General features: G+C 40.5%; 49 protein-coding genes (1 of these 49 running past the window's edge). 17 read left to right on the forward strand and 32 right to left on the reverse strand.

Annotated elements, in window-relative coordinates:
• Nucleotides 1–281: 281 nt before the first annotated feature.
• A complete protein-coding gene (locus KUL10_RS16545) occupies nucleotides 282–752 on the forward strand; it encodes an RNA-binding protein (RefSeq protein WP_110430065.1) in 471 nt (156 codons plus the stop codon).
• Nucleotides 753–801: 49 nt separating this feature from the next.
• Here KUL10_RS16545 and KUL10_RS16550 read toward each other — a convergent pair whose 3' ends face one another.
• A complete protein-coding gene (locus KUL10_RS16550; protein ID WP_146216800.1) occupies nucleotides 802–2,058 on the reverse strand; it encodes a DUF5610 domain-containing protein in 1,257 nt (418 codons plus the stop codon).
• Between the two features lie 134 nt (nucleotides 2,059–2,192).
• Here KUL10_RS16550 and trmA point away from each other — a divergent pair, with 134 nt between their 5' ends.
• A complete protein-coding gene (gene trmA, locus KUL10_RS16555) occupies nucleotides 2,193–3,293 on the forward strand; it encodes a tRNA (uridine(54)-C5)-methyltransferase TrmA (protein ID WP_110430067.1) in 1,101 nt (366 codons plus the stop codon).
• A 5-nt stretch (nucleotides 3,294–3,298) separates the two neighbouring features.
• On the opposite strand, the gene fabR is transcribed toward trmA, so the two are convergent.
• Nucleotides 3,299–3,901 carry an HTH-type transcriptional repressor FabR gene (gene fabR / locus KUL10_RS16560; protein ID WP_110430068.1) on the reverse strand — a complete coding sequence of 201 codons (603 nt, stop codon included), beginning with the start codon at nucleotides 3,899–3,901 and terminating at the stop codon, nucleotides 3,299–3,301.
• 136 nt (nucleotides 3,902–4,037) lie between these two features.
• On the opposite strand from fabR, the gene KUL10_RS16565 reads away from it, so the two are divergent.
• Nucleotides 4,038–5,171, forward strand: a complete 1,134-nt coding sequence (locus KUL10_RS16565; RefSeq protein WP_110430069.1) for a fatty acid desaturase — start codon at nucleotides 4,038–4,040, stop codon at nucleotides 5,169–5,171.
• A gap of 72 nt (nucleotides 5,172–5,243) precedes the next feature.
• On the opposite strand, the gene KUL10_RS16570 is transcribed toward KUL10_RS16565, so the two are convergent.
• From KUL10_RS16570 to KUL10_RS16635, 14 genes are all read right to left on the reverse strand, one after another.
• Complete coding sequence (locus KUL10_RS16570) at nucleotides 5,244–5,543, reverse strand: pyridine nucleotide transhydrogenase (protein WP_110430070.1); 300 nt, start codon at nucleotides 5,541–5,543, stop codon at nucleotides 5,244–5,246.
• A 103-nt stretch (nucleotides 5,544–5,646) separates the two neighbouring features.
• Nucleotides 5,647–7,416 carry an EAL domain-containing protein gene (locus KUL10_RS16575; protein ID WP_110430071.1) on the reverse strand — a complete coding sequence of 590 codons (1,770 nt, stop codon included), beginning with the start codon at nucleotides 7,414–7,416 and terminating at the stop codon, nucleotides 5,647–5,649.
• 182 nt (nucleotides 7,417–7,598) lie between these two features.
• The gene (locus KUL10_RS16580) at nucleotides 7,599–8,333 is read right to left on the reverse strand and encodes a phosphoadenylyl-sulfate reductase (RefSeq protein ID WP_110430072.1); all 735 of its coding nucleotides are present in this window, start codon (nucleotides 8,331–8,333) and stop codon (nucleotides 7,599–7,601) included.
• Nucleotides 8,326–10,038: an assimilatory sulfite reductase (NADPH) hemoprotein subunit gene (gene cysI / locus KUL10_RS16585; RefSeq protein ID WP_110430073.1), complete on the reverse strand. Its 1,713-nt coding sequence runs from the start codon at nucleotides 10,036–10,038 to the stop codon at nucleotides 8,326–8,328. Before cysI ends, KUL10_RS16580 begins: the two co-directional genes overlap by 8 nt.
• Nucleotides 10,038–11,849, reverse strand: a complete 1,812-nt coding sequence (locus tag KUL10_RS16590; RefSeq protein ID WP_110430074.1) for an assimilatory sulfite reductase (NADPH) flavoprotein subunit — start codon at nucleotides 11,847–11,849, stop codon at nucleotides 10,038–10,040. The genes cysI and KUL10_RS16590 overlap by 1 nt, the downstream gene beginning before the upstream one ends.
• A gap of 101 nt (nucleotides 11,850–11,950) precedes the next feature.
• Nucleotides 11,951–12,709, reverse strand: a complete 759-nt coding sequence (locus KUL10_RS16595; protein WP_110430075.1) for a TIGR04219 family outer membrane beta-barrel protein — start codon at nucleotides 12,707–12,709, stop codon at nucleotides 11,951–11,953.
• Between the two features lie 3 nt (nucleotides 12,710–12,712).
• On the reverse strand, nucleotides 12,713–13,705 hold the full coding sequence (locus tag KUL10_RS16600) for a DUF2333 family protein (RefSeq protein WP_110430076.1): 993 nt from the start codon (nucleotides 13,703–13,705) through the stop codon (nucleotides 12,713–12,715).
• A gap of 76 nt (nucleotides 13,706–13,781) precedes the next feature.
• The gene (locus KUL10_RS16605; protein ID WP_110430077.1) at nucleotides 13,782–13,982 is read right to left on the reverse strand and encodes a PspC domain-containing protein; all 201 of its coding nucleotides are present in this window, start codon (nucleotides 13,980–13,982) and stop codon (nucleotides 13,782–13,784) included.
• Between the two features lie 185 nt (nucleotides 13,983–14,167).
• Complete coding sequence (locus KUL10_RS16610; RefSeq protein WP_110430078.1) at nucleotides 14,168–14,482, reverse strand: hypothetical protein; 315 nt, start codon at nucleotides 14,480–14,482, stop codon at nucleotides 14,168–14,170.
• A gap of 283 nt (nucleotides 14,483–14,765) precedes the next feature.
• Nucleotides 14,766–15,782, reverse strand: a complete 1,017-nt coding sequence (gene dusA / locus KUL10_RS16615) for a tRNA dihydrouridine(20/20a) synthase DusA (protein ID WP_110430079.1) — start codon at nucleotides 15,780–15,782, stop codon at nucleotides 14,766–14,768.
• Nucleotides 15,783–16,117: 335 nt separating this feature from the next.
• Nucleotides 16,118–16,963, reverse strand: coding sequence for a hypothetical protein (locus KUL10_RS16620; RefSeq protein ID WP_110430080.1), 846 nt, complete (start codon nucleotides 16,961–16,963; stop codon nucleotides 16,118–16,120).
• Between the two features lie 18 nt (nucleotides 16,964–16,981).
• Nucleotides 16,982–19,411: an EAL domain-containing protein gene (locus KUL10_RS16625; protein WP_110430081.1), complete on the reverse strand. Its 2,430-nt coding sequence runs from the start codon at nucleotides 19,409–19,411 to the stop codon at nucleotides 16,982–16,984.
• A gap of 203 nt (nucleotides 19,412–19,614) precedes the next feature.
• Nucleotides 19,615–20,463 carry an S-formylglutathione hydrolase gene (fghA, locus tag KUL10_RS16630; RefSeq protein WP_110430082.1) on the reverse strand — a complete coding sequence of 283 codons (849 nt, stop codon included), beginning with the start codon at nucleotides 20,461–20,463 and terminating at the stop codon, nucleotides 19,615–19,617.
• Between the two features lie 2 nt (nucleotides 20,464–20,465).
• Nucleotides 20,466–21,614: an S-(hydroxymethyl)glutathione dehydrogenase/class III alcohol dehydrogenase gene (locus KUL10_RS16635; protein ID WP_110430083.1), complete on the reverse strand. Its 1,149-nt coding sequence runs from the start codon at nucleotides 21,612–21,614 to the stop codon at nucleotides 20,466–20,468.
• Nucleotides 21,615–21,858: 244 nt separating this feature from the next.
• Here KUL10_RS16635 and KUL10_RS16640 point away from each other — a divergent pair, with 244 nt between their 5' ends.
• The 5 genes from KUL10_RS16640 (at nucleotide 21,859) to KUL10_RS16660 (ending at nucleotide 29,260) form a co-directional block, all read left to right on the forward strand.
• Entirely contained in the window at nucleotides 21,859–24,045 is a 2,187-nt protein-coding gene (locus KUL10_RS16640) for a diguanylate cyclase (protein ID WP_110430084.1), read from the forward strand.
• 117 nt (nucleotides 24,046–24,162) lie between these two features.
• Complete coding sequence (locus tag KUL10_RS16645) at nucleotides 24,163–26,181, forward strand: GGDEF domain-containing protein (RefSeq protein WP_158525415.1); 2,019 nt, start codon at nucleotides 24,163–24,165, stop codon at nucleotides 26,179–26,181.
• Nucleotides 26,182–26,185: 4 nt separating this feature from the next.
• Entirely contained in the window at nucleotides 26,186–27,091 is a 906-nt protein-coding gene (locus KUL10_RS16650) for an acyltransferase (protein WP_110430086.1), read from the forward strand.
• A gap of 7 nt (nucleotides 27,092–27,098) precedes the next feature.
• Nucleotides 27,099–27,986, forward strand: a complete 888-nt coding sequence (locus KUL10_RS16655) for an acyltransferase (protein ID WP_110430087.1) — start codon at nucleotides 27,099–27,101, stop codon at nucleotides 27,984–27,986.
• Nucleotides 27,971–29,260 (forward strand): mechanosensitive ion channel family protein, encoded by a 1,290-nt coding sequence (locus KUL10_RS16660; RefSeq protein ID WP_110430088.1) that lies wholly within the window; start codon nucleotides 27,971–27,973, stop codon nucleotides 29,258–29,260. The genes KUL10_RS16655 and KUL10_RS16660 overlap by 16 nt, the downstream gene beginning before the upstream one ends.
• 12 nt (nucleotides 29,261–29,272) lie before the next feature.
• Here the strand turns inward: KUL10_RS16660 and KUL10_RS16665 are convergent, their stop codons facing one another.
• The gene (locus KUL10_RS16665; RefSeq protein ID WP_110430089.1) at nucleotides 29,273–29,464 is read right to left on the reverse strand and encodes a hypothetical protein; all 192 of its coding nucleotides are present in this window, start codon (nucleotides 29,462–29,464) and stop codon (nucleotides 29,273–29,275) included.
• A gap of 300 nt (nucleotides 29,465–29,764) precedes the next feature.
• On the opposite strand from KUL10_RS16665, the gene KUL10_RS16675 reads away from it, so the two are divergent.
• Entirely contained in the window at nucleotides 29,765–30,565 is an 801-nt protein-coding gene (locus tag KUL10_RS16675; protein WP_110430091.1) for a DUF2884 family protein, read from the forward strand.
• Nucleotides 30,562–31,404 carry an NAD-dependent epimerase/dehydratase family protein gene (locus tag KUL10_RS16680; protein ID WP_110430092.1) on the forward strand — a complete coding sequence of 281 codons (843 nt, stop codon included), beginning with the start codon at nucleotides 30,562–30,564 and terminating at the stop codon, nucleotides 31,402–31,404. Before KUL10_RS16675 ends, KUL10_RS16680 begins: the two co-directional genes overlap by 4 nt.
• A gap of 16 nt (nucleotides 31,405–31,420) precedes the next feature.
• Here KUL10_RS16680 and KUL10_RS16685 read toward each other — a convergent pair whose 3' ends face one another.
• The 4 genes from KUL10_RS16685 to KUL10_RS16700 all read right to left on the reverse strand — a co-directional run bounded on the left by KUL10_RS16685 (nucleotide 31,421) and on the right by KUL10_RS16700 (nucleotide 38,054).
• Nucleotides 31,421–35,335 (reverse strand): hybrid sensor histidine kinase/response regulator, encoded by a 3,915-nt coding sequence (locus KUL10_RS16685; protein WP_110430093.1) that lies wholly within the window; start codon nucleotides 35,333–35,335, stop codon nucleotides 31,421–31,423.
• A 30-nt stretch (nucleotides 35,336–35,365) separates the two neighbouring features.
• Nucleotides 35,366–36,787 (reverse strand): sodium-dependent transporter, encoded by a 1,422-nt coding sequence (locus tag KUL10_RS16690; RefSeq protein ID WP_110430094.1) that lies wholly within the window; start codon nucleotides 36,785–36,787, stop codon nucleotides 35,366–35,368.
• Nucleotides 36,788–36,915: 128 nt separating this feature from the next.
• The gene (locus tag KUL10_RS16695; RefSeq protein WP_110430095.1) at nucleotides 36,916–37,644 is read right to left on the reverse strand and encodes an SDR family NAD(P)-dependent oxidoreductase; all 729 of its coding nucleotides are present in this window, start codon (nucleotides 37,642–37,644) and stop codon (nucleotides 36,916–36,918) included.
• Between the two features lie 17 nt (nucleotides 37,645–37,661).
• On the reverse strand, nucleotides 37,662–38,054 hold the full coding sequence (locus KUL10_RS16700; RefSeq protein ID WP_110430096.1) for a thiol-disulfide oxidoreductase DCC family protein: 393 nt from the start codon (nucleotides 38,052–38,054) through the stop codon (nucleotides 37,662–37,664).
• 121 nt (nucleotides 38,055–38,175) lie between these two features.
• On the opposite strand from KUL10_RS16700, the gene msrA reads away from it, so the two are divergent.
• Nucleotides 38,176–38,724, forward strand: coding sequence for a peptide-methionine (S)-S-oxide reductase MsrA (msrA, locus tag KUL10_RS16705; protein WP_110430144.1), 549 nt, complete (start codon nucleotides 38,176–38,178; stop codon nucleotides 38,722–38,724).
• 27 nt (nucleotides 38,725–38,751) lie between these two features.
• Here msrA and KUL10_RS16710 read toward each other — a convergent pair whose 3' ends face one another.
• The gene (locus tag KUL10_RS16710) at nucleotides 38,752–39,909 is read right to left on the reverse strand and encodes a hypothetical protein (protein ID WP_110430097.1); all 1,158 of its coding nucleotides are present in this window, start codon (nucleotides 39,907–39,909) and stop codon (nucleotides 38,752–38,754) included.
• Nucleotides 39,910–40,093: 184 nt separating this feature from the next.
• On the opposite strand from KUL10_RS16710, the gene KUL10_RS16715 reads away from it, so the two are divergent.
• The 4 genes from KUL10_RS16715 (at nucleotide 40,094) to KUL10_RS16730 (ending at nucleotide 43,827) form a co-directional block, all read left to right on the forward strand.
• Complete coding sequence (locus tag KUL10_RS16715; RefSeq protein ID WP_110430098.1) at nucleotides 40,094–41,992, forward strand: alkaline phosphatase family protein; 1,899 nt, start codon at nucleotides 40,094–40,096, stop codon at nucleotides 41,990–41,992.
• An 8-nt stretch (nucleotides 41,993–42,000) separates the two neighbouring features.
• A complete protein-coding gene (gene fldB, locus KUL10_RS16720) occupies nucleotides 42,001–42,549 on the forward strand; it encodes a flavodoxin FldB (protein ID WP_110430099.1) in 549 nt (182 codons plus the stop codon).
• A complete protein-coding gene (locus tag KUL10_RS16725; RefSeq protein ID WP_110430100.1) occupies nucleotides 42,527–43,318 on the forward strand; it encodes a CLCA_X family protein in 792 nt (263 codons plus the stop codon). The genes fldB and KUL10_RS16725 overlap by 23 nt, the downstream gene beginning before the upstream one ends.
• Nucleotides 43,319–43,422: 104 nt before the next feature.
• A complete protein-coding gene (locus tag KUL10_RS16730) occupies nucleotides 43,423–43,827 on the forward strand; it encodes a biopolymer transporter ExbD (RefSeq protein WP_110430101.1) in 405 nt (134 codons plus the stop codon).
• Between the two features lie 65 nt (nucleotides 43,828–43,892).
• Here the strand turns inward: KUL10_RS16730 and KUL10_RS16735 are convergent, their stop codons facing one another.
• The 5 genes from KUL10_RS16735 to KUL10_RS16755 all read right to left on the reverse strand — a co-directional run bounded on the left by KUL10_RS16735 (nucleotide 43,893) and on the right by KUL10_RS16755 (nucleotide 48,272).
• The gene (locus KUL10_RS16735) at nucleotides 43,893–44,396 is read right to left on the reverse strand and encodes a YgjV family protein (protein ID WP_110430102.1); all 504 of its coding nucleotides are present in this window, start codon (nucleotides 44,394–44,396) and stop codon (nucleotides 43,893–43,895) included.
• A 40-nt stretch (nucleotides 44,397–44,436) separates the two neighbouring features.
• A complete protein-coding gene (locus KUL10_RS16740) occupies nucleotides 44,437–44,805 on the reverse strand; it encodes a hypothetical protein (RefSeq protein WP_110430103.1) in 369 nt (122 codons plus the stop codon).
• A gap of 505 nt (nucleotides 44,806–45,310) precedes the next feature.
• Complete coding sequence (locus KUL10_RS16745; protein ID WP_110430104.1) at nucleotides 45,311–46,591, reverse strand: TRAP transporter large permease subunit; 1,281 nt, start codon at nucleotides 46,589–46,591, stop codon at nucleotides 45,311–45,313.
• The gene (locus tag KUL10_RS16750) at nucleotides 46,591–47,124 is read right to left on the reverse strand and encodes a TRAP transporter small permease subunit (protein ID WP_199509304.1); all 534 of its coding nucleotides are present in this window, start codon (nucleotides 47,122–47,124) and stop codon (nucleotides 46,591–46,593) included. Before KUL10_RS16750 ends, KUL10_RS16745 begins: the two co-directional genes overlap by 1 nt.
• Before the next feature lie 80 nt (nucleotides 47,125–47,204).
• A complete protein-coding gene (locus KUL10_RS16755; RefSeq protein WP_110430105.1) occupies nucleotides 47,205–48,272 on the reverse strand; it encodes a TRAP transporter substrate-binding protein in 1,068 nt (355 codons plus the stop codon).
• A 247-nt stretch (nucleotides 48,273–48,519) separates the two neighbouring features.
• Here KUL10_RS16755 and KUL10_RS16760 point away from each other — a divergent pair, with 247 nt between their 5' ends.
• Together KUL10_RS16760 and KUL10_RS16765 are read left to right on the forward strand one after the other, a co-directional pair.
• Entirely contained in the window at nucleotides 48,520–49,929 is a 1,410-nt protein-coding gene (locus KUL10_RS16760; protein ID WP_110430106.1) for a cache domain-containing protein, read from the forward strand.
• 1 nt (nucleotide 49,930) lies between these two features.
• Nucleotides 49,931–50,560, forward strand: a complete 630-nt coding sequence (locus KUL10_RS16765) for a response regulator transcription factor (protein ID WP_110430107.1) — start codon at nucleotides 49,931–49,933, stop codon at nucleotides 50,558–50,560.
• Between the two features lie 28 nt (nucleotides 50,561–50,588).
• On the opposite strand, the gene KUL10_RS18975 is transcribed toward KUL10_RS16765, so the two are convergent.
• The 5 genes from KUL10_RS18975 to KUL10_RS16790 all read right to left on the reverse strand — a co-directional run.
• Entirely contained in the window at nucleotides 50,589–52,340 is a 1,752-nt protein-coding gene (locus tag KUL10_RS18975; RefSeq protein ID WP_110430108.1) for a PAS domain S-box protein, read from the reverse strand.
• Nucleotides 52,341–52,567: 227 nt separating this feature from the next.
• Nucleotides 52,568–53,134: an elongation factor P-like protein YeiP gene (gene yeiP / locus KUL10_RS16775; protein WP_110430109.1), complete on the reverse strand. Its 567-nt coding sequence runs from the start codon at nucleotides 53,132–53,134 to the stop codon at nucleotides 52,568–52,570.
• Between the two features lie 117 nt (nucleotides 53,135–53,251).
• Nucleotides 53,252–54,673 (reverse strand): TonB-dependent receptor, encoded by a 1,422-nt coding sequence (locus KUL10_RS16780; RefSeq protein ID WP_110430110.1) that lies wholly within the window; start codon nucleotides 54,671–54,673, stop codon nucleotides 53,252–53,254.
• A 352-nt stretch (nucleotides 54,674–55,025) separates the two neighbouring features.
• Nucleotides 55,026–57,245: a fasciclin domain-containing protein gene (locus tag KUL10_RS16785; protein ID WP_110430111.1), complete on the reverse strand. Its 2,220-nt coding sequence runs from the start codon at nucleotides 57,243–57,245 to the stop codon at nucleotides 55,026–55,028.
• A gap of 101 nt (nucleotides 57,246–57,346) precedes the next feature.
• Nucleotides 57,347–57,671 carry the 3' end of an NADPH-dependent 2,4-dienoyl-CoA reductase gene (locus tag KUL10_RS16790; protein WP_110430112.1) on the reverse strand. It continues 1,715 nt past the right edge of the window, so only the last 325 of its 2,040 coding nucleotides appear in the window; its start codon lies off the right edge, out of view — the gene reads right to left on this strand; its stop codon occupies nucleotides 57,347–57,349.

A 57,671-nucleotide genomic window follows, 5' to 3' on the forward strand; every position in this document is an offset into this window, starting at 1 on the left:
CAAAACCACTTGCTGCTTCAGCGTAGCGTTAATGCCCTGTTGGGCTTGCCTCGTTGAAGAGGTGCGCATTGTAGACACAAAAGAAATTTGGTCAACACTTATTTACGATATATTTTGATATTTTTGTTCAAGTGGTCAGATAACAAACAACCAGATGAAACAGACTAACTTTTTAAACATTTTATTTACATATTCTTCAATCAGGACTAGCCAAATTGACATAAAAGCGTCATATTTATGAAGCCTTTTATCATCAACCAATAATAATAAAGGAAAGGTTTATGTTATTTGTACAAACCAGACTCATTCTTCTTGCGAGTGCCGTACTCGCGATCGTCGGCTATGCAACAGTTACTTATGGGTTTTCAGAATCACTTAAAAACTATGTGGGATTAAGCTTTGTTTTCGGTGTTTTATCATCCATTGGTTTAACATTGTTCATTTCAAAGAGTGATAAACAAGCCAACCAACATAAAGTTAATAGGACTAGTGCATCGGAGGCTGCAACGCTTTATGTAGGAAATCTTCCCTATAAGGTAAATGAACACGACGTTAAATTACACTTTGAGCAATTCGGTGTTGTTAATTCCGTACGACTAATGAAAGACAAACGAACAGGAAAGCGAAAAGGTTTTGGGTTCGTTGAAGTCGAAGAAGGTGATATGCAAAAAATGATTAAATCGCTCAACGACACCATTTTTTGCGAAAGGACATTGAAAGTTCGTCCCGCAAAAGACAAGGTAGAAAAATAGACAACGACTAAAATCATAAGAGGCGCTGTGACCAGCGCATCATTACCACTTAACGACTTTGATTAGAAATCAAATTAAGATTAGACGTAAATTTGTAAAATTTATTTATTGCTGATACCAAGTCGGGTACTTGTACATCTTTCATTTCATTTATCAATCCATTGATGATCGATTTGTACTCGTCTTCAGAATCTAATAATTCTTTGGACTTATCCATAACGTCCAACATTTTATTCATATATTGGGCAACAGATTTTGGTGAAGTGCCGCCGTTGCTGACACCGTCGCTTTGTCCATTAAATTCCACTTCTCCATATTGACGAAGCTTTGATGAAGATTCGCTTTGTCTTAATGTTAAAGCAAAACCTGATAACTGTTCATTATCGAAACCTAATTCTAATGCTTGTTCATAGGCTTTTGTTACATCCCCATAAAAGAACTGGCTTGTTATTTCATCGACTTTATTCACTAGATCTGTGATGGCTTGAGATTCATCTTCATCTATTTTTCCTATTATACTTAAATCAAAATTTTGAGTTTTAGCATAATAGGTAACACTTTCTGTACCGTGACTATCGCTGTATTTTGTACTGCTTCCAATAACTTCTTTATTGCTGAAAGAGATCGTAACCTCGTCGCCATCTCTTGTCTTTATACTAAATTGTGAAGACTGTGAGTCAGCTTGTTTGGCCTGTTCAATAATATCAACGTCCCGAAATGTTGCTAGGAGTTGATTGCTGTAATTGCCGAGTCCTTCCTCAATTACAGATTTGGTTTTTGCAATGTCATCTTTTAATTGTTTAGACACCAAGTTGCCTAAATCATGAAGCGCTGATTCAAATCCATTTTCAATGCCTTTTTTTGCAGCATTTATTTTTTCGCTTATCTGCTCGTCGCTTGCTCCACTTTTAGTAAGCTCATCCAATGCACTACCAATAAAATTAAGCACATTGCTTGCTACCTCTTGGATATCAAATCGCTCTTTGTCTAGCTCGCCTACTTGCCCACTATTTGGCTGACTTTCTAAGACTTTTTTACTTTCACTATCTTGCGTAGGGTCCGAATTATTTGTAAGACGACCACCGCGACTAATATTTAGCTGTGAAGAAAGCCGTTCAGTCAAAAGAAACGAAGCAACTTGCGCCGGTTTTCTCAATGAAAACGTATCGGATGAACGTTCATCCGATTGGCCCTCTTGTATAGGCGGTGCTTCTGCTTTTTTCTCACGCGCAGTTTCAGTCTGCAAATTTGTGTTTATTCGCTTTGATTGTTCGCCCCCTACAGGGAATATTTCGCTCAAGTTCATAATAATGACCTCTCTTACCTCAACTTGGGTATCGACCGCATATAAAAAGATCTTTAGTAAAATTTTTTTCTTAATCTGTTTTGCATTACACTGCGCGGCCTGATTCAATAAAACACGTGCAAAGAGGTTCGAATATGTCAGATAATTTAGCGCTCGCTTATCAAGAGCAGCTGTCAGTTAAGCAAAAACGGTTTGAATCACTGTTAGCACCCTATTTTGGCAGCAGATTTGATTTATTCACTTCACCAGCCAAACATTACCGTATGCGGGCCGAATTTAGAGTATGGCACGAGGGTGAAGATACTTTTCACATCATGTTTAGTAAGGAAACAAAGGAAAAATACAGAGTAAACAACTTAAACGCCGCTCATGAGAGTATCAATACAGCAATGAAAATGATGCTTGAGGCACTTAAAGGTAACGAGGTTTTACGCAAAAAACTCTATCAAATTGATTACTTGTGCACGACTTCAAATGAAATGCTCATTAGTCTGATCTATCACAAAACACTTGATGATGCTTGGGAACGCGAAATATCTCAACTAAAGCAAAACAATAAACAATTTGCGACATTGGACTTTATTGGCCGCTCCAAAAAGCAAAAAGTAGTAATAAATAGAGACTTTGTTGAAGAAGTATTAACGATAAACAACCAGCAATATTGTTTTAAACAAGTTGAAAACAGTTTTACGCAGCCCAATGCGAAAATAAACATAGATATGATTGAGTGGGCCATCGAGCAAACAAACGGTATCAAGGGCGACTTATTGGAATTATATTGCGGAGCTGGAAATTTCAGTATCCCTTTGTCTTCCGTATTTAATCAAGTAGTTGGTACTGAAATATCAAAATCTTCTGTCTCTGCAGCACAAAGTAACATCGAAAAAAACAATGTGAACAACTTGACTATTGTTAGGCTTTCCAGTGAAGAATTTGTCAAGGCAATGGCAAAAGAGAGAGTATTTAATCGATTACAAGGTATGGACTTAGATGTGTTTGAATTCAGTACAGTCCTGGTCGACCCTCCCCGCGCAGGTCTCGACTCAGACACATTAAAAATGATTTCAGCATATGACAATATTATCTATATATCATGTAATCCCGACACATTAGCCGCTAACCTTGATACATTAACAAAAACACATACTGTTGAACGTGCAGCGCTATTTGACCAATTTCCATTTACACATCATATTGAATCAGGTGTTTACTTAAAGAAACGAACAAGCAGTTAAGCGAGCTAACTGCTTTTTGAATATTCTATTGCGCCTAATTGCACTATGCGTAAGTGATGCTTAACACGGCTGGCAATTTCGATTTGACGAGCACCTTCGGCGTCTAGCGCCTCAGCGCCCGCGCTAAATACTAATTTTACCATTGCTTCAGCTTGCAAGTTAGCGAGAGTACGGGGCAAATTTAGCTGAATCACAATGTAATCACTGAGTTCTTCGATAAAATGTTGAATTTCTCTTAACACGGCTGCTCTATACGCTAACGAGGTACCAGTGTGCTCGCGCAGCAATAGTCGGAAGACATTTTTATTGTCTGAGATAAATTCCATAAACGTATCTACCGATGTATCAATAACGCCTCCACCAGACTCCAGCCTTTGTCTGGCTTGCCTCATCAACTGTCTCAGTGCTAATCCTGCTTCATCGACTAAAGTTAAACCTAACTCATCCATGTCGTTAAAGTGCCGATAAAAAGAAGTGGGCGCAATACCTGCTTCGCGAGCAATTTCTCGCAGGCTTGTAGCAGATAGTGACTTGTCTTCATTAAGAAGGCTGAAGGCGGCGTCAACGATACGTTTGCGCGTTTGTAGCTTTTGTTCTTGTCTGTTCATGAATTAAGAATAACGCAAATTTGAAGAAAGGTTTACGTTTATTTATTGCAAAAACGAAGCACAAAAGTTAAATTAGCGTACAGTTGTAAGCTGAAATATTTTTCGGCTATTTTGTTATGTAAACTTAGGTGTTATTTTGAAAAAGCCCCCTTTAATATTTACCAACGTGATTTTGTTCATCGTATTGACCTTAATTGCCGTTGTTGGTACTCCTCTCTGGGCCATTTCATATGGATTTGATTGGTTTGAAATTGGTGTAACCATTTTCTTGTTTTATTTTACTGGCATGTGTATAACCGCGGGCTATCACCGTTTGTGGTCTCATAAAACATATGATGCTAACCCGATTGTTCGAGTGATTCTTGCAATCGGCGGTGCAATGACTGTCCAAAATAGTATTTTACATTGGTCATCTGACCATCGAATCCATCATCGTCATGTTGATGTAAATGACAAAGACCCTTACTCTGCAAAAAAAGGGTTTTGGTTTTCCCATATGGGGTGGATGCTAAGAGAATATCAGGCTGCTAGGTACGATGATTACTCAAACTGCAAAGACCTTCAAAAAGATAAAATAGTAATGTGGCAACACAACCACTATGTTCCAATTGTATTGGCATCTAATTTTGGCCTAACTGCTTTTCTTGGTTGGTTAAACGGCGATATTTTAGGGATGATGTTATTAGCAGGTGTCACACGGATAGTGTTAGTTCACCATGTTACGTTTTTCATTAATTCATTAGCACACATTTGGGGTTCACGCCCATACACTGATGCTAACACTGCCAGAGACAATGGTATCTTAGCCTTCTTTACTTTCGGAGAAGGCTATCACAATTACCACCATATCTTTGAATACGATTATCGCAATGGTATTAAATGGTGGCAATTTGACCCCACTAAATGGCTAATCAAAGGTTTGTCATTTGTAGGTTTAACCAAAAACTTAAGAACATGCCCAGAGGAACGCATTGAGAAAGCAAAACTTGCAATGCAACTAAAATACGCTCAGGACAGAGCAATCAGCCTTCCTAACGCAGATGAAATAAAGGCTAAGATCCAAGCAGAATATGAACTTGTTCAGCAAAAAATGAGTGAGTTCTATGCTACTAAAAAGCGCATCATGGCCTTAAGAAAGAAGAACTTACAGTTGAGTTATGAAAAGCTCGAATTAGACTTTAAATACAAGGAACTTAAGAATGCCCTTAAAATTCAACAAGAAAAGTGGCAATCAATGTATAACTTTTATTTAGAACCTCAAACGACGTAAGTCTCCAATAAATGAGTAAAAAAAACGCCTCAATTGAGGCGTTTTTTTGTCGTATAGCGTTGAATCGTTAAATTAGTCGATTTTGGCTAAAAGAGCGTCTTTGTGAGCAACCACTTCGATAGTAAAAGTTTCCGGGTTAAAGGTCATAGTCGCGATGGCGCGATCAGAGGTGTCACTGGCAGCTTGAACAATTTCAGTCTGCGCTTGCTTATACACCATATTACTTTCTATCTTTTTACTCAAACACTGGCTATTAAGCTCGAATGTCTTTGCATCCATACAGGAAAACAACTTTGAGTCACCGGGTTGCTCTGTTGCTGCAAATGTAATGCTTGATGCAACGGCTAATATGCTTGCTACTAATAATTTCATATTAAGTACTCGGTGATTAATTGTGTGATAACTATACCAAGATTATCGGCAAAATCAATCAAAACCATAGAAATATTACATTAATATGACAGCTAAGTGACATTTAACTGAAATTTTTAAGTAAATAAGATGACAGTCTTTCAAATGGAATGGCTTTTGAATATAAAAACCCCTGCGCTTCATCTGCGCCAAGTCTCAACATTTGACTTGCCTGGCTTCGAGTCTCGACTCCTTCTGCAATCGTTTGTAACCCCAGTTGTGAACCTAGTGAAAATATTGATTTAGCAATCACTCGATGTTTTGGATTATTTAAATCTTTTACAAAAGACTTATCTACTTTTAGTCGATCCAAGGGCAGTTTTTGTAAATAACTCAGGGAGGAAAAACCGGTACCAAAATCATCTAGTGCTATTTTAAACCCTTTGGCTTTCAGTTCGTTTAGCGCCTTTATAACAAGTTGTGGGTCGTCCATGACTACACTCTCAGTTATCTCAAGCTCAAAAAAATGGGGCATAACTGAGTGCTTTTCTAAGGTATCGCAAATAAATTCAACAAAACCCGAGCTTCTAAATTGCAAAACAGATACATTCACTGAAATTCGAATCTCATTTTGTCCGCGATTTTGTAGTTCAGCTAAGGTCTGAGTTGCTTGTTCGATCACCCATTCACCGATTCCTAAAATTAGCCCAGAATATTCAGCCAATGGAATAAACTCTTCAGGAGATACGTAGGTGTTGTCGTTGTATTTCCATCGAAGTAAGGCTTCCAAGCCGATTACATTTTCTGAAATAAGGTCGACCTGTGGTTGATACCATAACTCTAGCTCTTTGTTCTCAAAAGCACGCTGTAGTAGCCTGATCATTTCGAGCTTTTTCTTTGTCTGTTGATCCATTTCACTGTCGTAAAAAGAATAACTCGAGACCAAGCTGTGTTTGGCATGATTTAACGCAATAGTAGCGCAACGTAGATAGTGAGAGCCATCATGGTGAAAATCAAGTTTACAGACACCAATACTGACATTGATAGGAATCGTATGCCCTCCAATCAAAAACGGAGATTCAAATATCAACGCCAATTCGGAAGGCTCTATCTCGGACAAATCGGCCAAAATACCAAAAACATCACCTGATATGCGCCCCAATTGTCCCTCATTTGGAAATTTATCTTGAAGTCTTTTGGCGACACTCACTAAAAGTGCACTACCGATATCCATTCCTAAACCATCATTAATATCTGAAAAATGATTGATATCAACTAAGGCAACCGCAAGTTGCTCAAAGTGATGTTCTTTTTGACTGCCTATTTGCTTTAAAAATTCAGAACGATTTGGCAACCTTGTCAGCCAATCAATGTGAGCAAGACGTTTTAGCTTGTTTTTTAAATTGAAGTTGCCCATCTTCAGAGAAAGCATCGTAGCGTATGACTCAAAGAGCAATTGAGTTTCAGGATTAAAATACCCTACACCTTCAACATACATAACAGCATCAAAGCCTTCGTAAGTTAAATACAAATAAGCGGTATCACCTGAAAATATGTGTTTTTTGCGTTCCAAACAAAGATCTATTGCTTTTTGAATGGTAGCTTCGCAAGTACTGATGTCATTAATGTTTGTGTTACTTGACCGCGGATACTTTCCAACCAAATACAACAAATCGTCAGCTTTATTCATCAAATGGCCAACTCTTGAGTAACAAAGTGCTTGAACAATATCGGGTTCTAGAGTGGTTATAAACTCTATATGATGATCAAAAAAATCGCCAACAACGAGCGAGGGGGTGGATGAACGGTATAAGTCGTTAATTGCGCGCAAGCCCGAGATAACTGGACTTGATCCACCCGCTATCGTTTCAAAAGGCTTATTTAAAGAATTCACATCAATGCGCTCCTAGCATTTCGCTCATACAAAATAACATAGGTAAACCTAAAAAACTTTCAGGCTAGCACATAAGATTAACTAATAAAGACTAATAAGCAAGTATTATGTTTAGGATTAAAAAAATGCGGCATTGAATTATCAAGTAGCCGCATTTATTGTGATGTACACATCGGGTAATACTAGATTCCGTCACCATCACCAAATTCATGTAACCCACACTCACGCTTCATTCCAAAAAAGCGCGTATCCTGCTCAGACATGCCCTCTTGGAGGGATTGAGTAGTGTGCCAATCACCGATTGAAACATAGCCTTTTTCCCATAGAGGATGATAAGGTAAATCGTTTTTCTTTAGATATTCATGAAGCTGTTTATTGGATTGATCAATAATTGGATGTACTTTGAATTGACCAGCTTGTTTAGTAAGTACGTTCAAATGTTCACGACTATCACTCTGCGACCGCCTAAGCCCCGCAAACCACGTACCAGCTTCCAACTCGGCAAGCGCTCGACGCATCGGCTCAACTTTATTGATTTTATTGTAGTTCTCTATACCTTCGATACCTTTTTCCCATTGCTTTCCAAATCGCGCTTCCTGCCACGCGGCGGATAGCTCTGCACGATATATATGCAAGTTCAGTGATAATTCAGAGGTGAGTCTATCAATGAATTGATAAGTCTCAGGAAACAAATACCCTGTATCAGTCAAAATAACTGGCGTCCCTGGCGCTACTTCATTTATCAAATGAAGCATCACTGCGGATTGGGCACCAAAGCTAGAAGAAACAACATGCGTCTCAGGCAAATTTTTAAACGCCCATTCAACTCTTTGAATAGGCTTCATGCCCTCTAATAACGGATTAGATTCAACTAAATTAATATTTTGCGCTAAATCTGTTTTTATGGCTTTAAGCATAGAAATCACGCGCTGAATCAACTACCGGCGCAATAATATCAGCGCGAATGACAAAGTCACCAAACGCTTCACCAGCGAGTCTCTCTCTAGCCCATTTACCAATTAGCTCATCAAGGATAGACATGATTTCGGTATCCAAAATGTTTTCTTTGTACATTTTAGGGATTCGTGTGCCTTCTCGATTGCCTCCCAAATGTAAGTTATATTTGTTGGGCCCCTTACCAACCAAGCCAATCTCAGCAAGCATTGCTCGACCACAACCATTAGGGCACCCTGTGACGCGATAAATGATACTTTCATCTTGCATCCCGTGTTTTGCTAACATCGCCTCTAACTCATCAACGGCCTTGGGTAAGTATCGCTCAGCTTCAGCCATTGCAAGAGGGCAAGTGGGGAGAGACACGCACGCCATTGAATCTTTGCGTTGCTTTGATGTACTCGCTTCAATTAAACCGTGCTTTACGGCTAATGCTTCAATTTCTTCTTTTTGCTGTGTATCAACGCCAGCAATAATAAGGTTTTGATTTGCCGTCATCCTAAAATCACCTTGATGAATCTTAGCAATTTCGGCACAACCTGCTTTCAAGGTTTTGTTGGGGTAATCTAAAATTCGTCCATTTTCGATAAAGACAGTTAAGTGGTGTTTTCCGTCTACACCTTCAACCCAACCAAAGCGGTCACCACGACTAGTAAACTCATAGTCACGACTTGCTTCAAAAGTAATGCCTGCGCGTTTTTCAACCTCAGCTTTGAAAGTATCTACACCGACTCGCTCTAAGGTATACTTAGTTTTTGCATTTTTGCGATTTACGCGGTTTCCCCAATCACGCTGGGTAGAAACAACTGCCGCAGCCACATCAAGCGTACTATCAAGCGGAATAAAACCAAAATCACTAGCTTTACGAGGAAAGGTAGATTCGTCGCCATGAGTCATCGCGAGGCCGCCGCCCACTAGTACATTAAAGCCAACAAGTTTTCCATTCTCCGCAATAGCAACAAAATTCAAGTCATTTGCATGCACGTCAACGTCGTTTTGAGGCGGTATAACAACAGTTGTTTTAAACTTACGGGGCAAATAGTTATCGCCTAAGATTGGTTCTTTTTCTTGCGTTGTATCGACTTTTTCGCCGTCCAACCAAATTTCGGCATAAGCGTTCGTTTTAGGCAACAAATGCTCGCTAATTTTAGTCGCCCATTCGTATGCTTCTTGGTGCACCTCTGACTCAACCGGATTAGAAGTACATAAAACATTTCTATTTACATCGCCAGCAGTAGCAATAGAATCGATGCCCGCTTTGTTAAGCGTTTGGTGCATTAATTTCATATTAGGTTTTAAAACACCGTGAAACTGAAATGTCTGACGTGTAGTTAGGCGAATACTGCCATACATTGTATAGTCTGCAGCAAATTTATCGATAACTAACCACTGCTCAGGTGTAATAATACCGCCAGGTAAGCGCGCTCGGAGCATCACATTGTGGAGTGGCTCTAATTTTTGTTTAAGACGTTCAGCTCTAATATCACGGTCATCTTGTTGATACATGCCATGAAAGCGAATTAGTTGGAAGTTATCTGGGGTAAACCCGCCCGTAACATCGTCTTTTAAATCTTCCGCAATCGTACCACGAAGGTGCTTACTCGCTCCTTTCATGCGCTCGTTATCAGCTAGATTGCCTTCTACGATAAGTGATTTATCATTACTCATTAGTAAACATCCTTTTGGTAACGTTTAGCTTTACGCATATCCGTAAGATAAACCTTAGCATCAGCTTCAGATTTATTACCTTGGGTTTGAATTATATCCAGCAAAGCAGACTCAACGTCTTTTGCCATTCGCGTAGCATCACCACATACATAGAAATGAGCACCGGCTTCCAACCAATCAAAAACTTCTTTTGCGTTTTCTCGCAATCTGTCTTGAACGTAAATCTTTTCTGCTTGGTCACGTGAAAACGCCAAACTAATTTTGGTAAGTAGGCCTGTTTTCAAATACCCTTGCCATTCAGTTTGGTATAAAAAGTCTTGGGTAAAGCTAGGGTTACCAAATAAAAGCCAATTGTTACCCGTTGCTCCTCTGGCGTCACGTTCTTGCATGAAAGCTCTAAATGGCGCAATACCGGTGCCTGGACCAACCATGATGATAGGAGTGCTGTCGTCGGCCGGCAGTCTAAAGTTATCATTGTTTTCAACGTAAACTTTTACCTCAGCGCCTTCTTCGACACGTGTAGATAAATAACCTGATGCGCCGCCTTGATGGGTAAAACCGTTTGCTTCATATTCTACGTGAGCCACAGTAAGGTGAACTTCATCTTCGACCTCGGCTTGGCTTGATGCGATTGAATACAAACGAGGCGTAATAACACGTAAGGCATCTACTAGCGTCTGCTCATCGACCTTGGCGGGAAATGCCTCAACGATATCAACAATTTGAGATTCGTTGAGATAATTGCGTAACGCTGCTTTATCCGCCATTAAGTCGGCTAATGCCTGCTGCTGTGTAGCTGCCTGATACGCTTTTATGAAACCAGGATAACTCAGTGTAATCTCAAGTCTTTCTTTTAATGCCTGAGCTAAGGTTAGCGACTCTTCACCTAGCGTGACCTGAGCATTTGCATCAGTATTTGTCGCATTGACGATGCGTTCGATCATATTTTCGTCATTCAAGAAATATACGCCCAATGCATCACCCGGCAGGTATTGGATACCCGAATCTTCTAGCGAGATTTCAATGTGACGTATATCTTTAATCGAATCTCGACCAGTTATCTTGAGTGACTCGGATAAGCTAGCTCCAAAAGGGTTCTGCTTGGTATATATCGATTCTGCAACCGCATTGGCTACAGGTGTTGTGGATGACACCTGTGTCGTTTGAACTGGCTTTAATAAGTCAACCAAGACTGAATCTACTTTTTCTGACCATGCACTAATCGCAGTCTCATAGTCAACATCACAGTCTAGCCTCTCTGCAAAAGCAGTAGCACCCAAGGTACTTAGGCGCTGTTCAAAATCCTTTGCTGTTTGACAAAAGAATTCGTAGCTAGTGTCGCCTAAGCCAATAACGGCATACTTGAGGTGGGGTAGTTTAGGTGCTTTTTTACTTGCTAGAAATTCATGAAGTTCGACTGCGTCGTCTGGCGCATCACCTTCACCGTGAGTACTGACTACTACTAGCAAATGAGTTTCATTTTTAATACTTCTAGGCTTATAGTCAGCCATACTAACCACTTTAGCCTGAACGCCTTTGCTTTCGACTTGGGCCTTGTATTTATTTGCAACGCCTTTTGCGTTTCCGGTCTGAGAACCGTAAAGAATTGTCAGCGTGGCAGTTGCTACAGCTTGTGTTTGTTCCGTTTCGGTAGCTGATGCAGGTAGAGCAACCGCACCTGCTAGGCCAGCTAAGTAGCCTGATGCCCAGATAAGCTGCTCTTTGTTCAGTGCTGATGCAGCGCTGGACAACTGTGTCAATTGCTGCTCATTAAGCATTGCAAATGCGTTTTTGCTGATATTTGATGTCATGATAGTTAACCTTAACTTTGTCGCCGCTAAGGTTAACCGTTTATCCCAATAACACTAAAGAATGAAATAAGATTTTTTATTACTTTTTAGAATGAAATGAATTAGAAATCGAATTCAAGTCCAACATATACACCACTAAATTCTAGTTCAGTATAAATGTCGTCAAGATCATCCAGCTCTAAATTGGTAGATCGATATCCAGCTTCAATAGACATATCAATCGCTAAACTCTCGACGAAACTATAAGCAACGGCAGCTTGAAAATCACTTAAGGTGTTGTCATCTAAGGATAAATAACTGCCTTCAACATATGCACTAATGCCCGTTGCAGGTATTCCAACTTCGACTTTAGAGTAGACCATAGGCACGATCCCTGAGAAACTTTCGCTCACTGAGCGACTTCCCTCTAATTCGTTAACCATGATTGTTCCATCTAGATGTTTACCGTTAATTCCAACATCGATACTGACCAAATCATTATCTAATATTTCGTAATATAATATGTAATCGGTTGAAGTGAGTTCTAAATCTGTTCCAAGATCGGTTTCTGTGACAAATAACTCATCACCAAACCTGAATTCGCTCGTTAATGCTACAACACCTGTCGTATCCATTGACGTGCGCATTAACTTGATGTTTGGCACCAGTGGAATCGGGTGCTCTAGCGCTGCATAAAACGAAGCTTGAGATTTATCTTCAAAGGCAAAGTCGGTGACCGTCTCTTCATTTGCAAAACCACCGTCGACTGCCATATTCCATGCATTCGCACCAATATAACCACCCAGAAAAGTATCTGCATATGCGCAAGACGCGCTAAGACCGATAACGGTTAGCGCGCATTTTATTCCTAAATTTTTCATTGTTTAACCCTGATTGAGTAGCTCAGATAATTCAATTAAAGCGGCATTCGCTCTAGATATATAATTAGCCATCACTAATGAGTGGTTGGCGACCATTCCAAAGCCGTCTCCGTTTAAAATCAAGGGACTGAATATCGTACTTTGGGTCGCTTCAAGCTCAGTAATAATTTGTCGCAAGCTAACGCTTGCATTTTTCTTTGCTAAGACATCAGCAAAATCCACTTCGACTGCTTTTAAAAAATGGAGTAACGCCCAACTAGCGCCACGAGCTTCATAAAAATTATCATCTAATTTAAACCAACTTGTTTGCGTTTTAGTGACATTTTGATTCGGCGTTGATTGGGTAGCTGAGGGATCCCCCGCTAAATCAGTATTATAGACGTCAGAACCAACGCTTGCACTTAATCTTTGAGAATAGCTACCTAATCGCTTTTCAACTTGTTTCAACCAGTCTCTTAAATTGTCCGCCCTAGCGTAAAATTGACTATTTGTGCTAGTCACGTCGCCGAGTTCGCTTTGATATAAACGAAGCTCTTCAATTGCTTTTTGATATTGAGATTCCGCGGAAGGCAATAACCACCTGTTACTGTCGTTATTTAAGAAAGGAGTAGCTTGAGTTAGCCTTGGGTTTTCAAGAGACTGCGACTGAGATCGACTAAAGTCTTTACGCATTGCATCAGCTAAGTCTCTGCTCATCTGCAGGACACCAAACTCCCAATTAGGAATATTGTCCATCATAATGCCAGGTGGCGTTACGTCATTCGAAATGTATCCGCCGCTTTTAGATAGCATTGTGTCAACAACCTCGACTAACGTATTGGTAATTGTATATCCTGTGACAAGTTTATGATTATTGTCACTAGCGAACTGTTTTGCACGCGCCTCGACATCAAACGTATTGGGCTGAAAACTCCACCAAAAACCGATGATGCCGAAGAACAAAATCACAATGGCAATGAATGCTGAAATCGTTTTTGTCGTTAAATGTTGCGTCATGCTTTTCCTTAACTATTGAATCAGACTTACAGTATAGCAAGGTTGCGATACTCGCTTAGATCGATTGTAACCTTTGTTACTTATATCGCAATAGTAAGATAGCTAATACATAGGCTAAAGCAGTAGCAAATGGGAGAACAACAAAGCTCAAAACTGCTGCGCCTCTTACTATCCATGGATTAATATCAAAATATTTAGCGACGCCAGCACACACACCAGATATTTTGGCTTGTCCCGCATCTCTAAAAAATCGTTTATCGTTTAAAACTGTTTTCATGTGATTCTCCTAAAAAAGTTGATTCACTGTTACTTGCCTTCTTTAAATTGCGAGGCAAGCATCACAATACCTGCGCTCGCAACATAAAATACAACTGGCGTAACCACTAAGCTTATTAAATTAATTTGACCCAACATAATAATTCCCTGCCTCTTTTAGCAATAACTAGTTTTTGTATCTGTCTATTAGTCGTTTGCTTCTTCACTAAAGTTTAAATCTTCAGTTTTTTCGATACGAGCAAGGTCAGTAATAGTGACGGTAGTCGCTGGTAAATTTAAATCGGCTGGCGCAATTTCAATGCTGTGGCCTAGTTCGATAATTGACTTTTGAAGTTGAATATCGATTTCTTGCGCTGTTTGTGTAATTGCATTTTGCATCATGCTTGAGAGCACATTTGCAACGCCATTTTCATTCGCGCTAGCAGCGCCTGAAAGTGCAAATGTAGAAACGAAGATAGACGTAAAAAGTGCTTTTTTAGTTGAAGCTTTTAATACTGACATAGTGTTTTCCTTTAATTAGTGCTTGGGTTCGTAACTACATATGACCCAGTTATCAAAATTGTCGTTTTGCTCATCGACAACTTTCATATAGCGAATGCTGTGCCACACTTGGGAAATATTTTATTGTTAAAGAATATCAAACACTTAAGCAATTAAAGAGTAATGGAAGACGAAAATAGAAGAGTAGAAAAAGCAAGCTATTGGTTATTTTAACCAATAGCTTAGCTTTTTTGACCAATGACGATATTTAAATATTCTTTTGCTGAACAGATAGATAAAACAGCTATAGATTAGGTCGGGACGATTGATATTCCTGAGCTTTAGTTTGCGCTTCTAATACTTGCGCTAATGCGTCCAAAAGCAATGTTGCTTTTGTATCTTTTTGAGTACCATTTTCACTTAGGTAACGTCGCCATATACGTCCACCAGCTTGCCCTTGAAAGAGGCCTAACATGTGCCTTGCAATATGCCATGCTCTTGCGCCTTGCTCTATTTGCTGCTCGGTGTAACTGACCATTTTTTGGACAACATCGGCTCGGTTAAGCGCAGTCGTATTTTGATAAACACGATTTTCGACTTCATTTAATATACATGGGTTTGAATAAACTTCTCGTCCCATCATCACACCATCAACTAATGTCAGATGTTCAAGTGTATGCTCGACAGTTTTCACACCACCATTTATGGAAACCTTAAGCATTGGATGTTGTTCTTTTAACTGATAAACACGGGGGTAGTTTAAAGGTGGGATATCTCTATTCTCTTTTGGAGATAGGCCTTTAAGCCAAGCTTTGCGGGCGTGAACGATAAAGTGAGCGCAGCCTGAATCTGCAACTGTAGAAACGAAATGCTCAAAGTCTGCATACTCATCCATATCATCGATGCCAATCCTGCATTTGACAGTCACAGGAATATCGACAACATCCTGCATAGCCCTAACGCACTTAGCAACAATATGCGGTTGAGACATCAGACAAGCGCCAAAGCTACCGTTTTTAACCCGATCTGACGGACAACCCACATTAATATTTACCTCGTCATAGCCGCGTTCTTGCGCTATTTTAGCGCACTCGGCCATTGCGACTGGGTCGCTTCCACCGAGTTGCAAGACGACTGGGTGCTCTTGTTCATTAAAGGCGAGATAATCTCCTTTCCCATAAATAATTGCGCCAGTGGTCACCATCTCGGTGTACAGCACGCTGCTCGGTGACAATAATCGAAGGAAATAGCGGCAGTGGCGATCGGTCCAATCCAGCATGGGGGCCACCGAAAATCTGTGATCTATTTTTTTTGCCGGCATTATTCGGAACCTATTGATTTATAAGGCTTTATGTTAGTTTTCAACAAATTTTTACTTCTCTAAAATTCTGACAATTTCTGGCTATTTCCGCTGATTATTAACCCTCAGGAAGACAATAGGCGGACAAAAACTATGGCTCATTATACCATCCGAAAACGATTTCGCGCAGATCAACCTGTGTTTTGTGCGTCAGTTATTCAGAAAAGTAGGGGGGACAAATAGGGAGACAAAATCAGAGGTTTTTCTAATGGCCTGTTAGCTTATCAAAAAACACTTCAGAGGCGAACTAGCAATTACCGCGCTGAAGTAAGGCGGTCAAGGCAACAGCAAGTTAATTAACTTACCTTAACTCGAAAAAAGCCAACCGAATAACGATAATATTTCGAATTGTATTTATCTTGTTTGAGTTTAGCCATTCCAAATTCACATCTCAAGGACTTCTCTGGGCTTATTTGCAGTGTCTCCACGAAAAAACGTTCACCTGTTACTTGATGTTTTTTAATCACTTCAAGAGGTAACAATGCTAGCAAAAAATCAACGGAACAGTTGTTTTTGTCTAACCCTGTTGCCGCGTAAAAACTATCTGTTACCTCAACATGTGGAATAGCAAAATCAATTATAAAACCAGGGTGACGGGTGTTTAAAAAAGCGTTGCTAATTGTTTTTAAGCTCACATTTCTTAAGTATCTTTCATGAATATCATTGAACAAACCAACGACTTTTTTAAGTGAGCCATCTTTCTCATCCAATACTTTTCTACCGCGAACATTAACCCACCTGTAGCATTCATGTACGGGAGAATAGCGGCGAGCTTTAAACTCGAACGACTCTGCTTCAGTTTCAATCAAAGTTTGCCACTGTCGCTGCGCCATCGCTTGGTCTTCTCTGTGATATGCATTAACAGCATCGTCTAGATTGCCTGTCGCGCTGATCGTCGCCTGTTTGTCATCGACAGAACTAAAAAGATAAAAGGCATCCTCATTGACCACATATTCCCAAACTATTTCATTTTCGAACCAAAATGCCAGTCTTAGTCGCTCTGTCATATTGCTTAGGAAACGAGAAGATTCAACGACCTCATTGGATTTGGCATGCAGTAATTCTTCTGCGCGTTTGCGGTCTCGACGCTCTCGGTCAAGCTGCATTTCTAATAGTCTTATTTGTTCTTCAGCAGTTTTCATTGAATCTCCATCTCGTGATTAGGCGGCTAGCCACTGCCCTTGGTCGATATATTTATCGAGTAACGTTTGTAAATCTTTATCAGCAAGTGGACGAGAGAAATAATATCCTTGCACATAATCGCAACCAAGCGTCTTGATAACCTGCAAATGAGAAGCGGTCTCTATACCTTCAGCCACCACAGGAACCCCCATCGAATGGATCATAGTCGTCACAGATTTGACAATATTTCGGCTGCGTTCATTTTCTTCAACATCTAGTAATAAGGACCGGTCTAGCTTAACGCAATCAAACGGGAACGCTGTTAAGTATGATAAGGATGAATAACCAGTTCCGAAATCATCAATGGCAATTCCGAACCCCAAGTTACACACTTCTTGAATCCAAGCTTTTGCTTTTTTAAAGTCTTCAATAAGAGAGGTCTCGGTAATTTCTAATTCAATTCGTTCGTACGCGACGCAGTGCATTTCGCAAAGTGTTTTGAGTTGCTCAATTGATTTAATGTTGGTGACTTGCGCACCACTGATGTTAATCGACACAACGACATCATTTAAACCCAGTGCATCTAACTCTCTTACCTTTATCGCGGCATTTTCTATTAACCATTCACTTAAAGACTCGATGAAAGTAGTTTCTTCTATTACTTCGATAAAAATATCAGGTCTTATAAAACCAAGGGTTGGATGCATCCACCGGCTCAGTGCTTCTAGTTTGATTAATTTGCCAGAATTAGTATCAACAATGGGTTGATACACCAAGCTTAATTGGCCGTCTTTCAAAGCACTATAGAATTCACTTTTTATGGTATAGCGAAGATTAATTTGCTCCATCATCGCAGTAGTGAACTGACAATACCGATTTTTACCTTCAGCTTTCGCCTGATACATTGCAATATCTGCTTGTTTCAATAGTTCGATATAAGACACTATATCGCCGGTTGCGGTAGCCACACCGATGCTTGCCGATACCGAAATTGAGTGTCTGTCTATTGCAAAGCTATCGTCGAATAAGTGCAAGAGCGATTGACACAAAGCTCTAAGGTTGAAGTCTTTAGGCACTGCTTCTACACACACCAAAAATTCATCACCACCAATTCTGTAGACTTTCAATGTTTCGGTACTTAGCTTGAGAAGCCTTGCTCCAACCTTTTCAAGTAGCAGATCGCCAATGACATGACCTAAATTATCATTCACAGATTTGAAGCCATCTAAATCCATGAATATTAAAGTCGTTCTATTCTCGGCCAGCTTGTTTTCTAGCGCCAACATATTTTCTAGAAAAGCATTGCGATTGAGCAACTGTGTCGTCACATCAATGGTTGCCATTTTGGTCAATCTTTCGCGGGAGGAATTCAGTTCTTCTTCGTATTCCATCAGTTGATAAATAGATTTATTGAATTCTCGTTCTAGCGCTTGTATTTCATCGCTCGACTTACCTTGGTGAACAACACCTAGTGTTTTTATGGCCTTTTCGTATTGTTTTTCACCTATATATCCAATTGTTCTGCGCAGGCGTGTCAGCCTAGCGATAGGGCGATAGCTAACCGCTGAGACGATCAAGAAAATACCTAGCTGTATCAACGCAATGATGACTAACAGGCTTTGTTTTTGTTCTGATTTTTGAGCCAATAGGTCTCCGACATCCTTTATCATTAACATCGGTAGCATGTCAGTTGAATTGCTTAACGTCCGAATCCATACAAAGTAAGTCGTGCCATTGGTAGAAACAAAACGTCCGTCGACAAAGGCATCAAAGTTACTGTTGTCAGAGACTAATGACTTAATTATTTTAGCGCTCACGTCAGCATTAGTGATGATATCTGTAGTGTAAGCAATATTGTTGAACTGAATAGATGGCTGCGAGCCGTCTATGCCAGAGGCGTTTACTAGGGTTGCAATATCAGTACTGTTTATTGAATGCATTGCCATAATCGTTGCAGAAAAATCTGCGGCGATCAGTAAGGACGCTTGTTGACTATTCAGAAAAACTGGAATAACTGACACTATAGAACAGATGGGTCTGCAAACAAACTTAGACTGAGGGCGCAGAGTTACTAAGGTTTTATTGTGTAATGATTGAATCAGATCATCACTCAATGAACCAAACTTCACCATTTCTGAATCTTGTGTGAGCGCCATTGTAGAGAGCTCAAATGTTAATTCCAGTTTTGGCCACAAATTTGCCAAGATAGGCCTCATGTTGGCAATTTGTTCTTGCTGTAAATTACTCAACATGTATATTTCTTCAGCAACCAGGGTAAGCTGATCAAGTCTTTGGCGCAAAACGTTATTTACTGAAGTGTGGTGATTTTGTTTGATCTTGATGAGTGCGTTATCTAATTCTTCTTGGTGCTTTGCATCCACCACAAAGTAGGCAAGGGTCAATGAGGTGCATGCTAACAAACCAAGAATGATTGCCCATTTAGAGAGAAGCCCTCTAATTCCAAACATAAATCTTAAGTCTCCAAAGTACTTAGACAATTAGACATCCATGAACAGAAAGAAACGTTCATGTGAATTAAGAAATGTTTAGTTTTGCATTAATCTTTGCAACTGATAACTAATCCACACTCGTCGAGTATATAGAATATCGACAAGTGCAGAAAAAGTATTAGGTATTAGTTCTTATCATCAAGTATTTAGGCGCACACCTATTAAAGTGAGTCTCGATAAAAGTGATTGTGAAAATCTAAATGCTTATTGATAAACGTACTTACAAAGTAATAGCTATGGTCATATCCCGGATGTATATCAAGTGTAATTTTATAATCTTCGCTAAGCGCCACTTTTAACAAATTTTCTGGTTTTAATTGTTCTTCAAGAAATACATCAGCAGCGCCTTGGTCCACCAGAATAGGTAAATGTTTGTTGGCTCGTTTTATTAACTCACAGGTATCATAAGCGCTCCAAGCTATTTTGTCTTTTCCCAAATACTCTGTAAATGCCTTTTGTCCCCATGCACAGTTGATAGGATTAGTGATCGGGCTAAACGCCGAAATAGAGTTAAAAAGAGCTGGCTTTTTTAACCCGATGGTGAGTGCGCCGTGCCCTCCCATAGAATGCCCACTGATTCCGGAGAGTGTTAGTTTGGGGAAGTCCTTTAAGACGCTAACAATAAGCTCATCGCATATATAGTCAAACATTTGGTAATGCTTTTTCCACGGCTCTTGAGTAGCATTGAGATAAAACCCTGCACCTAAACCAAGGTCCCATGCGCCGTCATGTGCATCAGCAACCTCTTCTCCCCTAGGGCTTGTATCTGGGCATAAAATTGCCCACCCAAGATTAGCTGCATATGCTAATGCGCCTGCTTTTTGCATGAAGTTTTCTTCATTGCATGTTAGACCTGACAGCCATACTAACAGCGGTGTTTTGGTGTCACTAAAGTCGTACTGAGGAGGTAAAAACAGGGCACACTTCATTTCACAATTGTTGACGCGTGAAGTATGCCTTAATTGAAGGTGTTCGCCCTCAAATGCGCGTTGTCTTAGCGTTACTTCCATTTTTACGCGCTTCCTAACTTGGGACTAGCCTGAAAATGCACAACTGAACGGATACTTTTCCCCTCATGCATGAGTTCAAACGCATCGTTAATTTCTTCTAGTGGCAAATTATGAGTGATAAAGTCATCCAACTTAATTTCGCCAGCTAAATATTGTTCTACATAATTAGGTAATTCGCTACGTCCTTTCACTCCACCAAACGCAGTTCCGCGCCAAACTCTGCCCGTCACCAGCTGAAACGGTCGCGTGCTTATTTCTTGCCCTGCACCTGCAACCCCAATAATCACCGACTCCCCCCATCCCTTGTGACAACATTCTAAGGCGCTTCTCATGATATCGACATTGCCAATACACTCGAAAGAAAAGTCAACGCCGCCGTCGGTTAATTCAACAATGACGTCTTGGATGGGTTTATCGTAGGATTTAGGGTTTATGCAATCAGTGGCCCCAAGCTTTCTTGCCAGCTCAAATTTAGATTCGTTGATATCGACTGCGATAATTCTACCCGCTTTTGCCATTACCGCTCCAATAATGGCTGACAAGCCAATACCACCTAGACCAAATACGGCAACCGAATCACCTTCTTTTACCTTTGCCGTATTGATAACAGCGCCAATACCTGTCGTAACACCACAACCAAATAAGCAGACCTCATCCAATGCAGCTTTTTTATTCACTTTTGCCAATGAAATTTCTGGCAACACTGTGTATTCAGAAAACGTAGAGCATCCCATGTAGTGATAAATAGGCTTACCATCTTTATAAAAACGCGTGGTGCCATCCGGCATAAGGCCTTGCCCTTGAGTTGCCCTAATACTTTGGCAAAGGTTTGTCTTTCCAGATTTGCAAAACTTACATTCTCTGCATTCAGGCGTATATAAAGGGATAACGTGATCACCTACTACTACCGAGGTCACACCTTCACCAACTTGTTCAACAATGCCACCGCCCTCATGTCCCAAAATTGCAGGGAAAATACCTTCTGGATCCTCCCCTGATAGAGTGAACGCATCAGTATGGCAAACACCCGTAGCAGTAATCCTTACTAAAACTTCGCCGGCTTTTGGCAGCATTACGTCAACCTCTTCAATGCTCAAGGGTTGTTTGGGCCCCCATGCAATTGCAGCTTTAGATTTGATGAATTGAGACATTGGACAAGATCCTTAGTAAATCGTTTAAGAAAAATCATTAGTTACGCATAGCGTTTATTGAAATTGAGTATAGAATATAAGCGTGGCAATAGATCAAATTAAGCGTTAAATAACGAAAAATCGATTCAAAACTGTACAAAAATACGGCAATAGTATTAGGTAAGTAGCCAATTCATACAATTGTTTTCATCCAAAGTAAGTGGCATCTTTATGGGATCAAGTTTAACTAGGTAATAATAGAAGAATGTCCGCCGCGAAAAAGGAATTACGCATCAAAGATTTCGAACTCGAATCATCCCGATACGCGGGCGAAAAGGATTCTTTGTTCCGCACTAGAGTTCTGATTTCAGGTCTCAACTTTGGTGTGTTAGGCGCGTTTGTGAATTCATTTTTGATCATTCCGTTCTATGGCTCTTTTTCACTTTTCTTTGGTCAAATATTTGTTCTAATCTGTCTAGTCACACGCGGTCTTAATGCAGCAGTCATTGCACTTGCAATATCAGGGGCAACCATCGCATTTAAATTGGATAATCCATTCCTGTTTGCTGTTTTATTGGCCGAAATGTTTACTGTTCATATGTTGCTCAAAAAAGGGTATTTTTTACTCCCTAGTAGCTTTATTTTCTGGCTAACGATTGGTACACCTCTCACACTCCTTTTTATCGCGGCAACTAGTCAGTTTAATGCGGATGTATTAACCATATCGGGACTGACTCAAAGTATTAATGGTCTTTTGTGCAGCTCTGTGGCGGCTTTGATATACACCTTTATTCCAACAAATTCAAAATACCGAAGGTATCACACCGCTCCTCCGAAATTTTCTCGTGTCATCTTTTCCTTATGTATGCTGACTGTTACCTTACCCACGCTTATTATCGCATTGGTTTTTACATGGAAAACAACAAACAGCAAAGAGCATGAGATATCTGAATTACTCAATAATCAGGCGAAGTTGGTCAGTACCGCCACGAATGCCTTTTTGTCGGAGCAAGCAGACACCATTTCTTTTATTGCGCTTGCACTGAGTAAAAATTACGAAACGGGCTACGCGCAGTCTTTATTGCTTGACCTGACGCGCAAAGAGAGCTCTTTCAGCAGCATGCTAGTGGCTGAACCGGACGGGAGAGTAATAATTGCGGCACCTTTGGAGAATGCTAGAAAGCTCCAGATGGGCACTTACTACTCACTCAAAGGACGTGAGTATTACCAACAAGCTGTCTTCACTCAACAAAGTGTGATTTCAGAGGCCCTGTCCGGCAAAGGCTTCGGAAGCGACCCCATACTCGCGTTTATTTCGCCGATTATCAGACAAAAACAGACGATTGGGATGGTTCAAGGCGCGATTCAACTGGATCGAACGAGTGTACTTAGCTGGCTATCAAATGACTTGATAGACAACGCCTTGTATGTGATTTTAGATAAACAAAAACGAGTCGTGTTTGCCAGCGAGTCTCTCGATCTGCCGATCTTATCAAACTTTGATTTTGAACCAACGCAAGATCGTATAGTTGAATCGATACCAGCCTTATCATTTCGCGGACAAAACTACATATTCCAGTCCTCTATGATCGAAAACGATTGGGAGGTTTTTGTGCTAACCAAACCTAATGCTGTTACTCACGTGATTACCGATAACTTCTATATTTTGGGCTTGAGCATTCTACTGACCTTGATTTTATTCTCGTTTATTGCAACTAGCTTGTCGAAAAGACTAACCAAACCATTGACACAGTTAAGTAAGTATTTTTCGAGTAACCACCAAAAGCCCATTAGAATTGAAGAGGTCAATGTTTCGAGTGAAACCGTAAAATTAACCCAGCAAATAATGGACTCAAAGAAAATCATGCTCGATTTTCAGCACCAACTCGAACATCAAGTTCAAGAAAAAACTAAACAGTTACAAAATTTGAATGCCCAACTTTATACCCTTGCACAAAAAGATGGCTTAACTCAAATACTCAACCGTTCTGGTTTTGACGAACTAGCCAATGCATCTTATCGAAACTGCATTAGGAATCATATAAAGGTGTCGATCGCACTGTTGGATATAGATTTCTTCAAAAATATCAATGATACCTATGGTCACCCAGTCGGAGATAAATGCATAAAAGCAGTTGCAGATATGCTGACGCAACAATGCAAAAGAGAGACAGATGTAATTGGTCGTTACGGGGGTGAAGAATTTATCGTCATGCTAGTCGGCGGGCAAATCGAAGAACATCAAGAACTTATAAAAATGATCTTAACAAAGATTGAAAAAATGACCATAAAAGCGGATGATGCGAGCATAAAGCTGACAGTAAGTATTGGAATGAGCAGCCTCAAAAAGAATTACAACATGCCATTCCAAGACATAATTAAGTCAGCCGACGAACAACTATATAAAAGTAAGCGTTGTGGAAGAAATAGATTAAGTGCATACGTGCAATAACTAAGACGCTATTTGTTCTAGCACAGCATAAACAATTTACCCAAAACGATGCCAACAAATAACATAATAATAACTGGCAAAGAGATAATGATCGGCCTGCTCTTTGGAGCGTTTGGCGTGAGCATAAATATATACTTATCTGCTCCGCTATTCGGTGATATTTCCCTTACATGGGGAAATACGATGGTCATGCTTGCCTTACTTACCCAAAGATTCCCAAGCGCACTGTTAGCCTGCTTGGTCAATTCGGTTGGTTTGGCCGCCTTTGCAGAGTTGCCGTATGCCGGCCTCTTGTCGATGATCGAGTTTTGTGTGCTTGCCGTTCTTCAATACCACCGTGTTTACCTATTACTTTCGTCTATCTTCTTTTGGTTGTGTATTGGTATGCCATTGACATGGTTTGCAATAAAAGTCTTTGAGTTACCTTTTGAAGCCTATGCGTTGATTTACACAGCAAAAGAAGCGTTAGCAGGTTTAATGTGTGCTGCGCTAGCTTGTTTAGTTTATTTTACTTTACCGGCAAAATTAATCGCCACTCGCGAACAACAGAAAGAACACAAATTAGCTACTAACATTTTTTCATTGAGTGCGATGACGCTGATCCTACCAACCTTGGTAATTTCGCTGTTATTAACTCGGTACTCAACGCTAAAGAACGAAGAACAACTCATCAATAATACGCAAGAGAAAGCAGTGTCCTATGCTTTACTTACAGAACAAATAATAGATGAGAATAAAGCTGTGCTGGAGCAAGTAGCGGTGCTAGCTCAATTGTTCGACAAGCCGGAAGACAAACAAGTTGTTATTGAGTCTGCTCTCGCAAGAAACAGTTTATTTTCTGATATTATATTTTCTGAATTAGAAGATTTAGATATTAGTGAGCAAGTCAAAGAGCGTTTGAAGCGAAATGCTTATATGCAAAACACTGATATGCTGAGCTCACACAAGGATATTTATGGCTCTGCTCACCAAGCTATTCATTTTTTCAAACCACGGCCAAATACCGATGAAGAATTTGTTGTAGCGGCATTAAAACTTGATGACTTGGCCAGCTACTACCTGCGCTCCGCAGAAACTCAGGATTTGATCGTTACTGATAACCAACGTCAAATTGTTTATGCTTCTTCTGCTTTGTCGCTACCCTTGCTAACACGATTCTCACCGACCGCCATGCCCAGCGTTCTAACTGATAAGCTACTGATTACGAGACTACAAAACAATGAATATGCTGTAAGCGAATCTACCAATGCATATGGTTGGACTGCGTACGTACTGACTCCGAGTGAAGATATAGGCGCTATGTTTAGTGGGCAAATCACTAGACTGGGTGTGAGCCTGTTAGTTACCATCCTTATCTTTTTGCTTATTGCTCATCGTCTCTCACAAAAAATGGCCATGCCCTTGGTGAACTTGATTGAGCAAAGTGGTGATTCTCCAATTTCCACTTTTGAGCCGCTTGTTGGCGCTAATATTGAGTCAAGCTCTGAAATTAAAGCGGTCGCCACACGATTGCGTAAATCACATGTGTTACTGCGGGACTTTGAGCAACAATTACAACTGCAGGTCACCGAAAAAACAGAAGAACTAGAGCAACTGAATTTAATCTTGGCTGCACAAGCAAGAGAGGATGGGCTAACCCAATTGCTCAACCGTTCCGGCTTTGATGAGTTAGCAAACAATGCAATAAAAACCAATCAGCGTATGAAGCAGCCCATTAGCCTTGCATTAGTCGATATAGATAAATTCAAAGTAATAAACGATACCTATGGACATCCAGTGGGTGACGAGTGTTTAAAAGCCTTTGCAGGGTTAATGCAATCCCATTGTAAGCGCGAAACTGATATAATCGGTCGTTACGGTGGCGAAGAATTTGTCATTTTGATGTCTGGTAAAGATGTGATTTCGCATCATCAACTTATTCAGAACATCCATATAGACACTCAATATTTAGAGGTGACTGTTACTAACCTACCTAAACCTATCAAGTTTACGGTGAGCATCGGTGTATGCAGTCTTTTGGCTGATAGCATGATGAATTTGGCTGAAATCATTCAGGTAGCCGATGAAGAATTATATAAGTGTAAAAACAATGGTCGAAATCAAATGTCGATCGTGACAATAGAGGCAACAGAATAGCAATATGAAAAGGTCTTTAAGAGTGCTCTCAGGCAGTATTTCAGTAGTACTTTACTTCATTAACACAGTGTTTTGGTTTGTTCCCATTCTCATCGGCTCATTTTTAAAACTAATCCCCATTAAGTTATGGCAAACAGCAGTTTCTTGGGTAATAGATGGTTGCGCAAGTAATTGGATCACTGTCAATAACCTCAATCAAAGTCTGTTTTCGCGCACTAAATTTACGATCACGGGCTTAGATGATTTAAGTACTAAAGAGTGGTATCTGGTGATATCGAATCATCAGTCTTGGGTCGACATTTTGGCCTTACAAAGAGTCTTTAATCGAGAGATTCCTTTTCTAAAATTTTTCTTAAAAAAAGAGCTGATCTGGGTACCGTTTTTAGGGATAGCATGGTGGGCATTGGACTTTCCCTTCATGAGACGATACAGCAAGTCATTTTTAGCGAAAAACCCGCACTTGAAAGGTAAAGATTTAGAAACAACAAAAAAAGCGTGTGAAAAGTTTAGGTTCAAACCCGTCAGTGTGATGAACTTCATCGAAGGTACTCGCGTAACTGAACGGAAATTAGCGAATTCTCCTTATCAGCATCTTATTGCCCCAAAAGCGGGTGGAATAGCCTTTGTCCTATCAGCTATGGGCACACATTTGACCAAAATGATTGATGTGACTATTTATTACCCACAAGGGATACCCACTTATTGGGATTTTGTTCGTGGAAAGGTAAAAGAAATAAAGATCCATGTTGACACTATGCCAATAAGCGAGATTTTCGATTCTGGCGTGTTTTCGAATGAGTCGCTGAGTGACCCTAAAAAACGCGCAGTGTTCCAGCAGTGGCTCAATTCAAGATGGGAAGCGAAAGATCAACGTTTGAGCCAGTTTGCTCAACTAGATAAACCGAGTTAAATAGAATATGAGTAAGATAAAAAGCTGTATTACATTCTTCGTTCATTTTTGTCTACAAATGACCAACCTAGGTTTTTGGGGAATATGCATTGTTCTATTTGGCTTAGTGCGCTTTGCATTGCCATTTCAAGTTGTACAAAACCTACTATTAGGATTGATGCATCGATTTTACTTCACGTTTAGCGTAATCAGTGTTTGGTTAATTAAAAGGTTTAATCAACTCGACATTAATATCAGTATCAACAGTGAATTAAGCAAAGAGAAGTGGTATCTAATTATCGCTAATCACTTAAGCTACCTAGATATTATATTACTAATTGAGTTTTGCGCTAAACACACATCCCCGCCCAAGTTCTTTCTTAAAAAAGAATTAATTTGGATGCCTTTCGTAGGTGTAGCTGCTTGGGCCTTGGATATGCCCTTCATGCGCAGGTATTCTCAAGCCGTTATTCAAAAACATCCTCATTTGAAAGGCAAGGATATTGAAGCGACTCGAAAGTCTTGTGAAAAATTTGTCGACCAACCAACATCCGTTATCAACTTTGTTGAAGGAACACGCTACACACCTAGCAAAGCATTGGCTCGTAAAAGCCCTTTTAAGCATTTAATGCGTCCTAAAGCGGGAGGAATAGCATTTACAATGGCATCCATGGGTGAGCAGTTCAGCAACGTACTCGATGTTACCCTGTGTTATCCTGATTCCGAACATCCGATGAACGATATGTTATGTGGTAACATGACGCGTATAAACATCGACGTAAAAGTACTGAGTATGTCCGATGATATGATCGGTGATTACTTTGAGGACGAGAATTTTAAAACGACATTCCAATCTTGGCTAAATCAAGTTTGGCTAAATAAGGATGAGTTAATAAAGCAATGGATAAAAGCGTAGAAACGAGTCCCCCTTTTTTAAATGGTGATGCCATACAATCATTAATGGTTGATGGGTTGGCGTCAGTTGGAGTTAATACAGACATCAATAGTATTAGCTACTTAATTGCCAGTGTTATAGCGTTAGTATTACTTGCACTGCTTAGTTTATCGATTGTTCGCTTTATCCTACATTTTAAAGTCGTCCGCCTAATTTTGCGTTCCAAGAACACATGGGACGACGCGCTGCTTGATACTGGGGTTTTTAAACGGCTAGCTCATATCATTCCTGGAATAGCGGTTTATGTAACGTTCCCGAGTTTCTTCAATGACCAACAACTAGCTTATCAAATTGTTTCGTCGTTAAGCGTAGCCTATTTAATCATCGCGGTTTGGCTAACTATCAATGCACTTTTAACCGCTGTAGAAAAAATCTATGCTGTGAGTTCATTAGCTAAAAAAGCGCCTATTACTGGATTTATTCAAGTTGCCCGCTTACTCGTGACTTTGGCAGTTGTATTTTTAGTTATTTCACTTTTACTGGGCAAAAGCCCGGTCTACTTATTATCCGGTTTGACTGCTATCGCTGCGGTTTTACTATTAATTTTCAGGGATACAATTCTTGGTTTTGTGGCAGGTATTCAAATAGCAGCTAACCGTATGTTTAATACGGGTGACTGGATAGAAATGCCTAAATATGGCGTCGACGGTGAAATCACACTGATTGGATTGAACGTTGTTAAAGTCCAAAACTGGGACAAAACAATATCGACGATTCCAACTTATGCGCTGACCACCGACGCAGTTAAAAACTGGAGAGGGATGAGTGAATCAGGTGGGCGCCGTATAAAGCGCGCAATTCAAATTGATATTCATTCAGTAACGTTTGCCACCAAAGCAAATCTAGAGCATTGGAAAAGATTTAAACTAATTGAAAGTTATTTGAATGAAAAACAGAAAGCACTGCTCGAAGACACAAAGACTCGAAAACTAACAGACGATGATATACACAACCAACGGCGCTTGACCAACATAGGCACATTTAGGGCCTATGTTAGCGAATATTTAAAACAACATCCTCAAGTCAATCAAGACCTAACCCGTATGGTTAGGCAGCTCAAGCCAAGTGAGTTAGGTATTCCAATAGAGATTTATTGTTTTAGCAAACAAAAAGACTGGGTGGCTTATGAGCACATACAAGCAGACATTTTCGATCACTTACTAGCCGTTTTGCCTGCTTTTGGATTGGTAGCGTATCAAAGAGTCAGCAGTATTCAGACGAAACCTGACGTTTAAAAACGCGAATTTTTACGCTGCAGCGTAAGCAAGCAACAACGTTACTACCAAGCCAGAAACGCCAAAGAAGCCATATTCAATTCGCTCTTGAATCGCTTCAGCGCCTGCTTTATCAGACAAAAAGCCCATGATAATGCACGATAGTCCTAAAATAAGACCTAAGGCTGCGCCGGCAAATAAAATAGCATTCACAAAATCTTGCATTCTTTTCTCGCTCTTTTTGAAGTTTGACCGCGCGTATTATGCACGAATCCAAAAAAATGTCACATGCGACAGGGTTGTTTTTAGAGGTTTTTTGATCGTGGTCAATTTCACAACTTATTGGTTTTTTTGCTTAGTAGATAATGAAATTCAAACAAACAACAAAATAAAAAACAATAAACCCATGTTTTTTATGAACTTTATTATTGGTACGAGCATTGCAAAACGAAAAATTATGAGTCGAAATGCGACAAGCTATTAGCCACTTTCGAGAACAGTAACAAGATTATAAGGAACAATCTCATGAAAACACTTATCGCCGCCATTATTGCTGGGATTTTAAGTTTGCTCTCTTTCTTCAGCCAAGCGCAAAACAACATATCGATTGAAAATCAATGTGAAGTTAATATGCAAGGTGATATTTCAATGCGAAAAGGAGATATACGTATTTTCAGTGAAGACAAAAAGGAATTGTTAATCACAGAGCAAAAAGAATTGTTTTTTGAAGGCAATAAAATAAACCTAAATGCTCAGCAACAAGCTTGGGTAGATGAGTATTATGCTGCGATTGAAAATACAATACCGCAAGTTGTAAAAGTGACAAGAGAAGCCATTAAAATCGCTAATTACGCCGTAACAGAAGTACTGGAAGGTTTTCTTGGCAGTAACAGCAAAGCAGTTGAAACCTTGAGAAATAAACTTGATCAGATTGACAACGGCCTTGAATCTCATTTAAATCAAGACCCTGAGTACATTACTTTTGATACACAAACACTAGAACACGATATCGGTGTGTCGCGAGAGTGGGAAAATCAATACGAAGACTTGTTAGAAGAGGTTATTCCAACTGCAATGGGCGAGATAATTATGGCGCTTGGACGAGCAATGATTAACGGGGAAAGTGAAATAAACTCATTTGAGCAACGCATGGAGCGCATGGGAGAAGAAATAGAACAAAAAGTGACAGCCAGAGCAGATGAGATTGAAAAAGACGCTGCAACACTATGCCAATACATGAAACAAGTTGATATTGCCGAAAGCAAGGTACAAAAAATCCCGCAACTGAAAAATATAGATATGATGAAGTTTAATCAACGCGCATGAATAAGATCTGCATTATCGGATTAGGGTGGTTGGGTCAGCCTTTGGCTGACCTTTTTATTGCTAAAAATTGGCAAGTTTGCGGCACGACTCGCACACTTGAAAAGCAAAAAGCACTCGCAGCCCGACAATTATCAAGCGTGCGCTTTAATCTTTATGATACGCATTCAAATACAATACCTGCCCGCTATTTTAAGGGGGCAGCATTAATATTAAATATCCCACCTGGGCGCAGTGGTTTTGTTGCAGAGCGCTTTGAAGTGCAAATGAAAGGACTCATTGAGCACGCCTTTAGTCAGGGTTTGTCACAGCTTATTTTTGTTAGCACAACTGCCGTCTATGGCAGTTGTAAAGGTATCATCACACGAGTTACACAGACAGCCCCCTCAAGTAGCTCAGGGTTTGCACATCAAACAATAGAAAATTATATAAAAGAGCACTTCTGGCAGCAAAGTGTAATCGTTCGCCCGTCGGGCCTTGTGGGTCGACAACGTCATCCTGCTCTGAGCTTGAGCGCCAAAGATAATATCAGTTTGGGGCTGAATCCAATAAACCTCATACATCAGACTGATTTGCTAGCGATACTTGAAAAGCTAGTTGAAGGCAATATCGTCGAACAGTCTTTTAACCTTTCCACACTTGACCACCCGAGTAGGCAAGATTATTACACATGGTGTTGTCGAAAGATGGGGATCAGAGCGCCGGGCTTTTCACGTGACGACAGAAATGAAAACGAGGTTGACGGTAAAGTGATCGACATGAAAAGTGAATTAGCAGTGTTGGGAATAGACTTAAAATATTCAAGTGCCTTCGATTTCCCGCTGCCAAGTGTTTTTTCTTGAGGTTATTCTTTAACCACTACTTACAATGTTTTTTTATTTCCATCAGCAGATCATCCAACGCCTGTTGCGGTAGCTTGATATTTTTGGTGCCAGTCTTTATGTTCTGTTCTAATATAGTGGCTAATTCACTCATCGCACTAAAACCAAAGAGTTGTGCAGCCCCAGATAACTTGTGCGCATAACCACGTATAGCTTGCACATCTTGTTTTTCAACATAAATCTGTAACTCTTCTAAATCATTATTTAAGCCTTCTTGGAATTGCTCAATAAGATCTGACAAGTCTACATTTCCAAGAACCGAAGTCGCTCTGTTCATGGAATCTTCATCTTTGCTATCAAAAAAAGTAGCAATAGTAGTTATCAATAAATGCCTGTCAATCGGCTTTTGTATGTAACCATCAAACCCAAGGTCGAAGTATGCTTCCACTTCATTTTGCATAGCATTTGCAGTTAGCGCGATAACAGGAACATTAAAGCCTAAGCTGCGTAACTTCTTAAATGCCTGTATTCCATCCATTCGGGGCATTTGAATATCCATTAGCACCACCTGTGGTGAATGCTCTTGAAACAAGTTCACCGCTTCAAATCCGTCTTTTGCAGCATAAACGGTTAACCCTAATTTATTCAACAAACGGATGATGAGTCTTCGATTATCGTCATGATCTTCTGCTAGTAATATTGAGCCATTAAACAAAGGCTTTGCAGAGATGGTATCGAAGTCAAGTGTTCCCTGTAATATGCCTGATGCCTTGGACGTATTAGGTACTGGCATGGTGAATGTGAATGTGCTTCCTTTATCTAGTTCACTAGTGACCGTGATCCCCCCTTTCATCAATCCCGCTAATTGGTTAGATAAATGAAGACCTAAGCCCGAACCTCCGAAACGGCGTCTAATACTGCTATCGCCTTGCGTAAAACTTTGGAATATTTGCTCTACTTGTTCTTCACTGATCCCTATGCCGGTGTCTATCACACTGAATTTCAGCTGTTTATTGTCGTAATCAACAATTAACTTCACGCTACCCTCAAGTGTAAATTTCAAAGCATTCGATAAAAGGTTTATTAGTATTTGTTTAAGTCTTAGTCCATCAGTATTAATCACGAAGGGAACAGGCAAGTTCTGCTGTAAAGTAAACTCTAACCCTTTTACTTTTGCTTGCATCGAAAACATTGTATTGATGTTTTCTAACAGCACATGCAAGTCTTGAGGAGAGTATTCTAATTCAAATTTATTTTCTTCGATTTTTGTAACGTCAAGAATATCGTTTAACAGAGCAAGCAGGTAAACGCCACTATCGTGAATAATTTCTACTTCCTTATAAATGTCTGAGGGTTCAACATCACGACAAATTATCGCTTCGGCTTGCCCAATAACAGTCGTTAAGGGAGTGCGAATTTCATGGCTCATATTTGCCAAAAATTGGGATTTTATTCTATTAGCCGCGGCTAGCTTTTTAGATTCTAGTGCGATATCTGCTGTTTTTTCGGCGACTTGGCGCTCCAGTTCTATTACTGCTTGCTTTTGCCTTTTGATATACATTGCGATAAGTAGCATCAAAATGAACAGATACACCGCAAACATCCACTTTTGCTTCCAAATTGGAGTCGCGACGATCACATCTACTGCGAGCTGTTGCTCATACCACTCATTTTGCTTAATTCTAGATTTGACTCTAAAAGTATAATTACCACCATTTAAGTTAGTATAGGTTGCTGTGCTATTACTACCATTATCGATCCAATCTTCATCAAACCCGTCAAGTTTGTAGCTATATTGAATTTGACGAGCATTTAAAAGGTCAAGTGTTGCAAACTCGAACTTCACGTTAGTTTGATCGTAATCTAGAGACAAGCCATTTTTGACAATATTCGCGACATTATAGCGCTGATTGTTACCCAGCACTTCAAAGTTCGTCAAAATAGTAGCTTCTTTTGCTTGTTTATCCTCAATTGCAAGTGGGTCAAAATAAACGACACCATCTCGACTTGATAGATATATATGCCCATCAAACAAACGTGTAGTAGGATTATAAAAATATCGAGACCCAGGTAACCCATCTCGTTTATCAAAATGACGGAGCTCACCACTTTCAGGGTTAAAACGGCTTACACCAATGGGAGTGACAAACCACAAAAAACCATTGTCATCTTCACTAATATAACGGACTCCTTGGTTATCTCTTTCGTTGAAAAAGTCGCTAATCAGTTGGCGAGCACCGGTTTTAAGATTTACTGTGAACAAACCTTGTTTATTGCCTATCCACATTCGATTTTGTGAATCTATAAAAATTGAATAAATCAGATTCGCAAAACCATCGGTTATAAACTCAAGGTTATCGCTAGTTAACTCGACAAACTCATTCAAATCGCTGCTGCTGTAGTATAAAGCGTTGCCAAAAGACAACCACATTGTGTTATCGGGTCCAAAATACAACCTAGAAGAAACATTTTGTTGAAAAACCACATCCGAAATATCGCTTAAAGAAAAGTATTGAAAATCATTATTGCTATGATCAACTACATGCAATCCGGTTGAAGTAATTATCCAAAGGTTGCCCAATTCGTCTGTCTCTATATCTCGAATATCAACAAACATACTTTGCAGATGCTCTGGTGGTACTACCTCAGTCTGCTGGCCTTCTTCGTCTATGCGAAACATAGTTTGGTCATCCCCAAACCAAATGTCACCTTGATAAGACTGGGCAATGAAATTGATATTGCGAGAAATCTGATCTTTAGGTAGCTTGGAGACATGGGTAAGCGTTTCGGTAACAGGGTTCCATCGCTTCAAACCTGACTGTGAGGTGCCGATAAACACATCACCATTGTTAGCCCGTTTTAGTGAGTAAGCTGACTTGAGGTTTGCTTGTTGAATAAAGTTAAAGACGCTTTTGCGAGTAATTCGGTATACGCCTACCCCTTCACAACTGAGCCAAATGATACCTTGTCTATCTTCAAATAACGTTTGGCTGCATCGATCATCAAACGCTAACGGCACTTTTGTTAACTCAGAACTACCATCTTTAAAGCTATATACACCATAATCGGTGGTCACCCAATACTCATCAAAGCTGGTTTTGATAATTGAATATATTGGCCCGAGGTCCCCCATATTGTTTGGGTTTAGCCTGTGATATTTTTCCTCAGCGATGTCAAAACGCAACATCCCACTTTGTGTGCCTAAAAACAGTTGATTATTGTCGCCAAAAATTATTTTTCGAACCCTGTCATGCTCGGCGATATTGGTCTGTTGCGATGGGAAATAATGATGAAACTTGCTGCTTTTTATGTCTAACTTATTTAAACCATTGCCGGTAGCCACCCATAAAGTGCCTTCGGTATTTTGTTCAATATCCCAAATCCTGTCATGTGAACTGCCATTGTGCTCACCATTATCGACATTTAATCTTCTAAAATCGTTAGTATCTGGAAGCCACTCATTCAGGCCGCCTGTGTACGTCCCAACCCAATAACGTTCAGTATTATCTTGAAATATCACCTGAACGCTATTTGAGCCCACACTAGTAAAGTCTCTTGCAGAATATAGATACTGCTCGAAACGTTCGCTTTCAGGGCTGTATTTAATTAAGCCTCCCCCCCAACTGCCAATCCATAGTTGCCCACGGTTATCTAAAAAAAGATTTCCTGAATTATTATGGGGTAAAGAAAACTTGGCTTGTGAGTCACTAACCTTGCCTTTGTCGTGCAAGTAATTGATGACATTGTTTCCATCGTAGCGAAGTACACCATTATAGCCAGTGCCAAGCCATAAAAAGCCAGATTCATCTTGCGTGATTGAGAAGACGATTGAAGATGCGAAGCCATCGTTTTCATTGAGTAACTCATACTCATAATCGACTGCTTTCACGAAAAAGCTGGTCAACGCCAATATCGTTAGTGACCAGCAAAAAATGTGAATAAGTTTAAACAACTAAAAACCTGCGAAGATTAAGCTATTGGATTAGCCAATGAGCGCCATCCCAAAGTATTTTTGCGCCACGGTATTTATAAAGATCACTAATAATATCACTGGTATAAACGTACCAACTGAGAAATTAACATAGCGTTCAAACAAACTCTTTTTGAAGGCTGGGGCGCCACTGTCTAGCTCAGCATTAAAGTTTGTTTTTTTCCACCTATAGATGACAAAAATACAAATTAAGAAACCGTTTAAAGGCAATATCGTGTCGTAAAACACGTCATAAACTAAATCAAAAAATGACTTTTCTGAACCTGCATAAGAAATGAAAGAAGTAAAGAATTGGACAAAACCAAACGAAAGAGCGCACATAACCGACAATGCAATTAACAATACTCCGCAGGTTAAGAGTGCAGGTTTGCGGTCCATGTTTTTCTCACTCATTAAGGCAGCAACGGGAACTTCAAATATAGAAACCAAAGAGGTGATTGCGGCAAAGAAAACGAGTAAGAAGAAAATACTTGCAACTAAACTCGCCCCAAAATACCCAATGCTCGTTTGCAGTTCCAAAAAGATTTGCGGTAAGAAAGAAAAAATCATACTGATAGATGATTCACTCAATTCTTCGGTGTTGATGTTTGGATTAAAAGAAAAAATAGCGGGCAAAATCATCAATCCAGCTGTAAATGCTACCGCAGTATCAGTGAGTGCAACAAGCTTTGCTGAACCAGGTATATCTGCTTTCTTATCAATATACGAGCCATAGGTAATCATAATTCCCATTCCTAATGACAACGAAAAGAATGCCTGTGATAACGCACCGTTTACGACTGCAGCATCTATTTTTTCAAAATCTGGAACAAGATAAAATTCAACACCCGCCATTGCGTTATCGCGGGTTAATACAAAGATTACCAAGCCAACTAACATGATAAATAACGCTGGCATCAAAATCTTTGCTGCTTTTTCGATTCCTTGTTTAACGCCGCCTTGCAAAATGAAATAGACGATTGCAAGTACGCCTGCCATATAGGCAAAAATGCTACTACCGGTAATAAAACTGCCAAAGGTTTCTGGTTGTGCAAGCAAATCAAGATTACCCGTAACTGATTCAAACAAATAACCAAAAATCCAAACAGTGATAACAGAATAAAACACTGCAATCATAAATGGCGTTACGATGGACAGCCACCCTGCAATTCGCCAGCCACGGTTTCCACCCGATAAACTAGTCAAAGCACCTAAAGGATCCTTTTGACTGTTCCGACCAACTGACATTTCAGCTAACATCACGGGAAGACAGATGAACGCTACAAAAATCGCGTACATAAGCAAAAATGCTCCGCCGCCATTTTTGGCAGCGCCAACCGGAAATCCAACCAAATTTCCGATGCCAACCGCAGAACCCGCAGCAGCGAGTATGAATCCTAATTTTGAACCAAATTGCTCACGAGACCCAGCCATACAACTTCCTTTATATTTATTTTGTTTTTATTTTTATATTATTTTGGTGCTTTATTTGTCGCCAGTTTGAATATTAACAGCGAGTTCATAAAATGTCTCGAATCTGATTCGATAAAAACCAAAGGGGCTTACCAAGGAATTTTTTCGCCCGCCCAATCAAGGTAGTATGGGCTTTGTTCAACGGGCAAGCCTGATGAAATTTTTAACAGTGATTCACACGTAAAGTCAGGTGAAAACAGCTTTCCCTGTTTCACGTTTGTTTGAAAAGGTTTAGACAAAGATGTGTTAACAGTTCCTGGGTGATAGCAAACTAAGACCGTGTTAGGTAAGCGCCTTCGATACTCGATCGCAGCTGTTTTAACCAACATATTTAAAGCGGCCTTAGAAGCTCGATACCCATACCAACCGCCCAAAGAATTGTCGGTAATACTACCAACCCTAGCACTAAAGAATATGATGGTCGCACCTGATTTATTGACCACTTTGACCAGTTTTTTTAACCAAATAGCTGGTAATACAGTATTGACTCTAAAGTATTCGGCAAACTGCTCTTCGTTCATATCCTCGAGCCTTTTTTCCGGTTTAAGCGTCATCTCACCCGATGTATGTAGAATCCCAGTCGCACAAACTACGTAATCTAACGTGACGCCTGACCGCTTTAACTTAGATACATAATCATCTACATCTGCTTCGCTCACTGTATCGAAAGACTCATGTTGTTGTCCCTGCAATATGGAATCCGGTGCAGAACGAGACACTGTGTAGACTGTCTCATATTCACCAGTGTTGACTAACTTTTCTATCAGCACTTTAGCGATGCCGCCAGATGCGCCGATGACGAGTGCATTTTTGTTCATTTGAATTTGTGTTCCTTTTATCTCAGTTTAGACTCACAGGTGTTTTCACAACGCTTCTTTCTGGTGAGTAAATAAGCTATCTCGTGACGATGACGCGCGAACCATACGTAAAAATGATCTGCAAACCAACGAATAACAGGCCATCTCAACGGCGCATATAACCACCCCTTACCCACTAAACTCCACGCTTTGTGAGTAACATCTAGACCGATTAACCAGGTGCCATCAGCTAACTGACCGTGAATTCGTTCGTTCATTGCTTGCCAATGTAAGTTAGGATATTGCTTGGAAAAACTTGGATGGTTTATATCTACAAACCCCAACTTTTCAGAATGATCACGTTTCCTTAGGTGGTTAATTTCTATACTGCACAAAGGGCAGGCCCCATCGTAAAAAATCGTAAACTCCATGAAACTCGATCTCTGCTTGATTACTTATAATGGTTGTTACGAAAAAAATAGCACTACGGATGACTTGAAATACACACCCAACGACCTCACTCTAAAACAACAATTAAGCGAGGAAGCAATTATGAGCAATCAAGTGACAACTCAAGTCATTACCTTAGGTGGTGGATGTTTTTGGTGCCTAGAGTCTGCGTTAAATAGCGTTGATGGTGTAATTAGCGCTTATTCCGGCTACTCTAATGGACATGCAGATTCCCCTAGTTATGAAGCTGTTTGTAGCGGAGAAACAGGACATACAGAGGTAGTTCAAGTTACGTTTGACCCAGCTATATTGTCGCTTAGACAAGTACTCGAAATATTCTTTGCTCTTCACGATCCTACGCAGCTTAACCGCCAAGGAAATGATGTGGGCACCCAGTATAGAAGCGGAATCTATTTTCACACCGAAGAGCAAAAATCTGCTGCACAGGCAATCATTGCTGAAATTGAAGAGCAAAAAATTTGGCCTAACCCTGTGGTGACAGAAGTGCTACCGGTGGAAAACTACAGCCAAGCTGAAGACTACCATCAAGATTACTTTAGTAATAACCCACAAAATCAATACTGCAATATGGTGGTCGCACCAAAGTTAGCGAAATTCAAAAAAACGTTTGCAAGCAAACTCAAAAAATAGCCAACGCCAGTGCAACGATAAATAAATTCACTTAAACCAATTAGGATTAAGTGAAACTTTAAACAGTAATGGTGAAAACATCTCGTAACGGGCAGTATCGGCCTCGCACACAATGTTCTTCTTGTAGTTAACTTTCCACGGGTCGTTAATCAGCACAAGCTCGTCGCCCATCACGGCGACGCCTTCAATCGAAGCATTATCCATTTCGTGCAAGGGCGCGCAGTATCTAGCACTTTGTTCAGCTAATGAGGGAGCAATAAACAACAATGGTACTTTGACTGTTGGCTTTTGAGCTGCTAGGTCTATTATCCATAACTTATTATCATTTCGCGCAGCAGCGATAAGGTAACCTGTGCTTTGCGGCTCTGGATAGTAAACATCCATGCCATTAATCGGATGTCTTCCTTCATCAAAATATGGAAGCAATAATTTTGTATCACTTACCCGGACAAAATCTTGCTCATCCCAAAAACCATCTTCTAATTTGGTTTTAAACACGCGAGCCTGGTTGTTAGCATCTTTTTCAAGGCCCAATAAAAGTTCATTATGCTTGGTTAGCGCCAGTCCTTCTATACCATCATTGGCCGCATCACCTACATTTGCGTCAATAGGGAACTGTACTGGCCGGACCGCATCAACCACTAAACTTTCGCCTAACAAACTGATTCTAACTAATAAAGTGGGGTACAGCGTCGAGTGAGTATCCTTATACCTTGTTTGGCAAGATGGGCTAAGTTGGACTCCATTTCTAGCATCTTCAGTGACGAATACCCATTGGGTAGCCTGTTCATTTAAAACTGCAAGCCCTTCATAATCTGGTTTATCAGCCAAATAGTCATAAAAGCAACTATTCTTAACACGCTCAGAAAACTGAGTTGGTCCATATTTTTTTAGTACTGCGGCCTCATCAGTAGACAATTGGTGAAGTCGCCTTTGTTGCGATTCATCCGCACTTCCATCTGAGAGACTATACAAATGGCCGTTTGCATATTTTAGCCCCGAACTTTGCGGATCAAGCATCGTCTTGCCATCCAAATCAACAATCCACTCACCGACTGTTACTTCTTTATTTACTTCTGTAAATTGGTTCGCAGCTAAGTGTGTACTTACCAACAACCAGCAACTAAAAAAGTAGCCAGTTAGTGCTAGAGTTTTCGAAGCCTTTGGCGTCGCGGGTGTATTCATAAACTTCCTAATGCATTGGTTATGTGCAATTTTCGATAACGCTACAAATTAATGTTTTTTTACATTTTTTATAAGGTAAACAAGTATTTTATAAAAGCTAAATCAGCAAATACAAAGTAAAAAGTGATAATATGCTACGTGATAAACACATACAAAGCCCAATTTATTCGGAGACTGTCGAAATTTGACGCAAAGCACATCGCTTCCTACTTTGATTGCAGGCCCTATTTTACGACACCTTGATGAAGACAATGTGACGTTTTGGCTGGTGACCACGAAAGACTATTCGATCGATTGCGATTTAATATTTGCTGATACTGATACCATGCAAGCGTCGACAGTAGAAACGTCTACGTGGCAAGTTGGTCAACACGCATTCATCAAATTGATACAAGTACACCCCGAACAATCACTGCTTCCAGATTGTCTGTATGAGTACGACTTGAAGTTCTGTGACGATGAAACTGGCGTGGTTAAACGCTTAAATGAGCTGGAGTTTGATGCGTTCTATACATCAGCACAAAGACCCTCATTTAGGTTAAAAAAAACGCTCAAACAAGTGATTCATGGCTCATGTAGAAAGGCTCATTTCCAAGGTTCTGATGCGCTTCCCCAATTAGATAATTTAATTTCAGATGAATTTGAAACAGGAAAAACACGACCAGATATCGCATTGTTTACAGGAGATCAGGTCTATATAGATGATGTCGCAGGCCCTATGTTGAATGCGATTCATCAGGTGATTAATATCCTTGGTATGCGAGATGAAGCATTTGAAGGCGCTAAGATTGACGACTTACAGGAATTAATCAATCACCCCGATGGATACTACCGCAGAGAGGCCTTATTGCCCGCTGTAGAAGCAAATGAGAATCTAGCAGATGCTTTTTTTAAGGCAAAACGAAAGCCTGTTTTTACATCAGTCAATGCACAAAACCACCTTATTGCATTGAGCGAAATGCTAGCCCTTTATTTTCTATCATGGTCTCCTACTCTATGGCGATTTGTTGATATTGAATCAACTCATCTGACAGGTGAGGATGAACAAAAATATATGAGCGAGCTAGAATGGATAAACAACTTTAAGAAAGACTTAAAACCCGTTCAGCGAGCAATGGCACACGTGCCTATATATATGATATTTGACGATCATGATGTCACTGACGACTGGAATTTAACTCGTGGCTGGGAACAACATATCTATGGTCACCCGTTTTCCAATCGTATTATAGGAAATGCATTGTGCGCATATTTTTTGTGTCAAGGTTGTGGTAATCCTCAGGGCAAATTAAGTGAATTATTCAAACAAGCCAACGATATATTTTCAGATAGTACGATACTCGACCACGCAACATTTTTATCAACGCTGCTAGAGTTTAGTGAGTGGCATTATGAACTTGATACCAAACCGGCCGTGCATGTGTTGGACACAAGAACCCAACGTTGGCGATCAGAGTCAAGCCTTAATAAACCCTCGGGCCTAATGGACTGGGAAGCATTATGCGAGCTCCAAAGTTCGATGATTGGCAAAGATTCGGTCATTATGGTCTCAGCAGCGCCCGTTTATGGCGTCAAATTTATAGAAGCTGTCCAACGTGTTTTTACCATGTTCGGTGGCGCACTGACAGTAGATGCCGAAAACTGGATGGCGCATCGCGGAACAGCAAGTGTGATGCTAAATATATTCCGACACATCAAAACACCACCTAATTTTATTATATTATCTGGGGATGTTCACTATTCGTTTGTCTATGACGTCAAGTTGCGTTTTAGGCGCAATAGCCCTCATATTACTCAGTTTACTAGTAGTGGTATTCACAACCAGTTCCCGCCATCGCTTCTGCGTTGGTTTGACCGCTTAAACCGATGGTTTTACGGAAGACGATCTCCACTAAATTGGTTAACCAAGCGCAGAAATATGTCTGTAAGGCAAAGAAAGCCAATTGGTCGTGCCGGTTACCTTGTGAATCAATCTAACCTTGGTCGTCTTGTGCTAAATGATGATGCGAGTAAGGTGAAATGTGAACTGGTCTGCAGCGACGGAAAGATCGTATCCTTTGATGAAAGCAAACAAATAGATTAAAGAAACCTATGCAACCTAATATCGCTATTTTTTATGGCTCAACAACCTGCTATACCGAAATGGCGGGTGAGAAAATACAGCAAACATTGCAAAAGCAACTCGGTGATATCAACATCCCTATGTTTGATATAAAAGAACACGCACTTGAAAAGTCTCAACAGTTCGACGTGATCATTTTTGGTATCTCAACTTGGGATTTTGGTGAGCTACAAGAAGATTGGGAATCGACTTGGGAGGATATTAAGTCGCTCCAACTTGCCGGCAAAACAGTTGCCCTATATGGGCTTGGAGATCAATTAGGCTATGCCGACTGGTTTCAAGATGCGTTAGGTATGCTGCACGATGAGCTTGTCATTTTGGATTGTGAGCTTGTCGGTTACTGGCCAAACACGGGTTACGAGTTTACTGCTTCAAAAGCCTTAACCGAAGATCAGCAATTTTTTGTAGGCTTGAGTTTGGACGACGAAAATCAATTTGATCAGAGTGACGAACGTATTCAACAGTGGTGCCAACAGCTTGCAGAAGAGCTAGGAAATGCCCAACTCTCACCCTACTAGACTAGAGCGCGGCTTTTACCGAAATGGCGAAGCGCACCGAGCAGGCGCTGACGTCAGTTTTTCGGATGTTATGCGTTTATTTAATTTTAGTTCGATTCATATTGGTAAATGGGTGACTCGCCAAGAGCAACAAATCGCCGCAAACCTTTTCTTTGACGCTTTGTGCGACTTAATGGATATCTTGCAAGTACCCGAGCAAGTTATATCTTTAAATGGCACCCTTTCCCTCGCATTTGGAGTCGGCGGTCAAAAGCATTCGAGTGCTCATTATAATAGCGCAAAAAGGCAGCTTTCACTGGCTAAAAATGCGGGTGGAGGCGCATTGGCACATGAGTGGTTTCACGCATTTGACCACTATATCTGTGATAAAATGTATAACCTTAAGAAACAAAACGCTTTTGCTAGTGAGGTTTGGTTGAATGAGCTTGCAGTTATCAACAAGCATCCATTGAACCAAAGTTTAAGTCAATTTTTTGAACGTGTATTTCTAAACGACACCTTAGATGCCCCTAGCACGCTTATGAATCAAAGTATCTCTGCTGATAAGCACTGTGGCTTCTATTATTACGCAAGACCTCAAGAAGTGGCGGCCCGCGCATTTGAAGCATGTATTCAAAACCACAGCTTAAAAAACACCTTCCTTGTACAAGGGACAAAACAAACAGCAGAAGCAAAGATAGGAATTTACCCAAAGGGATATGCTTTAAATCTGATTCAGAGCGAAATTATTCAATATTTCAAGCAATTAGCTTATGCGTTAGGGCGTTAAAACAGTCAAATTGGCAGTTTTTTAACAATTTTAGATACAAAGCACTAGGCATTTTCTACAGAGGCTTTATACTAATGGTCTGAACAAAGAGGACGAGCTGTAAAATGAAGAGAAAAAAGCATACATCCGGTGATGATGACGCACAGGTCGATATGACGCCAATGTTGGACATCGTGTTCATCATGCTGATATTTTTTATCGTAACTACAACCTTTTCATCCGAAAAGGGACTTGATGCGAACCGTCCAAAAGATAACAACAATCCCAGCCAACCTAGCAAAGCATTATCGATTCGCATTGACGAAACAGGTGAAATACTTCTTGGTGGCCGAGTCGTTGACATCCGAAGAGTAGTTGCAAATGCTCAGACGTATCTTGCAAACAACGCGACAGACTCTGCCGCAATTCAAGCTCATGAAAACACTGAGCATGGAATAGTTGTTGAGGTGATGGACCAAGTTAAGCTCGCTGGGATCGAGAAAGTATCGGTGCTGGTTAAGAAAGACTAGAGCATCTTTCCTAAATTAAAAAAACCGCTAACTAGCGGTTTTTTTTTGCTCATATTTCATGAGTGCTAGATTGTTTTTTTCCTATCAGAAAACAACTTATACAAAATACTACATAAGTTGCTGATATTAAAAATCGTTCCAAATATTGAGCCTACCATGACTGCATAAATTAACCCAAGCGTCTCCGCTAAGATAAACCATTGCCTTATTTTAGCTGCATTTTTGATCGCAATTGAGCCCACAGTAAAAATCAAAGATGAAGCATACGCCACTAAAATGAGCAGTCCATGCTCCAACACCAATAACTCCAAGAGTAAGAAACCAATATTTAACAAGACAAAGGTAATCAATATATGATTTCCACGATATTTCATAGCGATTAAATTACGGATACAAGCAAGCGCGCAACCTATGCCAGCGGCCATGGCACCGAGTAAAAAAAAGTGGGTACTGACAGCAGCCAAGGCCATTGCAGAGATAAGTAAATAACGATTTATATCGTCTTGGCGGTAACCAATAAAGTTAAGGATGACGGCAAGCGCGCCAAAAGATTCTGCTATTAGCAGCATTAAAACTCCGAAATATAGTTAAAGCGTCCCTAAAAGGAGCCTATACTCCGTTTTTTTGGTCACGCTTCCATTGTTGATAAGACATAACGACAGGTTCATCAATATGGTCTGCTGGATAAGCATACAAACCGAAATCGTTGCCTTTATGGTGTGATATTACAATCGCGTATTTTGGCATTTTAAACACACGTTTGTGAAGAGGATCCCAAAGCGGAATATGATATTTTTCCATTTTGATGATAGGGACCTTAACGCCATTGATTTCTTTCCAATCATCAGCGACAGGGTTGGGTACTTTTGCGTATATACAATGGAATGGCATTTTAACGAGCACGCCATCCCACCAGAATTGCTCAATCACAATATTGTCAAACAAGGTTTCTATTTCTGTAGGAATAGTTGTAGCCATTTTACACTTCCCCTTACGTGACCTTAAAAACTCACTTTATACAGTTCTAATCCCTTACAACTTTCGACTCTATAGTTAGGTTATCTCGAATTCGAGAAATAACTTTAGTCTTATGTATTTAATGTAACGCGACTATCTACGCATTGCAAATATATAAAACCCAATATGCAATCACCCTAAACCATTAAAAAATATAGTTTTTTATAGATGCCACAGATTTTTTCATGGTACTTTATTGCTAATTTAATTTCATGATTTTAACAAATCATTCTGATTCTTATGACCTTAGATGCCTTACAAGCAATTAAACTTAAGTCTAATTATTCACAATTCACGTATGTCTTTTTTTATTCGAACAAGTCCTTTACTCAAAAATGCGCTCTTTAATACATTCGTGAAGAATGTTTAAATTTTAAATCGAATGCCTTGCTCTTATTGCTCATTACATAGAAAAAGGGCATGACTAACGATCATGCCCTCTTCGAACAGCAAAATATCAATCGGTTTAAAACATTATAAATGTATCAGGGAAAGCGACTATCAACCCTAAAACCAACACTTGAAGCGCAATAAATGGAACGACGCCTTTATATATCGTTGTCGTTTTCATCGATTTAGGCGCCACACCTTTTAAATAAAATAAGCTAAACCCAAAAGGTGGCGACAAGAAGGAGGTTTGCAGATTCATCGAAATTAAAATTGCGAACCAAATTAAGTCTATATCCAAGGCCATTGCAACAGGAGTAATAATAGGGACAACAAGAAACGCAATTTCAATGAAGTCAATAAAGAAGCCTAGAATCAAAATAGCTACCATGACTAAGACAATAAACGTCCACTTTTCACCAGGAAGCTCTAAGAAAAATTCTTCGACTAAATATTCGCCACCAGAGTAACTAAACACCATCGAAAACGCAGTCGCACCGATAAGTACTGCGAAGATCATTGAACTGACTTTAACGGATTCCTTTGATACCGCAAAAATCGTCTTTAAAGAAATACCACCGTAAAATTGAGCCAAGATAATTGCACCCACCGCACCAATCGCTGAAGATTCTGTTGGCGTAGCGATACCACTAAAAATAGATCCTAATACAGCCACAATTAACAATAAGGGGGGCACAATGTCTTTTGCTGCTTGAATCATAATCGCTGTTTTATCTTCTTCAACCGGAATCGGTGGACAGTAATCAGGCTTAACCCAGCTCAAAATTAAAATATAAAGCACATATGAGCCGATTAGCATTAAACCGGGGATCACTGCTGCTTTAAACAAGTCACCCACTGGTAAGCCCATCACGTCACCTAAGATAATCAGTATAATAGATGGCGGTATGATTTGACCCAATGTGCCAGAGGCACAAATAACGCCTGCCGAGGTGGGTTGGTGGTAGTTGTTTTTTAGCATAACAGGCAGTGAGATCACTCCCATAGCAACCACCGATGCACCGACTACCCCTGTTGAAGCAGCTAATAAGGCACCGACCAAAATAGTCGCAATAGCCACACCACCTGACATACCGCCAAAGAGTTTAGCGGATGATTCGAGTAGGCGCTCTGCAAGCCCGGTTTTTTGAAGCACAATACCCATAAAGATAAACATCGGTATGGACATCAAGGTCGTATTTTCCATGATGCTCATAATGCGATATGGCATGAACTCGAACAGGTCTATCCCTAAAAAGAATACGCCAACAAGCACCGAAACACCCGCAAAGGTAAATGCGACGTAATAGCCCATAAACAACAAGACAAGGGCGACAAAAAATAAGATTAAACCTTCCATTACACGCCCTCGTTATGAATATGATCTTCGTGAACATTAGGGCGTTTTAGCTTCAATATGTTCTCTAAGATGGTGTAAAAAATACAAAGTAGTAAAAATAGATTAGATAGAGGAATAACTGAACGAATGATCCATCTATATGGCAAGCCGCCTGGATCGGGTGAGCCTTCCATCATTTCATAAGCATCCATGGCATAACTGTACCCGTCGTACATAATGATAAGCGTGATTGGTAAAGCAAATAAAAGTGCAGCAGCGATATCAATTTTTGCTTGCGTATGTGGTAGCCACTTTTCATAAAAGATATCGACGCGAACATGCGCGTCTTCTTTTAATGTATAGCCAATACCAAACATAAACATGGCTGCAAACAGATGCCATTCTAACTCCTGCATTCCGATACTGACGTCATTGAAAAAGTAGCGCATCAATACATCATAAAAAACATTGGCAACCATCAAAATCATGAGTAACACACAAAAGTGCCCCATGACATCGATAATCTTGCGCAATGTATTGTGTAAAAAAATCATCTGTTTATAACCTCGTTAGCGAGTGAAAAAGAGGTACCAGCACCAAGCGATTTAAGCTGATACCTCTTGCGTAAAACTTGTTATTTCGAATCGAAGTTGTCTAGGTAAGCGCGGTCAGAGAAGTTAGTCCACTGACGAGCTTTAGCCTTATATGACTCGATTGAATCTAAGATTTTCTTAGTTTGAGGATCTTTAGCTGCAAACTCTGCAAGTAACTTATCGTTTTCGGCTTTAATTGCGTTCATGACTTCAGTCGGGAACGAACGTAACTTAACATTTGGATACTCTTGCTGAAGCGTTGCAAGGTTGACTGCACTTTCGTGAGTAGACTGAGTGTACATATCATAAGCGGCTGTTTTCATAGCAACTTTTAAGATGTTTTGTAGATCTTCAGGCAACTGGTCATAGGCTTTTTGATTAACCATAAATTGAAGTTCAGTCGCAGGCTCGTGCCAACCCGTGTAGTAGAAAGGCGCGATTTTGTGAAAGCCCATGCGCAAGTCTAATGAAGGCCCTACCCACTCTAATGCGTCAATGGTGTTTCTTTCTAGTGCAGTATAAAGCTCGGCAGACGGAATATTAGTTGGCTTAGCACCTAACTTAGCCAATACTTCACCCGCAAACCCTGGGATACGCATTTTGAGACCTTGTAAGTCTTCTAAGCTGTTGATTTCTTTGCGGAACCATCCACCCATTTGATTACCTGTGTTACCACCTGGGAAAGACATAATGCCGTATTTGTCATACGTCTCTTTCATTAGTTCCATGCCGCCGCCGTGGTAGAACCACGCGTATTGCTCTGCGGTCGTCATACCAAATGGCAGGGTGGTAAAGAACAAGGTTTCGATGTCCTTTCCTTTCCAGTAGTAAGAAGCGGAGTGGCCCATTTGGTATTGACCGGTTTTAACAAAATCAAAAATACCCAGCGCAGATTTGTGCTTGTTTGACGAGTCGATTCTAATTTTTAAACGGCCGCCTGACATTTCATCAACCATTTTTGCCATATTCTTTGTTGCATCGCCGAAAACAGGAAAATTAGGTCCCCATGTTTCAGCTAAACGCCAACGATAAGTCTTTTCTGCAAATGCCATTGGGCTGAAAGCAATGCTTGCAGCGACTAGGCCTGTAAGTAGTGTTTTAAATTTCATAATCATTCCTGATGCTAGGGTGTTTAAGTAGTTACAATGCTGCGCTTAATGCTTGTCAGCAAATTGTGCATAGAATGTAAATGAGTTATTGCAAACAAACTATCCGTGCAACTACCGAGTGCGCACCTACCTACTAATACCTACGACCTTAGTATTAAAGCTAGCATTGACGAGGGATTACGGTGGATATATGTTATTTTTTCTGAGATTCTTAACACCTTGTTAACATAAGCCTTTGGTCTAAGAGATGTCTTTTTCGCTACGCATTCAGTTTTTTGCAGTCACTCAGGTTATCTTGACCGCTTTGTTAACGTATTTTTTTGTTACCAATGAGTACCGAGATTTATCGAACCAAAATGTGAAAACACTCGAATCATTTTTAATTTCACAAAAACAACAGGAATTACAAAACTATACCGCAATCGCTAAGGCTTCCATTGAGCACATATATGCGGCAGCTGCAGCAGATGACGAAGTTGCTAAAAAGAAAGTCGCCGATATCTTATCCACGCTTATTTACAATGGGCACGATGGCTACTTTTTTGTATACGATGACAAAGGTACCAATATAGTCCTGCCAACAGAGCCATACCGCGTTGGCCAGAATTATTGGGACATCACTAATGACAAAGGCGAAAAGACCATCCAAATTTTGATCGAAAACGCCAAAAACGGGGGCGATTTTTATCGCTACCCTTGGAATCAACCCTCTACCGAAACTGTCACGGAAAAGTTGAGCTTTTCTGACTTTCTTCCTAAATGGGGATGGATGATGGGTACGGGCGTCTACTTAGACAATGTGAAAGCTCAGTTAGGCGTGATTCAAACCGCGATTGATACCCATATTCAAAACACTCGCTTTATCATTCTGCTTGTTGCGCTTACGTCTATTTTTGCGATTTTTGGTGTGGGCGCCATTGTTCAATTTACACAAAAGAAAGAAAGCGATGCAAAAATAAGCAAGCTGGGCCAAAAAATTGTATCCCTGCAAGAAGAAGAACAACGCCATATTTCTCGTGAGCTCCACGACGGGATTGTACAAGTCATGGTTTCAATCAAATACTCCCTTGAAGCCACCGGCAAGCACCTCAATAAACTGGAAGTAGAAAAACCTGCACCGCTGAAAACCGCAGAAGTCAATTTAGCAAATGCGATAAATGAAATACGCAGAATTTCTCATCATCTTCATCCGCGCATCTTAGATGAATTGGGTTTGTCAGAGGCGATGGAGGCCTTGGCTAAAGAGTTTAGTGAACGAACCGGTATTGAAGTCACACTAGAGAAACCTGCCTTGCGCAAGCTATTGACCGATGAAATCAACACGACCCTATATCGGGTCGTTCAGGAGTGCATGGTCAATATTGAAAAACATGCTAACGCGAGCAAAGTGCACATTGAGTTGCTCATCAAAGACAGTTGGCTAACTTTGTCGATCAAAGACAATGGCAACGGCATCGCTAAAGATGTGCTAGATGGCAAGGCTGGGTATGGAATTGGCACAAGAAACCTGGCTGAACGTGTTGAATATCATCGAGGTAAATTTATCATTAAGTCTTCAACAAAAGGCACGACTGTTATTGCAAAGATACCCAGATCGGAATTTGCAAACCACTACCTAAAACAAAAAGAAGAATTCATGAACAAGGAGGCTGTTTAATATGCAAACGATCAAAGTCATGCTAGTTGACGATCATCCAATGGTACAAGACGGTTTAGTTGCCTGTTTGTCATATTATGAAGATATCGAGATTGTGGGCAGGTGTAATGACGGCCCAGAGGCACTCAATAAAGCCAAAGAGTGTCTTCCGGACGTTATTCTAATGGATATCAGTATGCCAAGTATGAATGGCCTTGATGCAACCGAAGTATTAATAGAGTCGCTAAAGACGACAAAAGTCCTGATTTTCAGTATGCATGAAAATGCGGAGTTCGTAAAAACTGCGGTTCAAGCAGGTGCTTCTGGTTACATTTTAAAAGACACTAATTCTGAAGAGGTGTATCAAGCGATTAAAGCTGTAGCCAATGGCAAATCACACTTTAGTAGCTCAATCGCTAAAGTACTGCTTGAAAAGCCTATCGAGCAAACGAACGATAGATTGACGACCCGAGAACAAATGATATTGTCCTACATCGCAAAAGGCCAATCGAGTAAAGAAATTGCAAAGAGTCTAGATATCAGTTTTAGAACGGTTGAAGCGCACCGACGTAATATTAAGAGCAAATTACAAATAGAGTCACTGGCTGAATTAGTCAGGTATGCAGTTAATCAAGGGTTAGTTGCCAACTAAGAGATATCGATACTTACACAAATCACTCTTAGCCTTTCCCCAAATGCTTGGCTAAATTGTCAACATGCTGCTCTGTTTGTACTATCAATTGACCAATTTCATCAGCCGATTGCGTCGTGCTTTGCGCCAAGTTTCGAACCTCATCAGCAACAACAGCAAACCCTCTGCCGGCCTCACCTGCTCTCGCCGACTCTATCGCAGCATTTAGCGCCAGCAAGTTGGTTTGATTTGAAATAGTATTGATAGTTTGAATAATACTAGCAATGCGCTCCATTACTTCAGACATAGCTTTGTGAGTACTGCCCAAGACTTTATTTCTGGCAGATACATTAGTTGCGTATAGAAGTATTTTTTCTAGCTCTTTACTTGCATTGTACACCGGTGAAAGCGATGCAGAGAGTATAACGTTATCATGTGTTTTATCATTCACTAGGGAAATATCTTGGTAAATGAGCTGGCCATTTATTATCTTTTCCCAATTAGGGCTACCAATCAATTCATCTAGTTTATTAAACTTGGTTAGCATATCCTCGACAGATTCAAATCCAAGCTCTTTCTGACCAAGCTCGTTTGCATGTGTTAACTTGCCATTGATATCAAACTCTAGCGCTATATTACTGGTGTTAATAGCAGAAAGTCGCACATCATTTTCGATTACACGCCTCTTGGTCTTATCTATGTTCGCTTGAATACTAATGAACTTATCGACTTTTCCGTCTTTGATGACTGGATTGATGACCAAACTAATCCAATATGGATTACCGTGCTTGTCGTAATTTAATATCTCTTCGTAAAATGCTTGAGCGCTTTTTAGACTGGCTGAAATCCGTGCAATGGTATCTTTGTCGGTATGCACTCCTTGTAAAATAGCTCCAGGCTTTTTGCCAAGTACTTCTTGTGACTGCCAGTGAGTCAACTTTGTAAAGCCGGGATTTACATATTCAATTTTTCCCTCAGCGTCAGTAATGATGACTGAGTTGTCTGTTTCATTAGCCACTAAGGAAAGGGTGGCAAACGCCTCTTGTTGCAGCTTTTCTTCTGTAATGTCTTTAACAAAAGCGGTGTAGAGTATTTTATTTTCTAATTGCACTTTGGAAAGGGATAGGTTTCCCCAAATTTGACGCCCATCCAATGTTTGAATTTGCACGTCTCTGGAAGTCCCCACTATCTTATCAATACCGCTTGTTCTATTTTGATTGACTAAATCATCATGTTGCGATTGGATTGCGCTAGGTACTAACATTTTAACGTTTCTACCTATCACCTGCTCTCTCGTGCACCCCCACAACTTTTCAGCTGCAGCATTAAAGAAGATTACTTCGTTGTTTTCATCAATTGTAACAACTGCATCAATGCATTGCTCTAGGGTTTGGTCGATGATTTCTTGTGATTCTTTTTGTGCTGAAATGTCTTTTACAAAAGCAGTGTAAAGTTTGCCTTTTTCCACATCAATCTTAGACAGAGACAAATTACACCAAAGTTCTTTGCCTGACTTTGTCTCAATGATTACATCTCTCGCTTTGCCAACAATCTTATCTTGGCCAGTACGTCGGTTGGCATCTATGAATTCATCATGCTTACCTTGAATCGCTCTCGGCACCAACATCTTGACGTTTTTCCCCATCACTTCAGATGCATCATAACCCCACAGCTGCTCGGCCGCTTTATTGAAAAAGGTAATACAGTTAGCCTCATCAATACTCACAATTGCGTCAATAGCTTGTTCTAAAATTTGTCTTAGTGAATCGTCTTTTGACTTAAAAATGTTGAATATACTCATGCAGCAAACGGTCTCTTAAATAGATGATAAAACGCACTCTCTTAAATGCTCAGAGTGATTATAACGACAGAAAAACTGCACAGATTCCGTTCTTAACTCTATCTTTTGAGACTATCGGCAGAAGTGTTAAATACTAAAGTGGAGCGTGATGATGGAGAACAAATTCAGAGCCAGATTAGTCTGGCTCTATGATCATTATAATAGGCGGTTTAATAGAAACTTTTCAATTATGCTCGGCTTGTAAATTTTGCTTCAGCAGTATTGATTTTAATTTTTTCTCCCGTAGAGATGTACTCAGGGACTTGCACGGTCAATCCGGTACTCAAAATTGCAGGTTTTGTCCTAGCGCTAGCAGACGCCCCTTTGATTGACGGATCTGTTTCGATAATGACTAGGTCAACAGAGGCTGGAAGTTCGATACCAACAGGCTTTTCATCTACTAATAGTACCTGTAGACCCGTTGTCTCTTCATTGATAAATAGCAACTCATCGCTAATATTGTCTTTATCTAATGAATAGGGTGTGTAATCTTCGTTGTCCATAAAGACATACTCATCACCATCGACGTATGAAAAGCTGACTTTCTTTTTACTAAACTCTGCTAGGTTGATGATCTCATCTGCTTTAAAGCTTTCATCGGCCTTTATACCGGTGGATACTTCATATAAACGCATACGATACAAACTCGCGCCCGCTCGACCACTTGGCGTTAACTTCGCTATGTCTTTGACAATATAAACTTTTGAGTTGTGCTCTATCGCGGCGTGCTTTTTAACTTCACTGGCTTTTGGCATGAGATTCCTTATGCGATGTGTCTGATTTGCTTGAAATGTGACCACCAAACATGAGGCGGCCTAGTCTCGGCTATCATAAGCGCTCTTTTAGTATGAGTAAATCAATGCTTAAAGTGATTATCGTTTTTTTCTGAAGCCAAAAAAGCCATGCTCTTTGATTTGCTCAGCGACTAACTTGGGTACATTTTTTTCCCAGTCTCCAGGGCCCGATTTTAGGGCTTTTAATACATCTCTAGAGTAAATTTCGAAAAGAGATTTATCGCTGTTTTCTAAACCTGTAAGAAAGTCATTTTCAAGTAAATGACGATATAGAAACCTCAAATGGTCCTGTACTTTTAAATCAGCAAACGATCTTATTTCCCCATCAGATTTAAGCTCTGGGTAAATAAACATGCGAGTGTTATCTGGAAATAGTTTACCGAAACCTTCTAAAATACCGCCTTCTACACCGACATAAGAGTCCTCATCAAAGATCTGTCGCATATTAACCACGCCGACAACAATGCCAATCTGCATTTTTGTGTATTGGCGGAAGTATTCTCTGAGCTTAAAGTAACGTGTATAATCAGAGATCATCACGTTATAGCCAAGCGCATTCAGAATTTGAACACGCTGAACAAGATCTTCTTCAGGCACATGGTTATCATGCCCTTTAGCATCATTTAGTGATATTTCAGCAATAACAATCGTATTTTTATCTTCTATACCGTGCTTGTCTAAAAATGCTTTTTTACCCTGCTCGATCATATCTACGTTTAGATTGGTCACGGGTCTGAATGAGCCTCGTATCGTCAACACATTCTTTTTATAAAGCATTTCAGCTGGAACCGTTATACTGCCATCAGGCTTAAACATGATCGCACGCGTCTTCCAACTTCTGATCAAATGTAAGTTGATCGCTCGATTATCAATATCCTCAAAATAAGGGCCGATGAATTCGATGGAGTCAATTTCAATGCGCCCTGGTTTGATATTATCGGTCAATGAGTCAATGATCATCTTTGGGTTTTCGAAATAATAATATGCCGCGTAGATAAGATTGACGCCAAGCACACCTAACGCTTGTTGCTGAGCTTCCGCATTATCGTCTTTCATACGCACATGCACTTTAATATTTGAGGGTTCGGCTCCTGGATACATTTGAACTCGGATACCACACCACGCATGACACTCATTTTGACGGTTAAAGCTCTTTGCTGCGACAGTGGCTGCATATGCAAAATAACGAGAGGATTTAGAGCGCCCCTCACTAACGCGTTCAACAACTAGATTAAACTCTTGTTCCATCATTGCTTTTACACGCGCTTTACTGACATAGCGACCGTCATTTTGCACACCATAGATAGCGTCGGAAAACTTCATGTCATAGGCAGACATGGTTTTTGCGATTGTGCCTGCAGCTGCTCCCGCGAGAAAAAATTGGCGAGCGACTTCCTGCCCCGCGCCGATCTCAACAATGGTGCCATATTTTTTATCGTCTAAATTTAAACGCAAAGCCTTTTGAGAAGTGTTTCGGCTGCTGACGTTTTTGTGTTCCATCTGAGGCTCCTAAATTTAGTATCTGATATCGGGGAAAGAAATAATCGACAGTTAAATTGCCATTGCTGCTAATTTACTATTGCTATTATAAAGGTGTATCGACCGGATGATGTAAAGTTCGATAAAAATAAAGCAAAAGCATTATTTGGCAAAGGATACTATTAATTAATAGATTTTTCATTTTTAAACTCAGCATAATCATAGCTTTATTAAAAATGAACTCGCAAATTTGAACCCTATATATCACGCGTAAGAAATTGTGACGTGCGTAGATATCAAAATTTGCCTCAGCAAAACATAAAAAAGGAGCGAAAAACGCTCCTTTTTGACTTTGTTGCCTAGGGAAAGGTTATTACTCGAGAGTTTCGGTAATTACAGTGTCGATAACGTGGATCACACCGTTGCTTGCTGCAATATCAGTCACGGTTACCGTGGCACCTTGTACATTTAGCACAGTTTGAGGGGTTGATTCTGCAAACCAAACACCACCAACACTGTCACCATTTGTGTCACCCGCTTCTACATCACTTGCGAAAAAGTATAAAGGACGGCCAAGGAAGGTTGCTTGCATTGAACCATCTTCACGCATTACTGCTGACAAACCTGGAATACCAGATGCCATACCATCTGTCACTAAAACAGGCGGCCAGTTTTCTGAGCATGCGTCATTACAAGCGCTACCAGCGGTGCCTAAGTCATTATCAAAGACATAAAGTGTGAAACCAGGCTGTGCACTATTGCTACCACCCACCAACAAATTAGATACAGCGTCGTAAGCGACCTCAGCATCTGCGCTATCTGTTGTTTGTGCATAATTTACAATACTTATCGCTACATCTTCACCAGAAACGGTATCAACGTTGGCGCCATTCGCAGCATATGCGCCTACAGAGTCGATGGTAGCACCACTAACTACATGCTGAAGCAATACTTGAGAAAGGCTGTCAGTGTCTGCCAATAAAGCATCTAAAGTTGCATCGGGTATTTTATCGAAAGCAGCGTTAGTTGGGGCGAACACTGTGAACTGGCCCGCTTCGTCAGCTAAAGTGGATACTAAATCAGCAGCAGTTAATGCGGCGACCAAAGTGGAAAACTCAGGGTTTGCAAGGGCAATGTCTACAATACTTAACTCACTATCCGACAACGGAGTCGGTGGCAAAATGACTTGATCGACAATGTGAATGACACCATTGTCAGCCATTACATCTGCAGTCGACACTGCTGATGTATTCACATAAAGAGTTGAACCACCGAGCGACAATGCGGCATTTTGGCCGTTAGTCATTTCAACCAAGCGCATATCTGATTGAGCGACAGAAACGGCTGCATCTTGAAGAATAGTAGCACCAGATATCACATGATAGGTCAGCACGTTTGTGAGTGCATCCGCATCATTTGCCAATGCAGCAAGTGTGGCCTCGTCAACCTGTGCAAACGCTGCGTCAGTAGGTGCAAATACTGTAAATTCGGTATCTAGGTCCGCTAGAACAGTGTCCAGACCTGTTGATCGCAAAAGGCTCATTAAAGTAGTGAAACTGCCGGCTTCTACCGCAACATCAACAATGCTTGATGATACTGGTGTAGGAAGCTCTACATCGCCAACGATTACCATATCGATTACGTGAACGATACCATTTGCGGTTTGAATATCAGTGACGGTGACATTAGCTCCGCCCACAGTCAGTGAGTCAGTCTCTGGGTTTATTGCAATAGGTATCATTGCCCCTGACATCGTTTCAACGCTCGTTCCACTGAGAGCGAATGCGTTTATCGCATCAACGGCGGCGCCAGAAACAACATGCTGTAGTAATATTGCAGTTAATGCATCTGAGTCCGCTAATATTGCTTCTAACAGGGCAGGATCAATCATTGCAAACGCCGCGTTAGTGGGTGCAAACACTGTGAATTGCGCATCAGGGTCGCTTAACGCGCCAACGAGGTCAGCAGTTTGCAATGCAATCACTAATGTACTCAAGTCTGGATTGCCAACGGCAACCTCTGCAATAGTTTGCGCACTTGCATCGGTAGGCATAGGTGGCATCAAAACAGCATCAATAACGTGGATAATGCCGTTATCTGTCATGATATCAACCGTCGTCACCGTGGATGTATTAACGAGCAAGTTGTCACCTGATAACGACAAGCCCAAAGAAGCACCATTAACAGTCGCCACAGTTGTTCCCGCAGCTCCGATTGCTGCAGTTGAATCAACTTGGCTATCTAAAACGTGGTAAGTCAAGATTTCTGAAAGGCTGTCAGTGTCGTTTAGAAGCGCATTAATTGTTTCTTCGCCTAATAGCTCGAAAGCGGCGTCAGTTGGTGCAAAAACAGTAAAGTTACCATCGGCATCATCTAACGTAGCGTCTAGTCCTGTCGCCTGTAATGCAGCTACTAGTGTTGTGAAACTGCCATTAGCAACAGCAGTATCAACTATCGTAACCGGCTCAGGTGCAGGCTCAACAACAGGTGGAATGACGACTTCTACCGCATCATCGTCATCATCAAACAAGTCACAACCACTCAACAACGTGACCATGCCTACGGCTATGCCTAGTTTTAATAATCTTGCCATTTCGTTCTCCGAATTAATTTCGATTGAATATCAAGTGTTCGGAGTGATTACGCAAAAAAAATCTGTGCAGATTATTAAATAAAAGTAATGTTAAGTTTTGGTTAAATCTCGGCTGCTAACTCGGCCCCCTGACGAATTGCCCTTTTGGCATCCAGTTCGGAAGCGACATAAGCGCCACCAATGATATGAGTTTTGTAACCAGCCTCAGTCAGTTCATTTTCTAACTCTCTGAGCGGTTCTTGACCTGCACACACGATAATGTGATCAACATCTAATACCTTTGGTTGGTCTCCAATTAAAACATGCAGTCCTTGGTCATCAACTTTTTGATAGGTCACACTATTGATCATTTGAACCTTGTGATTAACTAAGGAGCTTCGATGAATCCAACCGGTGGTTTTCCCGAGCCCTTTGCCGACTTTTGTC

Origin of the sequence: Glaciecola sp. KUL10 (genome assembly GCF_003203515.1) — a bacterium.
Classification (GTDB): domain Bacteria; phylum Pseudomonadota; class Gammaproteobacteria; order Enterobacterales; family Alteromonadaceae; genus Glaciecola.

Bases quoted from the DNA above. Each gene is read 5' to 3' on its own strand.
- KUL10_RS16545 (WP_110430065.1), top strand. From the start codon at position 282: ATGTTATTTGTACAAACCAGACTCATTCTTCTTGCGAGTGCCGTACTC.
- KUL10_RS16550 (WP_146216800.1), bottom strand. From the start codon at position 2,058: ATGAACTTGAGCGAAATATTCCCTGTAGGGGGCGAACAATCAAAGCGA.
- trmA (WP_110430067.1), top strand. From the start codon at position 2,193: ATGTCAGATAATTTAGCGCTCGCTTATCAAGAGCAGCTGTCAGTTAAG.
- fabR (WP_110430068.1), bottom strand. From the start codon at position 3,901: ATGAACAGACAAGAACAAAAGCTACAAACGCGCAAACGTATCGTTGAC.
- KUL10_RS16570 (WP_110430070.1), bottom strand. From the start codon at position 5,543: ATGAAATTATTAGTAGCAAGCATATTAGCCGTTGCATCAAGCATTACA.
- KUL10_RS16580 (WP_110430072.1), bottom strand. From the start codon at position 8,333: ATGCTTAAAGCCATAAAAACAGATTTAGCGCAAAATATTAATTTAGTT.
- cysI (WP_110430073.1), bottom strand. From the start codon at position 10,038: ATGAGTAATGATAAATCACTTATCGTAGAAGGCAATCTAGCTGATAAC.
- KUL10_RS16590 (WP_110430074.1), bottom strand. From the start codon at position 11,849: ATGACATCAAATATCAGCAAAAACGCATTTGCAATGCTTAATGAGCAG.
- KUL10_RS16595 (WP_110430075.1), bottom strand. From the start codon at position 12,709: ATGAAAAATTTAGGAATAAAATGCGCGCTAACCGTTATCGGTCTTAGC.
- KUL10_RS16600 (WP_110430076.1), bottom strand. From the start codon at position 13,705: ATGACGCAACATTTAACGACAAAAACGATTTCAGCATTCATTGCCATT.
- KUL10_RS16605 (WP_110430077.1), bottom strand. From the start codon at position 13,982: ATGAAAACAGTTTTAAACGATAAACGATTTTTTAGAGATGCGGGACAA.
- KUL10_RS16610 (WP_110430078.1), bottom strand. From the start codon at position 14,482: ATGTCAGTATTAAAAGCTTCAACTAAAAAAGCACTTTTTACGTCTATC.
- dusA (WP_110430079.1), bottom strand. From the start codon at position 15,782: ATGCCGGCAAAAAAAATAGATCACAGATTTTCGGTGGCCCCCATGCTG.
- KUL10_RS16620 (WP_110430080.1), bottom strand. From the start codon at position 16,963: ATGAAAACTGCTGAAGAACAAATAAGACTATTAGAAATGCAGCTTGAC.
- KUL10_RS16625 (WP_110430081.1), bottom strand. From the start codon at position 19,411: ATGTTTGGAATTAGAGGGCTTCTCTCTAAATGGGCAATCATTCTTGGT.
- fghA (WP_110430082.1), bottom strand. From the start codon at position 20,463: ATGGAAGTAACGCTAAGACAACGCGCATTTGAGGGCGAACACCTTCAA.
- KUL10_RS16635 (WP_110430083.1), bottom strand. From the start codon at position 21,614: ATGTCTCAATTCATCAAATCTAAAGCTGCAATTGCATGGGGGCCCAAA.
- KUL10_RS16640 (WP_110430084.1), top strand. From the start codon at position 21,859: ATGTCCGCCGCGAAAAAGGAATTACGCATCAAAGATTTCGAACTCGAA.
- KUL10_RS16650 (WP_110430086.1), top strand. From the start codon at position 26,186: ATGAAAAGGTCTTTAAGAGTGCTCTCAGGCAGTATTTCAGTAGTACTT.
- KUL10_RS16655 (WP_110430087.1), top strand. From the start codon at position 27,099: ATGAGTAAGATAAAAAGCTGTATTACATTCTTCGTTCATTTTTGTCTA.
- KUL10_RS16660 (WP_110430088.1), top strand. From the start codon at position 27,971: ATGGATAAAAGCGTAGAAACGAGTCCCCCTTTTTTAAATGGTGATGCC.
- KUL10_RS16665 (WP_110430089.1), bottom strand. From the start codon at position 29,464: ATGCAAGATTTTGTGAATGCTATTTTATTTGCCGGCGCAGCCTTAGGT.
- KUL10_RS16675 (WP_110430091.1), top strand. From the start codon at position 29,765: ATGAAAACACTTATCGCCGCCATTATTGCTGGGATTTTAAGTTTGCTC.
- KUL10_RS16680 (WP_110430092.1), top strand. From the start codon at position 30,562: ATGAATAAGATCTGCATTATCGGATTAGGGTGGTTGGGTCAGCCTTTG.
- KUL10_RS16690 (WP_110430094.1), bottom strand. From the start codon at position 36,787: ATGGCTGGGTCTCGTGAGCAATTTGGTTCAAAATTAGGATTCATACTC.
- KUL10_RS16695 (WP_110430095.1), bottom strand. From the start codon at position 37,644: ATGAACAAAAATGCACTCGTCATCGGCGCATCTGGCGGCATCGCTAAA.
- KUL10_RS16700 (WP_110430096.1), bottom strand. From the start codon at position 38,054: ATGGAGTTTACGATTTTTTACGATGGGGCCTGCCCTTTGTGCAGTATA.
- msrA (WP_110430144.1), top strand. From the start codon at position 38,176: ATGAGCAATCAAGTGACAACTCAAGTCATTACCTTAGGTGGTGGATGT.
- KUL10_RS16710 (WP_110430097.1), bottom strand. From the start codon at position 39,909: ATGAATACACCCGCGACGCCAAAGGCTTCGAAAACTCTAGCACTAACT.
- fldB (WP_110430099.1), top strand. From the start codon at position 42,001: ATGCAACCTAATATCGCTATTTTTTATGGCTCAACAACCTGCTATACC.
- KUL10_RS16725 (WP_110430100.1), top strand. From the start codon at position 42,527: ATGCCCAACTCTCACCCTACTAGACTAGAGCGCGGCTTTTACCGAAAT.
- KUL10_RS16730 (WP_110430101.1), top strand. From the start codon at position 43,423: ATGAAGAGAAAAAAGCATACATCCGGTGATGATGACGCACAGGTCGAT.
- KUL10_RS16735 (WP_110430102.1), bottom strand. From the start codon at position 44,396: ATGCTGCTAATAGCAGAATCTTTTGGCGCGCTTGCCGTCATCCTTAAC.
- KUL10_RS16740 (WP_110430103.1), bottom strand. From the start codon at position 44,805: ATGGCTACAACTATTCCTACAGAAATAGAAACCTTGTTTGACAATATT.
- KUL10_RS16745 (WP_110430104.1), bottom strand. From the start codon at position 46,591: ATGGAAGGTTTAATCTTATTTTTTGTCGCCCTTGTCTTGTTGTTTATG.
- KUL10_RS16750 (WP_199509304.1), bottom strand. From the start codon at position 47,124: ATGATTTTTTTACACAATACATTGCGCAAGATTATCGATGTCATGGGG.
- KUL10_RS16755 (WP_110430105.1), bottom strand. From the start codon at position 48,272: ATGAAATTTAAAACACTACTTACAGGCCTAGTCGCTGCAAGCATTGCT.
- KUL10_RS16760 (WP_110430106.1), top strand. From the start codon at position 48,520: ATGTCTTTTTCGCTACGCATTCAGTTTTTTGCAGTCACTCAGGTTATC.
- KUL10_RS16765 (WP_110430107.1), top strand. From the start codon at position 49,931: ATGCAAACGATCAAAGTCATGCTAGTTGACGATCATCCAATGGTACAA.
- KUL10_RS18975 (WP_110430108.1), bottom strand. From the start codon at position 52,340: ATGAGTATATTCAACATTTTTAAGTCAAAAGACGATTCACTAAGACAA.
- yeiP (WP_110430109.1), bottom strand. From the start codon at position 53,134: ATGCCAAAAGCCAGTGAAGTTAAAAAGCACGCCGCGATAGAGCACAAC.
- KUL10_RS16780 (WP_110430110.1), bottom strand. From the start codon at position 54,673: ATGGAACACAAAAACGTCAGCAGCCGAAACACTTCTCAAAAGGCTTTG.
- KUL10_RS16785 (WP_110430111.1), bottom strand. From the start codon at position 57,245: ATGGCAAGATTATTAAAACTAGGCATAGCCGTAGGCATGGTCACGTTG.